Source organism: Lysobacter sp. Root494 (genome assembly GCF_001427225.1).
Classification (GTDB): Bacteria; Pseudomonadota; Gammaproteobacteria; order Xanthomonadales; family Xanthomonadaceae; genus Agrilutibacter.
Genome location: NZ_LMFH01000006.1, coordinates 336329 through 392459, shown reverse-complemented (window position 1 = coordinate 392459; position 56131 = coordinate 336329). Strand labels below are relative to the sequence as shown.

The window sequence follows — 56131 nt, the reverse complement described above, 5'->3', positions numbered from 1 at the left end:
GCGGTGTCGGATTCGATGAAGTACTGGCGCATTTCCGGGCCGATCGATTCAAGCCCATAGCGGAAATGCGCGAGCAACGGATAGTTGCGACGCAGCGTGCTTCGCTTCTGCAGCAGGTCTACCGTACCCAGCGCTGAAAGCAGCGCGAACATGGCGGCCGCTATCCACCATCCGCCGGAGTGCCAGGCGGCCATGGCGAGCGAAACAACGAAGAGCAGAACGCATGTGGCGTAGGTGGCGTAACGCATGGCTCTCCGTCTCTTCGCCCGGATGGGTCGCAGGTTACAACCGCGCGTCGACGGCGTCGCGTGGGTACAAACTCTTGATGTCATACAGCAGGGCGTTGCCGCGACCATAACGGCGTGCGCCCTCCGGGCCGAGCGAGCGGTATTGGTCGTGCGCAACGGCAAGCACGACGGCATCGTACTGGCCGGCAGCTGGCGCGGATGTCATCACGTCGACACCGTATTCGCGCTTCGCCATTCCCGGGCGCGCAATCCGGAAGCCGCTTCCAGTTGCGGCACGCAGATCTCTTCCGTCGCGCCCGGATAAACGGTGGACTCATAGATGACTGTGTCGCCGCGCGAAAGCAGACGGCCAACGACGCGGCTGGCTTCGCGCAGTGGCGTGAAGTCAGGACGCTTGTGCTCGTCCACCGGCGTCGGCACGGTGACGACATACACGTTGCAGTCGTGCAGGTCGCTGGCATCTGCGCTGAAGCGCAACTTCGCCGCCGACGCGATTTCCCCGGCGCTACTCTCGTGATTGCCGTCCCTGCCTCCACGCAGGTCCGCAACGCGTTGCGCGTCGATGTCGTAGCCGAGCGTCTCGTACAGCCGGCCGAATTCAATCGCAAGCGGGAGACCGACATAACCCAGGCCGATGACGGCGATACGCGCGTTGCGGGGATCCAGCATTCGTCTTCCCTTGTTGACCGGCCCGCGCTCGCCGGCACGCTGGTGCATGTAGCGGGCGATGGTGCCTGGGGCGGGACTCGAACCCGCATGGGGTCGCCCCCGGCGGATTTTAAGTCCGCTGCGTATACCGGTTTCGCCACCCAGGCCTGGGGGCAAGCTTACCTGCACAAAAAAGCCCGGCAATGCCGGGCTTTCGTTTGAAACTGGAGGCCGAGGTCGGAATTGAACCGGCGTACGCGGATTTGCAGTCCGCTGCATAACCACTCTGCCACCCGGCCGGATGACGCTTTGAACAATGCTTTGAAGCCGTCCGGATTCTGTCACACCACCGCATTTTCGCAAAACCGCGGCGTACCGATCCGAAAAAAACGAAGCCCCGCGAACGGGGCTTCGAGAAAAACTGGAGCGGGAAACGAGACTCGAACTCGCGACCCCGACCTTGGCAAGGTCGTGCTCTACCAACTGAGCTATTCCCGCAGAGGAAGCGCCATTTTAGGCATGGAAAAGAATGTGTCAACACCTGAATGCGAAGTCGATTCACATGCAGGGTGCGGCGGGAGCCTTCAGCCGTTGCGGCCATCCTCGCGCAGCGCCGGCCATGCGGCATGCAGGTACGCCAGCCCCGACCACAGGGTCAGCAACGCGGCCACGGCCAGCATCCAGTCGCCAATGATGAACACCGGCACGTTCCACTTCCGCTCTCCCACCGTGAACTGCAGCGGTTCGAAATAGAGCAGGAACGTCAGCGCGACCATCTGCACGATCGTCTTGATCTTGCCGATCGTGGCGACCTTCACCTTGGCGCGCTGGCCGAGTTCGGCCATCCATTCGCGCAGCGCGGACACGGCGATTTCGCGGCCGATGATCACGGCGGCCCAGAGTGCCATCCACGGCGTCGGGTGCTTCTGCACGATCAGCAGCAACGCGACCGCGACCATCAGCTTGTCCGCCACTGGATCGAGGAACGCGCCGAACGCGGAGGACTGGTTGTAGGCACGCGCGATCCAGCCGTCCAGCCAGTCGGTCACCGAAGCAAGGATGAAGACGAACGCCGCGGCGAAATTCGTCCATTTGAAAGGCAGATAGAACACCAGTACCAGCACCGGGATGAGCATCATCCGCAGCAGGGTCAGCATGGTGGGAACGGTCAACTTCATTCGCCCTCGGGCCTGCTAGTACATAGGAGTAGGTCGCGCCGGGACTGAGGAGGTGCCGGGCAAGGAAGAGCGAGGAAGTGTATGTCGATCCACGCCCGAGCGATGACGTCGAGCCGCGCGATAGCGCGGTGAGGCCGGCGCCTCCTCAGCCCCGGCCCTGCGGGTTGCCCCTGCTCCCTCATGTGCTGGCAGGCCCCTTCTCCGCCGCCTCGAGTCCGTGCAGGGAAGCATAAATGCGCGAGGCCAGCGCCGCATTCACCCCTTCGACCCGCGCAATCTCCTCCATTCCGGCGGCCTTGAGACCGCCCAGCCCGCCAAAGTGCTTCAGCAGTGCCGCGCGACGCCTCGGGCCGATGCCGGGAATGTCCTCGAGGCGGCTGGTACTGCGCGCCTTCTGGCGGCGACCACGATGCCCGGTGATGGCAAAGCGGTGCGCCTCGTCGCGAACTTGCTGGACCAACTGCAGGGCCGGCGATTCCGCGCCGGGATGGACGATGCGGCCGTCGGGAAGCAGCAACTCCTCGTCACCCGGGCGCCGCGCTGGCCCCTTCGCGACGCCTACCAACGCGACGCCCTCGACACCCAGGTCGTCCAGCGCGGCCCGCGCCTGCGCCACCTGGCCGGCGCCGCCGTCGATCAACAGCACATCCGGCATCACGCCCTGCTCTTCCACGGCGCGGCGGAAACGCCGGTCGATCGCCTGGTGCATGGCGGCGTAATCGTCACCGGGCTCGATTCCGGCGATGTTGTAGCGCCGGTACTGGCCGCGCACCGGGCCCTCGCTGTCGAAGACGACGCAGGACGCCACCGTCGCTTCGCCCATGGTGTGGCTGATGTCGAAGCACTCGATCCGCGCGGGCAGCGCAGGCAGTGCGAGCAGGTCACGCAATGCCTCGGCGCGTGCGCGCTGGGCGGCATGGCTGGTGCGTTCGCTGGCGAGCGACATCTCCGCATTGCGCCGCGCGAGATCGACATAGCCCGCGCGTTCGCCGCGCACGCTGGTCTTGATCTGCATCTTGCGGTCGCCGGTGAGCGACAGCGCCTCTTCGATGAGTTCGCGGTCGGGAATGTCACGGTCGAGCACGATTTCCCGCGGCGGGGCCTGTTCGGCGTAGTACTGCGAAACGAAGGCGGCGAGCACTTCCGCGGCATCGGTAGTGCCGCCGGTTTTGGGAAAGAAAGCCCGCGTCCCCAGGTTGCGGCCATCGCGGAAGGCGAGCAGCAGCACGCACGCGGCGGCGTCCTGCATCGCAACCGCCAGCACGTCGAGGTCGGCGGCGCGGCCATCGACGTACTGGCGCGCCTGCAGGCTGCGGATCGATTGCATCAGGTCGCGCAGGCGCGCGGCTTCCTCGAAGTCGAGGCGCTCGCTCGCCGACTCCATCGCCTTGCCGAGTTCGTCGCTCAGTTCATCGCTGCGGCCATCGAGGAACAGACAGGCACGGCGCACGCTCTCGGCATAATCTTCGGGCGTTACCAGTCCGACGCACGGCGCGCTGCAACGTCCGATCTGGTGCTGCAGGCAGGGACGCGAACGATTGCGGAAAACGCTGTCCTCGCAGCTGCGCAGGCGGAACAGCTTGTGCATCAGGTTGAGGGTCTCGCGCACCGCGCCGACGCTCGCATACGGCCCGAAGTAGCGTCCGGGCACCGCACGCGGTCCGCGGTGCAGGCCGATGCGCTGCCAGCTTTCGCTGGTCAGCAGCACGTAGGGATAGCTCTTGTCGTCGCGAAGCTGGACGTTGTAGCGCGGCTTGAGCGACTTGATCAGCTGGTTTTCGAGCAGCAGTGCTTCGGTCTCGGTGCGCGTGACCGTGACTTCCATGCGCGCGACCTGCGCGAGCATCGTGGCGATGCGCGGCGACTTCGGCGATGCGTTGAAGTAGCTGGCGACGCGATTCTTCAGCGCGCTCGCCTTGCCGACGTAGAGCACGGCGTCGTCGGCGGCGATCATGCGGTAAACGCCCGGCGCGGTGCTCAAGCCCTTGACGAAGGCCTTGCCGTCGAAGGCTGGCGTGGAAGAACTCATCGGAACGGGGTCATCGGATCGGGGGCATCGGATCGGAATCCGTCGGACGGAATCGTCGAACGGGGTCGTCGGACCTGCAGGCACCGGCTGGCTGATGTATGGCCGATTATGCGGTAGCTCAAGCGCTTTCGCGGGCGCGGAGCTCGCCTTCCAGGCGTGTTACGACGCCGTGCGCGGCGCGATCGAGCATCGCCCACACCGCTTCGAATTCCGCATCGTCCCCGGTGTAGGGATCGCGCACGTCGGTATCCGCCGCCATGCCCGCCCACTCCAGCAGCAGCGCACAACGTGAATGCGCTTCGGCTGGTCCACGGGCGCGGACGTCGCGCAGGTTGTCGCGGTCCGCGCAGAGCAGCCAGTCGTGCCTGCTGTAGTCGTCGCGCGAAAGCTGGCGCGCACGCAGTCCCGAGATGTCGACGCCATGGCGTGCGGCGGTTGTGATGGCGCGCGGATCGGGCGGCTCTCCCGCATGCCAGTTGCCGGTGCCGACCGAATCGAGGATGACCTGCCCCGCCAGTGGCGACGCTTCGATGCGCGCACGCAGCATGCCTTCTGCCATCGGCGAGCGGCAGATGTTGCCGAGACAGACGACCAGCAGGCGCATGGGCTGCGGCTCGCGTGTGGCCGGCACGACTCAGGCCTTCCCGGCGACGCGGGCTTCGGCGCGCGCGAGGTCTTCCGGTGTATCGACGCCCGGCGGGAATGGCGCCGGCGTCTGCATCGCGGCAATACGGAAGCCGGCTTCGAGCACGCGCAGTTGTTCCAGCGATTCGATCTGCTCGAGCCGTCCGGGCGGCATCGCGGCAAAGTGCTGCAGGAAACCGGCGCGGTAGGCATAGATGCCGATATGGCGTAGCCAATGCCCGCCTTCGGGCAACTGGCTGCGATCGCGCATGAAGGCGTCGCGTGGCCACGGCACCGGCGCGCGGCTGAAGTACAGCGCGTCGCCATTCGCGGCCTGTACCAGTTTCACGGCATTGGGATCGAATAGCGTCTCGGCATCGGTGATCGACGCACCGAGGGTCGCCATTTCGGCGCCACTGTCACGCAGCAACCCGGCAACGGCGCTGATGCCTTCCGCTGGCGCGAACGGTTCGTCGCCCTGCAGGTTCACGACGATGGTGTCGTCGGACCAGCCCGCGATCCTCGCGCATTCGGCGAGCCGGTCGGTGCCGGACGGATGTGAGGTTGCGGTCATGGCGACGCGCACGCCACTTCCATCGAGCGCGTCGGCGATCCGCTGGTCATCCGCGGCGACCCAGACTTCGCGGGCGCCGGCTACCAGTGCGCGACGCGCGACATGCAACACGAGCGGTTCGCCTGCGAGCAGGCGCAACGGCTTGCCAGGCAGGCGCGAAGCAGCGTATCGGGCGGGAATGGCGACTACGAAATCGGATGCGCTCATGGATCTTTCCCTGTTTCGTCATTCCGGCGAAGCCGGGCGGTTTTCCACGGACGTCTGGGCCCCCGTGGACGCTGCACATTCGACCACAGCCCGTCCCGTGCACTGTAGAAGGCACGGGGCAATGGGCCCTTATCGGATCGCGGCACGCACCTTGTCGAGCAGCGTCACCCAGAACGCCTCCGGCAACTCTGCGCGCACCGGCACGCTGAAATGGTCGTCGCGTGCGAACTCCACGCACTTCACCGCATCCTTCTCGGTCATCAGCACCGGCAAACGGCTGCCGAACTCGAAGTCCGCGGCAACATAGCGATGGTGGTCGTCAAAGGCATGCGGCACCACCGCGATCCCAAAGCCGCGCAGCATCGCGAAGAACCGCTCGGGATCGCCGATCCCGGCCACGGCATGCACACGCTGGCCCGCGAACGAAGCCAGCGGCCGTGCACGGCCGCCCGTGAGCGGTGAAGCGTGGTCCGCCAGCAACCGCATCGGCCATTCGCCGAATCCTGCGCCGACGTTGCCACCCTGCGTCGCAGTCCCGCCGAGGTTCACTACACGGAAGTCGCAGCGTTGCGCGCGCTCCACGGGTTCGCGCAACGGTCCTGCGGGCAGTCGCTGTGCATTGCCGTAGCGACGGCGGCCGTCGATGACTTCGATCTCGACGTCGCGCGCAAGCCGGTAGTGCTGAAGGCCATCGTCACAGACGATCACGTCGCAGCCTGCCTTCACCAGCGCCGTGGCGGCCGCCACGCGGTCGCGGTCGACGCGCAGCCTGGCGCCGGTGTGGTGCGCGATCAGCGCGGGCTCGTCGCCTACCTTCGCCGGGTTGCTTTCGCGGTCGACCCAGCGCGGTTGCGCGGGTTCCTCGCGGCCATAACCGCGGCTGGCCACGCCTGGCCTGAATCCTTCCGCCTGCAGGCGCTGCACCAGGGCAATGGTCAGCGGCGTCTTGCCCGTGCCTCCCACGCTGATGTTGCCGACGACGATGACAGGCACGTCGCAGCGGCGGCCGCGAAGGATGTTCTTCTCGTACAACCTGCGGCGGAGCCCGGTGATCGCGGCGTATACCGCCGACAACAGGCGCGGGACCAGCGGGACGCGCGCGTCGCTGTACCAGTACTCGGGACGCTGCCCGGCCGGCATTGCGCTATTCCCCTTCGCGGAACTGCATGCGATGCAGGTGCGCATACAGGCCGCCCTGCGCGAGCAGTCCGGCGTGCGTGCCGCGCTCGACGATGCGGCCCTGGTCCATCACCAGCACCTGGTCGGCATGTTCGATCGTGGACAGACGGTGCGCGATCACCAGCGTGGTGCGGTTGGGCATGAGGTGGTTCAGCGCGTCCTGCACGAGCCGTTCGGATTCGGTATCGAGCGCAGCCGTGGCTTCGTCGAGGATCAGGATCGGCGCATCCTTGAGCATCGCGCGCGCGATGGCGACGCGCTGGCGTTGGCCGCCTGAAAGCTTGTTGCCTTTCGCGCCGATGTGGGTCGTCATGCCTTCGGGCAGCCGTTCGACGAACTCCATCGCGTTCGCGCCGCGGACTGCGCGTTCGAGCGCATCCTCATCAGCTTCCTGCATCTCGCCATACGCGATGTTGCCGGCGATGGTGCCGTCGAACAGCATCACCTGTTGCCCAACCAGCGCGATCTGGCGACGCACGTCGGCGAGCCTGTATTCGTCGAGCGGATGGCCGTCGAGCAGGATCCGGCCGGCTTCCGGTTCGTAGAAGCGCGGAATGAGCTTGATCAATGAGGACTTGCCGCTGCCGGAACGGCCGACGATGGCGGTGACGGTGCCCGGTTTCGCAATGAAGCTGACAGCGGCCAGCGCGGGACGGTCCTGCCCGGGATAACGCGCCGTAACGTCCCGGAACTCGATGACGCCTTGTGCACGCGACAATGGTCGCGTGCCCGTATCGGCTTCATCCGGAGCATCGAGCACGTTGAAGAGGCGCTCGGCTGAAGCGATGCCCTTCTGCAGCATGTTCTGCACGTTGGTGAGCTGCTTGAGCGCCGGGATGATCGCCATCATGGACATCATCAACGCGACGAAGCCGCCAGCGGAAAGTCGCCCTGCCATCGCTTCACGCCCGGCGAAGAACAGCAGCAGCGCCAGGCCCACTGCGCCCATCAGTTGCACCACGGCGGAAGAAATGCTGCGCGTGGACTCGACCTTCAGGCTGAGTTTCAGGTGCGTGTCGGCCTGCGCGGCATAACGTTGCATCTCGACGGCCTGCGCGCCGTAGACCTTTACTTCCTGCTGGTTCGAGAGCGCCTGGTCGGCAGCCTGCATCAGCTTGCCGCCGCTCTCCTGGATGCGGTGGCTGATGCGTCGATAGCGCTTGCCGACCTTGTCCATCATCCATGCGAGTGGGGGCGCCATCAGCAGGATCGCGACGGTCACCTGCCAGCTGGTCCACAGCATCACGATGAGCGCGGCGATCACCTGGAAGGACTGCTGCAGCATCACCTTCATCGCATCGATGGCGGCCTGCGCGACCTGGTCGCTGTCGGAGCCCAGGCGCACCAGCATCGACGGCACCGGCTCGGAGTCGAAGCGCGAACCCGGCAGGCGCAGGTACTTGTCGAGCACCCGCACGCGCATGTCGCGCGCAATGCCGCGTCCGGAACGGCCCATGCACATGTCGGTGACGTAGCCGGCGATACCGCGGATCACGAAGATGCCGATGATCGCGAGCGGCAGGAACAGGCTCAGCCGCTCCTGCTTGTCGATGAAGGTGATGTTGACCACCGGCTCCATCAACTTGGTGAAGGCGCCGCCCGCGGCGGCTTCGATCACCATGCCGACAAACGCGAACGCCAGCAGACCGCGGTAGCCGCGTGCGAACCCGGTCAGGCGCCGGTAGATCTGCCAGCGCGAGACAGACTGCGTCACTGCGTCTTTCCTTGCGCGCGGACTTCGGGCGCTGTCGCGATCATTACCTGGCGGAATCCGAGCTGCCCGAGCGCATCGTAGGCCGTCACGACGGCCTGGTGCGGCGTGCGCGCATCGGCGCGCAGGAGGACCTTGCGATCGCGATCGGCCCCCGCGACTTCAGCCAGCGTCGCCTTCAACGATTCGACGTCATCGCGCAACACTTCGCGGTCGTCGACGAAGTAGCGGCCGTCGGCATTCACCAGCACGCTCAGTGCGCGCGTGGTGTCCGTCACTGCTTCGCCCGTGGCCTTGGGCAGTTGCAGCTTCAGTACGGAACGCGCATCGAACGTGGCGGTGATCACGAAGAAGATGATCAGGACGAGGATGACGTCGATGAGCGGGATCAGGTTGATCTCGGGCTCGTCGTCCTTGCGGTGGTCGCGGATTCTCATGGATTTTGACTCATTGCACGCAGCACCGCGCACTCATGCGTCGAGCGCATCAGGGCGTGCCCACCGGCGGCGTGATGCCGTGCGTGCCTGGCGCCATGCGTGCGGACGCGGGGCGCGGTTCGATGGTGTCGAGCAGCTGGATGGCTTCGTGCTCCATGTCGACGATGTATTCGGCGATGCGGCCGCGGAACCAGCGATGCGCGATCAACGCCGGAATCGCGACGATCATGCCGCTCGCCGTGCAGACTAGCGCCTTGCCAATGCCGCCGGCCAACTGGTTCACGTCACCGATGCCATGGTCGAGGATGCCGAGGAACATCTGGATCATGCCGACCACGGTGCCGAACAGGCCCAGCAGCGGACCGGCTGCGGAAATGGTGCCCAGCGTGTTGAGGTAACGCTCCATGCGATGCACGAGGTGGCGACCCACGTCCTCGATGCGCTCGCGGATGAGGTCACGCGGACGGTTGCGCACATCCAGTGCCGCGGCCAGCAGCGCGCCCAACGGTGAAGTCGCGCGCAGGGACTCGATGTGCGCCGGATCCAGCTTGCCGCCACCGGCCCAGGTCCGCACTTCCTTGCCCAGTCCCGGCGGCAGCACGGCGCGGCGCCGCAGCGTCCACGCGCGCTCGACGATGATCGTCAGCGCCAGCACCGACAACAGGATCAGCGGAATCATCGGCCAACCGCCGGCCTTGACCAGTTCCAGCACGCGCAAACCTCCGGCTCTTGGCCGTCTTGTGGCAATCCGGCCGATAGCATACGGAGCGGACAGGGCGGTGGCGATATTTCGGGGCAAAACCCGGCCGATCAAGCCTCTTGCCGCGGTATATCAAGGTCTGCGGGATGCATCCCACCATCGCGGCTGTGCGCCGCGTCGCGTTTCAACGTCCGGTCCGGAGGACGTGAACCGTACTCGCAGTGCACCGCTTGCCGACGTGTCGAAGGTCTGCGCGCCGATGTGCTGCCAGCGCTGGATTACGTCGGGACGCGGATGTCCGAAGCGGTTTCCGTGGCCGGACGACACCAGAGCGAGGCGCGGATGCGTGGCCTCGACGAACGACGGATCGGACGAACCCGCGCTGCCGTGGTGCGCGATCAGGACCACGTCCGTGCGCAGGTCTTGAGGATGAAGCCGCACCAGATCGCGTTCGATCACCTCGCCGATGTCGCCAGTGAGCAGGACACTGCCGCGCGTGCTTTCGATGCGAAGCACGCAACTGGATTCGTTAGCCAGATAGGGAAAATGCGACGGCGGATGCAGGAAGCGGAATTCGACGCCATCCCAGTTCCAGTGCCGTCCTGCAGTGCACGCCTTCGACGCGTTCGGCAATGTAACCCCATGCGGCGCAAGCAGGTCCGCCACCGGGAACTGCATGTCGACGGCACCGAAACCACCTGCGTGATCGTTGTCGCCGTGGCTGATGACGGCGCGATCGACACGCCACACACCCAGGGCATGCAGCGCGGGCACGACCGCACGCTCGCCCGCATCGAAGCCATCGCGCACTGCAGGCCCCATGTCGTAAAGCAGGGCGTGTTCATGCGTTCTCACGAGCACGGACAAGCCCTGCCCCACGTCGATCACCAGCAACTCGACTTCGCCTTGTTCCGGCACATGGCGATCCGGCCACAGCAACGGCAGCCACAACAGCAACGCCAGCCATTTTCCCGGGGTGCCTCTTGGCAACAGCAACCAGAACGCCGCGATCAGTGCCAGCGGCAACGCGAACCAGCGCGGCTCGGGCAACCACCAGAGTGCGAGGCCGCTGCGGGACAGCCACTCGAACAACGGCCAGCTCAGGTCGAAGCACCAGGCGGCGAGACGCCACGCCCAGCCACCCGCACCTGGATGCACTGCTTCGAGCAGCAGGCCCACCAGCGCCAGCGGAACCACGACCAGGCTCCACCACGGAACGGCCACGAGATTCGCGACCGGCCCTGCGAGCGACGCCTGCCCGAACAGAACCACGCTCGGCGGCAACAGCCCCATGGTGGCCACGCCCTGCGCCGACAGGAACTCCCGTAACGGATTGCCAACACCATGCGGCAGGCACCACAGCAACCACGCAACGCCGAGGAAACTCAGCCAGAAGCCGGCGCCCGTCACTGCGAGCGGATCCACCAGGATGATGGCGATCGCCGCCATCGCCAGCGCCGGAAACGCTCGCGCCGGCCTGCGCCAGGTTCGCGCCGCCGCGACCACGGCGATCATCAGCACCGTTCGCAACGTGGGAAGCGCGAAACCCGCTACGGCCGCGTACAGAGCAGCACCGAAGACGGCTGCCAGCGCGGCCGTGATCGGCAGCGGCGAGCGCCGCCCAAGCATAGGCGCCAGCCACCACACGCCGCGCACGATAAGGGCGAAGAAGCCGGCAACCAGCCCCACATGGAAGCCCGAGATCGCTATCAGGTGAGTCAACCCGTTCGCACGCAATGCCTCCCAGTCCGCATCGCCAAGCGCTCGGGTATCGCCGAGTGCGAGTGCGCTTATGAAACGCGAACTGGGCGAAGGTACCTGTCGGGCGATACGTGCGGACATCGTTTCGCGCCAGGCTTCGAGGCCATGCGGTGCCGAGAGACACTCCGCCATTTCCGGCGCATAGACGTAACCCGTCGCGGCAAGGCGTTGCGCCATCGCGAACTTCTCCGCATCGGTGCCACCCGGGTTGCGCAGGCCTCGCGGCGCACGCAGGCGCACCGGCAATGACCAGCGTTGTCCGGCTTTCAGCCCGAAACGCGGATGCGGTGCATCCTCGCGATGCTCATCGTCGTACCACGCAAGTTTGAGCGTCCGGCCCTGCAGTTCGGGTTGCTTCGCTCCATTCAGGTCGATTTCGAACATGAAGCGCGTGCGTCGTGGCTCATGCTCCGGCAGGTCGACGATGCGGCCGGTGACGATCGTTTCCTGCTTCTCGAGCGACGAGGGAAGCTGCACGGCAAGCGCATGCGCCCCGTGCAGGCTGGTCCATGCGAAACCACACAGGAAGGCACCCAGGATTCGCCGCCGGGATGCATCCGGAAGATGTACGCGAAGCGGAAGTGCCGGCCAGTTCGCCCAGCCCACAATGCCGGCGGGCAGCAGGACCAGCGACAACCACCACGGCGCCAGCCACGGCAGCCAAAGGCATGCCATCACGCCGCCCAGCAGCGCGAGCGCTACCGGGATTCCAACGATGGATGTGAGAAGTGGCGTCCCTGCCACGTATTTCATCTGTGCTAGACCTCGTCGCGTCTCAGTTCGCGGAGCTTGCCTTCATGCAGCTCCAGCACGCGATCCATTCGCCGTGCCAGCGCTCGCGCATGCGTGACCAGCACAAGACTGGTGTGGTGTTCGCGATTGAGCGCGAGCATCAGTTCGAAGACTGTCGCCGCCGTTTTCTCATCGAGGTTGCCCGTGGGCTCGTCGCCGAGCACGCAGGCCGGGCGGTTGACCAACGCGCGCGCGACGGCTGCACGCTGGCGCTCGCCGCCCGAGAGCTCACCGGGCTTGTGTTCGAGGCGATGACCGAGGCCGACCGACTCCAGCAGCGCCTTGGCATGTTGCGAAGCGTCCTGGACACCCGTGCCGTTTAACAGCACCGGCAGCATCACGTTTTCCAGCGCGGTGAATTCGGGAAGCAGGTGATGGAACTGATAGACGAAGCCAAGTGCCTTGTTGCGCAACGCGCCTCGGGCAGCGTCGGACAGCGCACTCATCTTCTGGCCCGAAACATAGACCTCGCCCGCAGTCGGCGTGTCGAGGCCACCGAGCAGGTGCAGCAACGTGCTCTTGCCGGCACCCGATGCCCCCAGGATCGCGACGGTTTCGCCTCTCGCCACCGACAGCGCGAGCCCATCGAACACCGGCGTGCGCAGCTTGCCTTCGGCGTAGGTCTTGCCGAGGTCCTCGGCGCGGATCACTGCTTCATGCATGACCTGCTCACTCATAGCGCAGCGCCTCCGCCGGGGCCGTGCGCGCCGCGCGCCAGGCCGGATAGACCGTCGCCAGGAAGGCCATGATCAAGGCCGCGGCCGCCGTCAGCACCACGTCGCTGACCTGCAGGTTTGTAGGCAGCCCGGTGATGTAATAGACGTCTTCAGGCAGCAGTTGCACGCCGAAGACGCGTTCGATGAAGCGCAGGATGTGTTCGAGGTTGAGCGTCAGCAGGATCCCGCCGATCACGCCGATCGTGGTCCCGATCACGCCGATCAGCGTGCCCTGCACCATGAACACCTTCATCACCCCGCGCGGCGTCAGTCCCAGCGTGCGCAGGATCGCGATGTCAGCCTGCTTGTCGGTCACGAGCATGACCTGCGAGTTCACCAGGTTGAAGGCGCCCATGCCGATGATGAAAGCCAGCAGGATCGCCATGACCGTCTTTTCCATCTTCAGCGCGCGGAAGAGGTTGGCGTTCTCCTGGCTCCAGTCGCTGACGCTGTACGGGCCCTTGAGCTTCATTGCCAGATCACGCGCGACGTCGAACGCCGAATCCATGTCGTGCATCTTCAGGCGAACACCGGTGACGCCCTCGCCCATGCGCAGCACGCGCTGCAGGTCCTTCATGTTGACGACGGCGAGACCTTTGTCGAAATCGTTGTAGCCGGCCTCGAAGATGCCGCTGACCAGGAACCGCTTCTGCGTGGCGATCGCCCCCATTGGGGTGCTGCGGAAATCGGACGTGGTTGCGATCACGCTATCTCCGACACCAACACCCAGCCACAGTGCAAGTTCGCGTCCCAGCACGATGTTGAAGCTACCGGGCGTGAGTTGATCGAGCTTGCCCTCGACCATCTTCTCCGCGAGCACCGACACCTTGCCCTCTTCCGCCGGCACCACGCCGCGGATCAGTGCAGGCTGGTTGCGCACGCCCGAAATCAGCGCCTCCTTCTCGACGTAGGGAGCGGCGCCGGCGACGCGCTTGTCGGCTGCCGCAACTTCCACTGCATGCTGCCAGTCCTGCACGGGTTCGCCGTAACCGCTGACGGTCGCATGCGCGGTCATCTGCAACATGCGATCGCGTATCTCCCGCTGGAAGCCACCCATCACCGCCATCGTGGTGATGAGGATGGCCACGCCGAGCGCGATACCCACGATCGATGCAAAGGAAATAAAGGAAATGAAGCCATTACGGCGTTTGGCGCGCAGATAGCGCAGGCCGATGGCAACGGGTACGGGTTTGAACATGCGGATGCCCGTGAAACGAGGCGGCTATGGTGCCACCGAACGCGGTGAATGCGCCGGGGCACGTGCGGCCATGGCCAGCCGCAGTTCACGCCGCTCGGCCGGAGCAAGGTTGTCCGGCCAACCCTGCAGGCATTGGCGCCTGCCCTGCTCGTCGTGCCAGTGCAGGAAAGCCAATGGTCCTCGCCATTGAACCTGCAGATCTTCCATCGACGATCCGTCTATGGTTGGGATTGCCTCGTTCGGGGGAATGACGATCTCGGCCATTTTGCGCCGGCTTTCGCGCCGGGCAAGCCGTTCGCCATACAGCACCGCACTGCAGGCCAAAGGTACGGCAATCATCAAGGGCAACTCGGAAGCGACCACGGCGATGGCAGCGAGCAAGCCAAGCACACGCAGCATCGTCACCAAGACACGCGAGGGCCGCCAATCAAGGCGGCAGGGAGCGGATACGTTCGACCAGGGTCTGGATTTCGACATCGTCGGCAACTTCATGGCCCATGAACCAATGCCAGAGCCTATCGTCTTCGCTTTCCAGGAGCCGTAGGAAAACTGCGCGTTCCGCTTCGGAAGATTGCCGCCATTCGCGGTCCAGATAGCGTGTAAACAGCTGGTCCAACTCGCGCATGCCACGCCGGCATTTCCAACGCAGGCGGCGCAGTTCGGCGTCATCGGCCTCGCTCATGCGCGCAGCAATCCGTAGCCGAGCACAGCCCACAGAATCCACAACACGGTGCCGCCGGCGCAGTACACGTAGAAGCGGTGCATGACCTTGTTGTAGGTGCACTGGATCCAGCTGTGTGCGATACGCAATGCAACGAAGAGCCATGCCAGCACCAGCACCGTGGCCGTGACCAGCCCGGCCTGCGCAGCGACCGCGATGGCTAGGTAGAAAAGTACCGGGAGTTCGAACAGGTTGCGGAAGTTGTCCGCCGCGCGGCTGTCGGTCAGCTTCGCCGTTGCCTGTGCGGACGTTGCGACCGATTGCGGGTGGATGCGCTCCCGCTTCATCTGCCCGATGCGCGTCATGTACATCCGCAGCCACACGACGAAGGTAAGTGCCGCCATCGCCACTGTGGGCAGGAAGATCGCATTGTTCCCCATGTCCATTACCCCTCAAGCAAAAGGCGTGCATTGCACGCCTTTTGTGATTGCTCCAAGCCTTCCGTCCCGCCTCAGACCCGCCGGGCCAGCATCAGCTTCTTGATCTCGGCGATCGCGAGCGCCGGGTTCAATCCCTTCGGGCACGTCCGCGCGCAGTTCATGATCGTGTGGCAGCGATACAGCTTGAACGGATCTTCGAGATCGTCCAGGCGCGCACCGGTATCTTCGTCGCGCGAATCGACGATCCAGCGGTAGGCCTGCAACAGGACTGCCGGGCCGAGGTAACGTTCGCCGTTCCACCAGTAACTCGGACACGAGGTCGAGCAGCACGCGCACAGGATGCATTCGTACAGGCCGTCGAGCTTCTTGCGGTCGGCCGGCGACTGCAGGCGCTCGCGATCGGACGGCGTCGGGCTCTGCGTGCGCAGCCACGGTTTGATCGACGCGTACTGCGCATAGAAATGCGTGAGATCAGGCACCAGGTCCTTCACCACCGGCATGTGCGGCAGCGGATAGACCGGCACTTCCGGCTTGCTGCAGTCGTCGATCGCCTTGGTGCAGGCCAGCGTGTTGGTGCCGTCGATGTTCATCGCGCACGAACCGCAGATGCCTTCGCGGCAGGAACGGCGGAATGTCAGCGTCGGATCGATCTCGTTCTTGATCTTGATCAGCGCGTCGAGAACCATCGGACCGCAGGCCGCCATGTCCACCTCGTAGGTGTCTACGCGCGGGTTCATGCCGTCGTCGGGATTCCAGCGGTAGACCTTGAAGGTGCGCGGCTGCTTCGCGCCGGGCGAAGCCCAATGCCGGCCCTTCTGGATCTGCGAGTTTTTAGGGAGAGTGAATTCGGCCATTTGGGCGGTGTCTCTTACTGAGTTGCCACGGCGCCCAGGCGCTGTGTGCGCTTGGCTGCGTAGTGATAGATGACCACAACCAGGAAGACAGGCAGTGGGGCGATCGCACTGAACACAGACCCGATAGAGCGGATCCACGGCTGTGCGTCGCGCAAAATCACCCATGCGCGCCAGCCGCAAGCCAGCATGAAGATGATCGCTGCAACGTAAGCAGGGTTCATTGCATCGTCCTCAGTAGACGCGCTTCTTCGGGGGCACCACGGCGACGTCGTCCGTCAGCGTGTACATATGCACCGGGCGGTAGTCGATGGCGGTGTTGCCGGCGCCATCGACCCAGCACAGGGTGTGCTTCTGCCAGTTGGCGTCGTCACGGTCCGGGAAGTCCTCGCGGGCATGCGCGCCGCGCGACTCCTGGCGGTTCTCGGCGGAAACGATTGTCGCGAGCGCCTGGTCGAGCAGGTTCGACAATTCGAACGTTTCGATCAGGTCAGAGTTCCATACCAGCGAGCGGTCGCTGACGCGCACGTCGGCGAACGACGCGTGGATCTCGCGCATCTTGCGCACGCCATCGGCCAGCGTTTCACCGGTACGGAACACCGCGGCGTCGGCCTGCATCGTGCGCTGCATCTTGTCGCGAATGATCGAAGTCGGCGTGCCGCCGCTCGCGTTGCGCAGCCTGTCGAGGCGCGCCAGCGAAGCATCGCAGGCATCGGAAGCGAGCTTGCCCGGATCGCCGTTCGGCTTGATCGTTTCCGCCGCGCGATTGGCGACGGCGCGGCCGAACACGACGAGGTCGAGCAGCGAGTTCGAACCGAGGCGATTGGCGCCGTGTACCGATACGCACGCGGCTTCGCCGATGGCGTACAGGCCGGGAACGACCGCGTCCGGGTTGCCTTCGCGCAACTGCACCACTTCGCCGTGGTAGTTGGTCGGAATGCCACCCATGTTGTAGTGCACGGTCGGCAGCACCGGGATCGGCTGCTTTTCGACATCGACGCCCGCGAAGATGCGTGCCGACTCTGCGATACCCGGCAGCTTCTCGTGGATCACTTCGGGACCGAGGTGCGTGAGGTCGAGCAGGATGTGGTCCTTGTGCTCGCCGACGCCGCGGCCTTCGCGGATTTCGATCGTCATCGCGCGGCTGACCATGTCGCGCGGGGCGAGGTCCTTCACGCTCGGCGCGTAGCGCTCCATGAAGCGCTCGCCGTTGGAGTTGCGCAGGATGCCGCCTTCGCCGCGCACACCCTCTGTGATCAGGCAGCCCGCGCCGTAGATACCGGTCGGGTGGAACTGCACGAATTCCATGTCCTGCATCCCGAGGCCCGCGCGCAGCGCCATGCCGCCGCCGTCGCCGGTGCAGGTGTGCGCAGAAGTGGCGCTGAAATAGGCGCGACCGTAGCCACCCGTCGCCAGCACAGTGCCCTGCGCGCGGAACAGATGCAGCGTGCCTTCGGCCATGTCGAGGGCGAGCACGCCACGGCAGGCGCCGTGCTGGTCCATGATCAGGTCGAGCGCGAAGTATTCGATGAAGAACTGCGCGTCATGCGCGAGCGACTGCTGGTACAGCGTGTGCAGGATCGCGTGGCCGGTGCGATCGGCCGCCGCGCAGGTGCGCTGCGCCGGCGGGCCTTCGCCGAAGCGCGTGGTCATCCCACCGAACGGACGCTGGTAGATGCGGCCGTCCTCGGTGCGCGAGAACGGCACGCCGTAATGCTCGAGTTCGACGATCGCCGGAATCGCTTCCTTGCACATGTACTCGATCGCGTCCTGGTCACCCAGCCAGTCCGAACCCTTTACGGTGTCGAAGAAGTGGTAGCGCCAGTCGTCCTCGCCCATGTTCGCGAGCGCAGCGGCCACGCCGCCCTGTGCCGCGACGGTGTGCGAACGCGTCGGGAAGACCTTGGTGATGCACGCCGTCTTCAGGCCCTTCTGGGCGAGACCGAAGGTCGCACGCAGGCCCGCGCCACCGGCGCCGACCACGACCATGTCGAACTTGTGTTCCTGGATTTGATAAGCCGGCACGACTCAGGCTCCCAGCGCGATGCGGATGATGGCGAGCACGCTGGCGAGTGCCGCGAGGACGCAGATGAAGATGTTGAGCAGGTGCAGCGTCGTCGCCGACCACGGCGTATGCACGTAGTCCTCGATGATGACCTGTAGGCCGAGCTTGGCGTGCCAGAACGTCGCGATGACGAAGGCCACTAGCAGCGTCGCGTTCCACGGATTCGCCACGGCCGAACGCACGGTCATGTAGTCGTCGCCGATGAGCGAGATGATCAGGCCGATGACGTACAGCGACAGGAACACCAGCGCGATCGCGGTGATGCGCTGGAGCACGAAGTGGTGCGTGCCATCCTTCGCGGAGCCGAGGCCGCGCGCGTTCTTCAGCGGCGTGCGCAGGCGGTTGCTGGGAAAGCTCATGCGCCACCCCGCTGCATGATCGCCACGACCCAGATCAACGCCGTCAACACAAGGCTGCCGAACACCGAAATCCAGCTGTTGCGCACGAAGTTCGCGATCGCATAGCCGTAACCCGCGTCCTGCACCAGGTGGCGGATGCCGTTGATGAGGTGATAGGCGAGCGACCAGCTCCAGCCGAACATGATCAGGAAGCCCAGCGGCGAACGCGCGAATGCGCTGAACTCCGCCCAACTCGAAGGGCCAGCGGCCAGCGAGACAAACGCGCAGACCATGAGCAGGCTGCCCAGGGCGAGAACGATGCCGGTCGCGCGGTGAAGGATCGAAGTCACCATCTGCACCTGCCAGCTGTAAACCTGCAGGTGGGGCGACAAGGGACGTTCGCGAACGCGTGGGTGTTCGGCCATGAGCGTGCGGTGTCTCTCGGCTGGGCGGCAGGGCCGCGTGGCGGAAGTGCGGAGTGAGCTGTGGAGCGTGAAAGCTAGAAGTCGATGCAGCGGCCGTTCTTTTCCCAGTCTCCGTAACGGGTGGGCTCCGGACCTTCGCGTCCACCCCACTCCTTCGGGTGATCCGTCTTCGAACCGGTCGGCGCGGGCGTCTGCTCTGCGTCGGACGGAACGTCGATGACGTTCTCGTACGGGGCCTTCTGGGAGGATTGGCCTATCATCTGAGTACGAAATTTTAGTTCCCAGCCCCCATGCATGACAACCCGCAGGCCTTGCCGGGCCGGGCATTCGCCCTTCCCGACCACCGCGTGATCGCCCTTTCAGGGCGTGATGCGTCGGCATTTGCGCAGGCGCAGTTCATGAATGATCTGAAGTTGCTCGCCCCCGGACGATGGCAATGGAACGGGTGGCTGACACCCAAGGGACGCGTGATTGCGCTGTTTGCGCTGCTGAAGTTCGACGAAGAAACTCTGTGGCTGCTCGTGCCGGATACCGACCCGGTGGCGCTGGCGGCGGCGCTGCAGCGCTTCGTCTTCAGGGCCAAGGTCACGATCGCCGTGCGCGACGATCTGCACGTGGAAGGTGCCTTCGCGTCGCCCTCGGTGGCACGTGGCAATGATCTGACGGGCGATCCCGCGTCCGGCGTGGAGCTCGACTTCAGTGCGGACGCTGGCCCGCGCACTTTGCGCATCGTGCCGGATTCGACCGCTTCGCACGATGCTGTATGGATGCAGCGCTGGGCAGCGTTCGACCTGGAGCATGGTTTGCCGCGCCTCCCCTCTTCGCAGAGCGATCACTGGACGCCGCAGCAGCTGTCACTGGATCGGCTCAATGCCTTCAGCGTGAAGAAGGGTTGCTATCCAGGCCAGGAAATCGTCGCACGCACGCACTTCCTCGGGAAAGTGAAGCGTGGCCTGGCTTTGGTCGAAGGCAACGAAGCGATGCGTGCCGGTGACGACCTGCTTGCTGGCGGGCAACCGCTCGGCCACCTGGTTGCGAGCGCGGATGATGGCGAGCGGCATCTTGCGCTGGTTGTTGCACCACTTGAGCGTGAGCTGATTGCGCTCCAGGCAGGCGCCATCGAAGTACGCGAGTTTCCGCTCGGCGAAGGACTCGCCCGCTGAAGAAGTATGTGGCCATGGGCGGGCTCAAACGCCCGCCTTTTTGCCTGCTTCATTCTTTTCGCCTTTAGCGCACGAGCAGCGGCCTGACCCCACTCTACGCGAGCCTGCCGGCAGCGGCCACGATGTCGTCCTCGCCCGGAATCACCAGGAAAGCAGCGCCGGCCAGCGGCGTGTAGGTATCGACACCCACGACGCGCTGGAACGGTCGCGCACCGAAGCCCCCTTCGGCGATCGCCGTGATGACGCCCTCGCCAACGCCGGCGCTGTGGCGTCCTTCATCGACAATGATGATCCGCTTGGCCGACCTGGCCTGTTCGACGATATAGGCTTCGTTGAGCGGTACCAGCCAGCGCAGGTCGACCACGCGCACTTTCCAGCCGTGGTTGGCTTCGATGGCACGCGCCGCACGCAGGCTCATCGGCACGCCGTTGCCGTAACTGAAGATCACCAGGTCGTCGTTACCCTCGCCGTAGACGCGGCCTTCGCCGAGCGTCATCGCTTCGTCAGGCTTCGGGTACGTCGTGAGCCATTGGCCGTCGCCCGCTTCGTACAGATCCTTGGCCATGTACAGCGCGATGGGCTCGAGGAATACGCTGACGCGGCCATCGACCTTCGCCAGTGCGGTGAGCGTGCGCAGCATCGTCGCCGCATCATCGCCGCGCGACGGACAACCGACCACGAGTCCCGGAATGTCGCGCAGCGCGGTGATCGAGTTGTCGTTGTGGAAGTGGCCACCGAAACCGCGCTGGTAACCCAGGCCCGCGATGCGCACGACCATCGGATTGGCGTACTGGTTGTTGCTGAAGAACTGCAGTGAAGCCGCTTCGCCGCGGATCTGGTCACAGGCGTTGTGGAAGTACGCGAGGTACTGGATCTCGGGAATCGGCAGCATGCCCATGTTCGCGAATCCCTGCGCCATGCCCAGGATCATCGTTTCGTCGAGCAGCGTGTTGAACACCCGGCGCGGCCCGAACGCCTTCTGCAAGCCCTTGGTGACGGTATAGACGCCGCCCTTCTGCGCCACGTCCTCCCCGAACAAAAGCGTGTCGGGATACTTGGCGAAGATGTCGTGCAGCGCGTTGTTGATCTGGATGGCGAGGTGGCGGGGTGGCTGGTTCTCCGGGAGCTTCGCTTCGCTGCCGAAGACTTCGAGGCGGCGATCGCCGTAATCGGCGCGTGCGGCTTCCCGCTTCACTTTCTCCGGTGAGTACGGAGCTAGTGGTGCGATCACATCGGCCAGCTTGTCCAGCTTGGGGCGACGATCGGCTTCTTCCGCGGCAGCGAAGCATTTCTTCCGCGTCGCTTCGTACAGCTCGAGGACTTCATCCTTCGACATCAGCCCGGACTCGAGGGCGATCTCGGCAGAACGCAACAGCGGATCTGCGGCTTCTACCGTGCACAACTCTTCGACCGAACGCCACTCGATCTCGAAATCGGTACCGGCATGGCCCATGATCCGGTTGGTCTTGAGATGCAGGAATGTCGGGCGGCGCGTGCGACGGCAATGCTCGACGGCCTTCTGCACATCGCCGTAGCCCGAGGCAAGGTCGAGGCCGTCGGCGAAGAAGTAGTCGAGGCCATCCACGTGCTGGAAACGATTGGCTATCCAGCCGCTCGGCGTCTTGACCGAGATTCCGATGCCGTTGTCTTCGCATACGAAAAGCACGGGCGCCGGCAGCTTCTGGTACGCAGTCCACGCGGCCGCGTTGAACGCGGTTTGCGCAGTGGCGTGGTTCGCCGACGCATCCCCGAACGAACAGATCGCGATGCTGTCATCCGGGACCGGCAACTGGTGGCCGAGGCGCCTGCCGGCCTCGATGGCAACCGCGGTGCCCAATGCCTTGGGCAGGTGGGAAGCGATCGTCGACGTCTGTGGTAGCACCCACAACGGCTTGCTGCCCCACACCTTGTGACGGCCACCCGATGCGGGATCGTCCTTGCTGGCAGCGAAGGACAGCGCGGAATCCATCACCGGATCAAGCTTCTTACCGCCGGTGCCCGGCAACTTGCGGAAACGCTCGGCCATGAAGCCGCCGGAGCGGTAATGCAGGAATGCCGGATCGGTGTGGCGCGTCAGGCGCGCGACCATCGCGTTGCCTTCGTGTCCCGATGAACCGATGGTGTAGAAGACCTTGTTCTGGACGCGCAGCACGCGCGCCATCAGGTCGAGGTGCCGACTGATGAGCTGCGACTCGAACAGTTCACGGAAGCCCTGCGCATCGAGCGCGCTGCCATCGAGGATGGCCTCGTGCGCCGTCGGCTTCGCATCGCTGCGGCCATCCCACGCTTTTACGAACTCGCTGAAATTGACGTCGCAGATCTCGGCCCGGTTGAGGCCTTTCATGCGGGCGGGAATGGGGTTCGGAACAGTTGCGAACATGGGGGTCATTTCGTAGGGCGGGCTCAGGCCCGCCATTGGAGTGGTCGCAAGGTGGGGCTTGAGCCCGCCCTACGTGGATTGATCGATCAGCGCCTGCGCAGCAGCATCCGGCTGCGGAAGCGACACGAATCCGGGCACTTCGGACACGCGCGCCAGCCAGTCGAGGATCGCCGGATAGCGCTCGAGACCGATGCCGCCGTGGCCCGCGACGCAGGTGTAGGCGAACAGCGCGATATCCGCGATGCCATAGAAGTCGCCGGTGAACCAGCTATGCGACGAGAGATGTCGCTCCATCACCGCGAGCGCCTCGTGGCCGCGTTCGCGCAGTCGTGGCAGATCGGCGCGACGCGGCGAATCGATGGGCGTCCAGCCGGAGATAAAGCGTGCAACGGCGATGTACGGCTCGTGGCTGTACTGCTCGAAGAACATCCAGCTCAGCGCCTTCGCCTTCTGCCACGGATCGATCGGCAGGAAAGGCGTGCCTTCCGCGAGCCAGTGCAGGATCGCGTTGGATTCGGTGAGCACGCGGCCATCATCGAGTTCGATGAAGGGCACCCTGCCGTTCGGGTTCTTCGCCAGGAATCCAGGTTGGCGTGTTTCGCCGATCGCGCTGTTGACCTCGACCCAGCGATAGTCGCGGCCGAGCTGCTCCAGCAACAGCCGCACCTTGTGGCAATTGCCCGAGGGCGAGAAACCGTAGACGGTGATCACGCGGCGACTTCCCTGCGTGCGAGCCATTCGTCGCGGGTCTGGGCCCAGATCTCGATCGGATGCACATCAAGCGGTGCCGGCAACTTGCCAGGGCCGCGATTTCGAGAACCCAGCCGCTGCGCGACCGCCTGCGATGCCGTATTGGTCGGTGCGATGGAATGGATCACCTCGCTCCAGCCCAGCACGTCGAATGCCCAGTCCATCGCCGCCGCGCAAGCTTCGGTCGCATAGCCCTTGCCGCGTGCATCGGGGTGGAACGAATAGCCGACTTCAGTCCCTGGCCACCCATCCGGCTGCCATGGGCCCGCCTGGCCCATCCAGCGGCCGCTCGCCTTTTCGATCACCGAGAACATCGCGAAACCCTGCAGCATCCACGCGCCCGGCATCTGCAGGAAGCGTCGCCACGCATCGTGGCGCTGCAGCGGACCGCCGATATGGTGCGAGCTTTCGTCCGCGAGCATCTCGGCGTAGCGATCGAAATCTTCCATGCGCGGCACGCGCAGGATCAGGCGCGATGTTTCGAGCTGGACATCAGGAACTGCCACGGCTGTCCTCCCTGGTGTTTGCGATTGTTCCCGACATCGCGCTTTCGCGCGACGGCGCTTGCAACATCAGAACGCGTTGATACCCGTCAGTTCGCGGCCGATCACCAGCTGGTGCACGGTTTCGGTGCCTTCGTAGGTAATGACCGATTCGAGATTGAGCGCGTGCCGGATCGCGGCGTGTTCCGTCGTGATGCCGGCGCCACCGAGCAGATCGCGGCATTCGCGCGCGATGTCGATCGCCATGCGGCAGTTGTTCCACTTCGCCAGCGAGACCTGCGCGGGCTGCATCTTGCCTGCATCCTTCAGCCGGCCGAGCTGCACGACCAGGAGCTGCGCCAGCGTGATGCGGCGGGCCATTTCGGCCATCTTGATCTGCGCACTCTGCGTTGCCGCCACCGGGCGGTCGAACAGGATGCGTTCCTTGGTGTAGTCCAGCACCTCGTCCAGACAGGCGATGGCCGCGCCGATCGGTCCCCAGGTGATGCCATAACGCGCCTGGGTGAGGCAGCCGAGCGGACCCTTCAGGCCTTTCACGTTGGGCAGGCGATTGGCTTCCGGCACACGCACGTTGTCGAGGTACAGGGCGCTGGTGACCGACGCACGCAGCGACATCTTGTGTTTGATTTCCTGCGCGGCGAAACCGGCCATGCCCTTCTCGACGACGAAGCCCTGGATGCCTTCATCGGTCTGCGCCCAGACGATGGCGATGTCGGCCAGGTTACCGTTGGTGATCCACATCTTCGAGCCATTGAGGACCCAGTCGCCGCCATCCTTGCGGGCGTTGGTCTTCATGTTGGCCGGATCGGAACCGCCGTGCGGCTCGGTCAGGCCGAAGCAGCCGATCGTCTCGCCGCGCGCCATCGATGGCAGCCAGCGCTCGCGCTGTTCTTCGCTGCCATAGGCAAAGATCGGATACATGCACAGCGAGGACTGCACGCTGACGAAGCTGCGGATGCCGCTGTCGCCGCGTTCGAGTTCCTGGCAGATCAGGCCGTAGCTGACGGCATTGAGGCCGGCGCAACCGTACTTCTCGGGAAGCGAGGAACCCAGCAGGCCCAGTTCGGCGATTTCCGGCACCAGTTCACGCGGGAAACGGCCTTCATCGAAGGCGTCGCCGATGATCGGCAGCACGCGTTCGTTGGTGAAGCGCGCGACGGTGTCCTGCACGGCCCGCTCTTCTTCGCTCAGCAGGGAACGGACGTCGTACAGGTCGTTGGAAGGCAGGGCCATCGGGAAATGCTCGGGCGCGGAGAAAGTTCGCCATTGTATCGGCCCGTTTTCGGGGGCGGCAGCCGTGGAATGGCCGACTGTCCGGCGCCCGCCGGTGCAAAGCGACGATCGATCCTGCGGAATGATGAGGGGCGGCTCCTGCAGCTTCCGGTCCCAGAAAACAAACGGGGCCGGATAATCCGGCCCCGTCGGGGTGCTGCCTGCTGCTGCGGATCAGCCCTGGGTGCCGTCCGAGGCCGCCGAAGCGGTCTGGGTAACGACTTCGCCGTTGATGACCGGCAGCTTGTCGCCCGGCTTCTCATCCATGCGGATGGTCTGCTCGGCACCGTTGTAGCGATAGGTCACGTTGTAGCCGACCACTTCGTTCTCGCTGCCCAGGCGGATCTGGCTGCCCGGCTTGCTGCCGGTGCGCATCGTGCCGGTGGTGCCGTCCGGATTGCGGTACGTCACGTTGTAGGCAACGGTCTTGCTCGAGGTGCTCGAGTCGGAAACCGTGTGGCACTGGCGTTCGGTGCGGCTTACGACCTTGCCGCCGACATGATTGCGATCGACGCGATTGCCGATGTAGCCACCGGCCGCGGCGCCCGCGACCGTTGCGGCCTTCTTGCCAGTACCGCCGCCCACCTGGTTACCGACCAGGCCGCCGATGATCGCACCCGCCACCGTGCCGCCGACATTGCCGTCGCGTTCCGGAGCGCGCTCCTGCACGACGACGTCCTGGCAGACTTCACGCGGAGTCGAGGTGGTGCTGGTTTCCTTGACCGGCTCGGTGCCGATCACGGTGGCGTACAGCGGCTTCTTCTCGGTCAGTTCCTTGACGTTCACCACGTCGGCATATTCGAGCTTGCTGGCATCGATTGCACCGTTGGCCGCCAGGTCGCCTTCGACGCCAGCGGTTGCCTGCGGATTCGCCGTAGCGAAATCGTTGGCAGCAGTGTTGTCGTTGCTGCGGAAGCTGTTGTACGCCGCGACTGCGACGCCACCCACCAGCAGTGAAGCCAGCGCCACGGCAAGCATGTTCTTGTTCATCTGAAGCCTCCTGCTGCGGGTTGGCCCCGCGGGTTGATCGGACGGCTGCATTGCAGCACCACGAACCTGAACGAGCGCGGAGCCACGGCAACAAAAATCTAACGGATGCGAAACCGTTGTTCACAGCGTGATAGCGTCCACATATCCAGTTTTTCGGGTTCGCGTCATGGCCAATCCCCTTCTCGCTCCTGTCCTCGGCTTCCTCGGCCGCCTGAGTTATCCGCGGCTGTTCGTGATTACGACCGTGCTGTTCGTCATCGATCTGATCATTCCCGACTTCATTCCGCTGGCGGATGAAATCCTGCTCGGCCTGGGCAGCCTGTTGCTCGCGAATTTCAGAAATCGCAAGACGCCGGAGCCGCCGAGGAACGTCATCGAAGGCGAGACCCGTCGCTGACGGCATGGTGCTGGTCGACAGCCACTGTCATCTCGACGCTGCCGAGTTCGATGGTGACCGAGAAGCAGTCATTTCCCGGGCGCGTAGCGCCGGCGTGCAGCAACAGATGGTCCCCGCCGTGGATGCGGCGAGCTGGCCGAAACTGCGGGAAGTCTGCACCCAGGCCGCAGGACTGTTTCCTGCGTACGGACTCCATCCGATGTATCTCGAAGCGCATCGCGAGGAGCACCTGGCGCAATTGCGCGAATGGATCGAACGCGAGCGCCCGCTGGCCGTCGGCGAATGCGGTCTCGACTATTTCGTCGAGGGTCTCGATCGCGACGCGCAGTCGCATTACTTCGAGGGCCAGCTGCAACTTGCACGTGAGTTCGACCTGCCCGTGATCGTGCATGCACGACGCGCCGTCGATGCGGTGATCGCCGCAATCCGCAAGGTGGGGAGACTGCGCGGGGTGATCCACAGCTACCCGGGGAGCATGGAACAGGCACGGCAGCTGTGGGATCTCGGCTTCATGCTGGGCCTCGGCGGGCCGGTGACCTACGAACGCGCCAACCGGCTGCGCAAGCTGGCGGCTGAAATGCCGCTCGAGCACCTGCTGCTGGAGACCGATGCTCCGGACCAGCCTGATGCCGGCATTCGCGGCGAGCGCAATGAACCGGCGCGCCTGTGTGAAGTACTCAGGGTGATTGCGGAGCTGCGCGGCGAAGAGGAAGCGCACGTTGCGACGGTGACCACCGCAAATGCGCGTCGGTTGTTCGCCTTGCCGGCCGGCGAAGACTGACGGAGCTCCTACTTCTTCTGCTTCAACAAAATCTCAATCGCCTTCGCCACCGCCGCGAATGCGAACGTCCCCGTGATGTGCGTTGCCGCACCCAGTCCGGCGCCGCAATCCAGCTTCAATGCCGCCTCGCCACTGACCGGCGGACGTACGCCGCACACCGTGCCGTCCGGCTGCGGATACTGCACGTTTTCCAGCGAATAGATTGCCGAGACGCCGAAATAGCGATCGCGGTTCTTGGGGAAATTGAATTCGCTGCGCAGCTTCCTGCGGATCAGGGCGAGCATGGCGTCATGCTCCGTTCGCGAAAGATCGCGCACGCGCACCAGCGTGGGATCAGTACGTCCGCCCGCGGAGCCGCACACGATCAAGGGCAGCTTGCGCCGTCGGCACCATGCGATGAGTTCGACCTTGCTGCGGAAACTGTCGCAGGCGTCCAGCACCAGGTCGAAGCCGCGATCGAGCAGAGCCTCGACGTTGCCTGCCGTGAGGAAACTTGGAATAGCTTCGACTTCGATGCCGGGATTGATCGCGCGGCAGCGTTCGGCCATCGCTTCGACCTTGTTGCGGCCGTACTGGCCTTGCAACGCCGGCAACTGGCGGTTGGTGTTGGAGACGCAGAGGTCGTCGGCATCGATCAGGCACAGGTGGCCGATGCCGGTTCGGGCCAGGGCTTCGACGGCCCATGAGCCGACGCCCCCCGCGCCGATCACGGCGACACGGGCGTGCGCGAAGCGCTTCAACGCGCCCTTGCCATAGAGACGGTCGATGCCGCCGAACCGCTCCTGCCAGCGGGAGTCCAGTGCTTGCGTGGTCATGCCGATATTGTAAGCGGCGCGCCAACGCGGCCCGGGCGCCGCTTGGTGGCGAATCAGGCCACCGCCTTGTTATGGTTCGCGGCAATCGCGACCACACGGCGCATCACAGGAGTCAGGCATGAGCGATCCGAATCCCGGCGTCACCGTCCGCAAGGGCAATGGCTCGAAGTATCTCTTCCTATTCCTGCTGGGCCTGGTCCTGGGCGCGGTGGGTGTCGTGATGGGACTTCGCGCATGGGACGCCCGCAAGGATCACTTCCCGGAAAGCCTGATGCACGTGCAGGGCTGGCACATGGCGCAGCTGGCCAAGGCGGTCGAACAGAACCGTTGCGCCGCGACCGACACGCTGCCGCACCTCAAGGCATTGCGCACGACTGCCGACGACCTCGAGCGTGCGTTCCCCGGCCTGGCCGACGACCAGCGTTTCACCGCGGCCGCAAGCAAGATCCGCGGGACGCTCGACGGCGCCCTCGCTTCGCCACCGCTCAACTGCGAAGCCGTGGCTGCCTTGAACAAGAACATCGGTGCGGACTGCAAGGCCTGCCACCAGGATTTCCGCTGACACGGCACAAACATTTGCCCGCTGACTCCTGAACACGGCGGCGGATGAAGCCGCGAGGTTGATGGCCGGTTCACGCGAACGCGCCTAGTTTGGCGACACGTGGTTGAGGCGGTGCATGCGTGTGCCGCTACCACGATGTCCCCTACAAGGAGCGTCGCATGAATATCCGCAATCCCCTCCTGATCTGCGTAGCTGCGGCCTCGATAGCGTTGGCCGGCTGCGCCACCTCCCCGGGCTACGGCAACAACGGCTACTACGGCGGCAGCACCAGCAGCTATGGCCAGGCCAGTTGCTACGACTGCGGGACCGTGACCCGCATCGAACAGGTCGGCCAACCCACCAGTGGCGTGACCGGTGCCGTACTGGGTGGCCTGGTCGGTGCGGCAGCGGGCCGTGAAATCGCCGACGACAAGAGCAAGGGCCGCCGCAATACCGCCACCGCCGCCGGCGCCGTTGCCGGTGCGGTAGCCGGCAATGTGATCGAAAAGAATGTCCGCGGGCCCCGCTATAACGTCTATGTCCGCATGGATGACGGACGCGTGGTTACCGTGACGCAGAACGATCTCAATGGCGTGCGCGAGGGCTCCTACGTGCGCGTGCAGAATGGACGCGCGACGCTTCGCTAGCCGTTGAGCGCTGCTGAACACTCGGACAAAAAGGGCCCGCTTCTGAGCGGGCCTTTTTTATGGGATGCGCCTGGCGGTCGGCGCTACTACTTCCAGCATTCCGTGGTTGCCGCAGATTTCTGTCCCGCCTGGTTGAGCGTCATGGCTCCGCATTTGGTTTCGACTTCTGCCTGCCTGCCTTGGGGAGAGATCCGAAGCGTATAGGAGGTGCCGTCCGGAGTCCCTGCGAATGCGATCGCATAGTGATTTCCCACTTCGGAGCCGCAGCTCGGATCAGGAGCTCCCGCATACGTGAGGTGGGTCGTATACCAGCGTTCCATGAATTGCGCGGAGTCTGTCAGGCATGCCTGGGCTGCCCCCCGTCGCGTCTTGACGATCGCGAATTCGTAGCTGGCGACCGCAATTGCAGCAAGGATTGCTACGCATGCGCATGTGATCATCAATTCGATCAGCGTGAAGCCACGGACGCTGGCGATGCCTGCCCTGCGTTGCGAGGGGAAAGGCCTCAACATTCGGTGATGCACCATCAATCCCCCAAAATCTCTCGCCACGAGAGCCGCTGGGCCTGGCCTCCCTGCGGGTTCACCACCGTCTGCCCCATGTTCCCCTTGGAACCCCCGACAACCAGCAGGTTGTCGATGACGGTCGGGAGCGTGGGCATTCCGACTCCCAGGTCGACTGAACCAACCGGCAATTTGTCCCCGCCAACAGTGAGCGAATCGTTTTCGTCTACCGAGCCGTCGCCGTTCGCGTCGAAGTACGGTTCAATCAGGCCAGTCCCGGTGAAGACATCGATTGCATTGACGAAGCCTTTTCCTCCTGCCTCGCACGTGTCGTTCGCAGGCGGGACAAGGCTCGAGAAAAGCAGGACATTGCCGCGCACCTGTGGCCTGCTGACGATGCGTTCACCGGGTTCGGGCGCATCCAGGTCCAGGTACCAGCCCTTCTTGCCTGCTGGCAGGGAAGCGGCCGGTTCAAAAGCGCGTTGTAAGCGCCCGTTGACCATCGCGGTGGCCACGATGTCACGCATCTGGAGGTCGCTCCTGCCTACCTCGGTGTCATCGTCGATCAATCCGTAGACGGATTGGACGGTCGCGTCGGTAAGGTCGGCGCTGGACATGAAGCTGCCGGTCCCCACGAAAACCCAGCGCCGTCCAGTCGGAGCCGGCTCGCGTGCGAGTGCCAGTCCAGCCGTAATCGGCTGACCGGCTGGCGTGGTAAACAGAGGTTTCCCGCCCAGCGCCACCTGCGGGTCACTGGTGGTGAAATCGAACTTCCATACGTTTCCCTTGAGGTCGCCTGCGTAGATGTAGTCGACCGTGCCGTTGCCGTCGTCATCCCAGCCACGCGGCGCAAAAAGTCCATTGTCGCCGCCCTCACCGGTATCGATCTCTTCGAGCACGACTCCCGTAGCAATATCGACCACATAAAGCACAGCCTTGCCGCTGGTGCTGTTGACACCATTGCCGAAGACAACGGCCTTGGTTCCGTCATTGAGCGTGACGATCAGCGGCTCGCCCAGCACGTAACCAAGATTGCTGCCCGCAGTCATCTCCCAGAGCACGTTCGAACTGCGGAACCTCCCCGGATTCGTAACGTCAAGGCCATACGCGCCCTTGCCCCCGCGCCCGAGCGTTCCGACGAGATAGTTCCTGCCCGGTGTCTGCCTGCTCGTTGAAACGACGACCGGACCATCGACGAAGTACCTGTGGGAATACTGGGTATCACTCAGTGACTTCAGTCCGGAAAAGTCGATGCCGCCGGGTACGTAAGCAAACAGTTCCGCACCGGAAAGCGCGTTGAAGGCATGAAGCATGCCGTCGTTGGCACCGACAAAGATGGTCTCGCTTTCCTTCACATACATGGGCGATGAATTGACGATGTCGCCAAGAACGGTTGCCCTGTCGCGCAACTCGCCACCGTTCTGCCGCTCCCTGGAGCGGGTCCCGGCGACGTAACTGGCGTTGTCTTCGCCGCTTACCGGCGAGGTGATGCGATCGCTCGCGTCCAGCTGCGAAATCTGCACGGAGGTAGGGAACGTCGCCCCACCCACGCCATTCCAGGTCAGGATGGTTCGTCCGGAAGCAGGGATCCGCGTCGAAGCCTTCCAGGCCGGCGTTGTCGCGACCCCCGCCGACGTAGCATCGTATGCAGCCAGTTCGCCCGACCATTTCCCCGAGACGTAGCTCGCCTGATAAACGCGTGTATCGGAGGAAAAAGAAGTGCTGTTGGCTGTCACGTTCGACGCTGAACCCAGGCGCTGGGCCACGATCGCGAAAGCTTCGAGCAATCCCTGGGCGAACTCCCTGGTATTGGAGGCAACCAGGAAATCGCCACGTCCGTTTACCGAAGCGTGCCAAAGATCATCGATACGATCCGCGTTTTCGCCCCCATTGATCGGATCGGGCCAATGTTTCGTGCCGTTGCTTATCGCCGGCAAATCGCTCTTGGGGTTCAACCGGCCCTTCAGGCCGATGGAGACGCCGAAGGTCACCATGTGCTGCCAGAAGGCGGGATCGGCGAACGAGTCCGGAACATTGTTCTCCAGGTCTCCTCGCAGATCGCGCTTCCAGTAATACATCGCTACGTCCGCAAGCGTGTCTCCGCGGCTTTTTGCGCCGGTCTCAACGAAGTTGTCGTAGTAGGGGCGTTCCACCTTGTAGGCATACGTCTTGCCCGCCGAGTTGGTGATTGCGGTGCCCTCTGTTCCGTCGGTGTCGCCCACGCTGCTGAACCCGGTCGTGCTGTTCCAGAACCCGTCAGTGGTCAGAATCGCGAAGTTCTGGCGGCAGCTGATCTGGTTGGCGTTTTCGGGCCCCCAAGGTCCGCCACTCCCGGTCTGGGAGAAGTAGTTGCCCGCGCGTTGCAACGCGCGATGCAGCGGCGTGCTGTCGCCGCCCTCCGCCGCGTGCAGGCGCTCGAACCACGTAGCTTTGTTGCTGCCCTTGAACAAGCCATTGTCGTTACCGACGGGAATATCAAACGGTATGCCGCTGGTATTGCGGTTGATGGTGTCGAGGCCGATGCGCAGATTGTCCCCGACCTGACTGAGCGCTTCGCTGGCTCCCGCCTTGGCCACCTTCATTCGGCTGCGATGGTACGAATACCACGTAGCGAAATTCACCATTTCATCCGTTTCGCTGCGCCCCGTGGGGGTTGCGAATACGCAGTTCCGCCAGGTCGCGCCGGAATTGCCGCAACCCCGGTTCTCCGAGCCTCCGTCGCCGTTTGCGTTGCCGTTATTGCGCCACTCGGCGCGCACTACCCTCAGCGCGCCGGCAACGGCACGGATCTGGTAGCGGTAGAAGTCGGAGTTGCTCGTACTGGCGATCGAAGCGCCGGTCCTGGGCACGTAGAACGTCTGGACGCTGTTTCCCAGATTGACCGGATCCGCCAGCAGGGCAGTGTGCCGGTATGCGGCGTTGTATGCCTGTCCACCGCTGTAGCGCGTGCCGTCTGCTCGTATCCACGGCAGATACGTCGTCGCCGGGTTGTAGTAGATGGTGTTGTGGCCATACGAGGCATGAGTGACGTTGGTCGAATCGAGATTTCCCGATGCGCCCGTGCCGTTTTCGTAGTTCGGGTCCGCCAGTGCTGCAGGCATCGCGATGAGATTCATCGAACCCGAATCGTCAAGGATGAAGCGCACGTTGGCAGGCGGATACGCCGATCCGGACTGCAACGGGAGCGAAGGGATATTGACCGCGTGACCTGGAAACGCCGCCACCGTGGCCAGGAAGGCAATGCACGATGCAATGATGCCGTCGCGATAGCACTTGCCAGCCTTCATCGGATGCTGCTGTTGGGTTCTCACGAGTAACTCCGATCAGGGAACCGCGAAAATGGATTGCAAGGTGACTTCCGCCCGCCCGGCTGCCTGGCTGCGTGCGGTGATCCGATAGCGTTTCTCCTTGCCGCTGCACGTGGTTTCGGAGACGTCACCGGTAGTCGTACAGCTGCCGGTCGGCGGAATATCGTCGGCAAGCAGCTCGACGATGTATCTGGACTTTGCAGTTTCGTCGCCGAGATTCACCGTGACTTCCGGTGCGGTGCTCCAGACGGTGGCGTCCTCCCAAACCGGCGCAGCCGCCGGATCGGGTTTTGCGCACAGCCCCCCTTCGCAACCGGATGCGGGCAAGACCGTACCCGGATTCGCAGCTATCGCCTCACCTTCCCGGAGTGCCGCTTCCGCCGCCTGAAACGAACGACTGCGATCAAGAGCACTGGAAGCCATTTGCTCCTGCATCAAAGTGCCGCGCAGGCTGGCCAGGGCAATCAGGGTCATGACCAGCAGCAGGATCAGCACGACGGCGAGCGTCGCGCCGCGCTGCTGGCGAGGAGACGAAGACAGTGTTCGAACACGGCGGCTCATCGGTTGCGATTCCGGATGGTTACGACATGGATCAGCCTGCGTTGCAGCGGACTGCCGTCCGTACCCAGAGGCTCGTTGCCGATCAGCGTGAGATCGATGCGCATGGCAATCACGTTGTTGGATGTCCAGTCACCGGCAGCGACACTCGCCGCGTCGACGTACTGCGTTGCACCTGCAACGAGATAGGTGAGCTCCATGTCCCGCACGCCTTCGGTGATCTCGTCCCGCTGAACTCCGGGTACGCCGCCCGTATTGCGGAGACTGGAGCGGTACAGCGAACGCCCGCCACGCGCATTGACACCTATGTACCAACGACTCATCCGCAATCTGGCGATGGTCGCCGGCCATCGATCCGGCGCACCATCCTTCGGGTTCTCATCCGCGCAGTCGCCCGCTTCCCACTTCCCCATGTAGCAACCGAATGCATAGCTGTTGCCATTGGTGCTGCAGTTTCGGGTAGCGCCCCAGCCCAGCCCCTTGCTGCAGTTGCCCGGCGTGCCGACGCCCTTGTTGTGGACAACCGTATCGTTGATGCCCGGCTGCGCGTTCGTGACCTGGAAGACCGCGGCCTGGCCGAAATCGCAGGCAAGGGCCAGATCGCCGTCCGACAGCCCGTGACTTGCGGTACTCAGCTTGAACTGGGCCGAACTCGGATTGTGGCGGACGATGGCGACGCCCTCCGCGACCGCAGATTTGAGTTCGACGGCATCGGTACCCGCGATCCGTTGTCCGGCGCCCGTGCCGAAGGCCGCATCGGGAAACGCCATGCCTCCCGCATAGCCACGGACTCCCGCGGTGAATTCGGTGTACCAGACGGAGCCTGGCGCGTTCAGGACGTTGTAGACAGGCAGGTTCCTCGAGCACGGATTGCCGGCGGCTTCGCGGATGTCGCGCGCCATGAGCTCGAATGCGACGCGGGCATTTTCCTGGAACCGGCCAAGGCTTTCGGTCGCCGCGTAAGTCCGGCTATTGGAAAGGAACACCGTGGTGACCGCGCCCAATACGATCAGTCCAAGCACCATCGCGACCATCAGCTCAACGAGCGTGACGCCGCGTTGTCCGGAGTTGCCAGCGCATCGCTTGTTCATAGGCGAGTCCTCGTCACGACCTGCTGTTCGGAGGAACCGCCCTTGTTGCGGGAGTCGTCCCACTGGACCGTGATTTCGCACTCGACACCACCACAGACGATCTTCGCGCAGGCGGATTCCCCCATGCTCTGTTTCAAGGATGTCATCCATGCGCTGAGATCGTTCTGCGCGAGCGTGCCCGGCGCAGGGGTCGAGCAGGTCATGGGAGTAAGGTCGTAACCGCCAATGCGCGCTACCGAGAGATTGGCGCGCATGGAGTCCAGGATCGCGTAGCTCTGGACAGTCGCCTGGCTGCGATCCATCGAACTCTGGCTGTTTCGCAACGCGGACATCTGCATGGTTGCGATTCCCAGCAGCCCGAAGGCCAGAACGACGACCGCAACCAGCACCTCGATCATGGTCACACCCCGCAAGGAGCGCCGGTTGGGGACGCACGACCTGTTGCGTTGGACTGATGTCATTTTCGTCATGGCGTGTCGCTCGGAATGCCGCATTCGCCACCGGTGTCGGCTCTCTGGATCGACAGCCGACTTCCGGAACCGATGCTGATGTGGCGTACGTTCTGCCTGGGCTGGTTGGTGCGCAGGCACATGTCGACGGTGGCGCTCAGAAGGTCGCCGGTGTCGGTCCGGGCCATGCCGTCGGCGCGGAAGACGACTTTCCCGGCGAGGCTGTTGCTGACCAATACCTGCACACCAGCCGGAAGGGAGCTGACGCGCAGCAGTTTTTCCCCGGCGGTGAACTGCCCGTCCCGGTTCAAATCGGTAAATACGATCCAGCCTGCAGGGGTCCCTGTAGTACACGAGGGTGCGGCCGCGTCAGGATCGGCGCTGAGGCATGCCACCGAACGCCGGTTGGCCTTGATGGCCTCAATGCGTGCGCTCTGGAAGATCGCGAGAGTCTCGTTTGCCGCCGATGCCAGGCGGTTCCCGTTAACGATGGCGGTGAAGGTAGGAATGGCCATCGCGACCACAATGGCCAGCACGGCGACGGTAACCATCAGTTCGACGAGCGAAAATCCCGCCATGGCTCCGCATGGGGAGATCGATACGGGTCCGCCCTTCCTCTTCCTGGTCGGGGAGGAGTCGCGCCGCAGCGATCCGGAAACCGAGGGCATCGCCAGGACGAACTGGATCGCCGCGACGACAAGCGTCACGGCCAGCTCGACCAGCGTGAATCCCCGGATTTCCGCCTGCATCCCCTGCCCCCGATTGCCACTTCCTGCCGGCACCGCACCCCTGCGGTAAGCCGGCTGCCGTTCGTCCGGCCGACTTACGGTAGGAATTTACAGACGAAATGGCAAGAAATACCGACCAGCGGTCAGTGGGAGACCTGAATCGTGCGCCCATTCACATTAGCGGGTAGCACCGGCGGCGCGGCAGGGATCTGCGGGAGAGCAGCTTGCCGCATTGCAAAAAAGAAACCCGGCGCAGGCCGGGTTTCAAAAATCCTGTTACGCGGTATGCCCGCGCGCCGGGACAAATTAGATCGGTTCGACGGCGTCAGCCTGCAGGCCCTTCTGGCCCTGGACGACGGTGAACGAAACTTTCTGGCCTTCCTTCAGGCTCTTGAAGCCCTGGGTCTGGATGGCGCGGAAGTGCACGAACACATCCTCGCCATTTTCACGGCTGATGAAGCCGAAGCCCTTGGCATCGTTGAACCACTTGACGGTACCGTTTTCGCGGGACATTTACTTGCTCCTTGGAACGTTTGCTGGTTGAGACACGACTTTCATCGTGTGCTGGTTCGCAAGGAGGAAGCGAGGTGCAACGATGTAGCGATCGGTGGATCAACCGCATCGGGCCACGGTTCACGGTGACCCTGGCAAACACAGCGCCCGCACGGTACCCCGGGAATCGTGAAAATGCAACGACAGTGACGGGGGTCTTCGGGCCCCTTATTAATAGGCCAAATCCCCCGCGCGCAACGGAAAAAAGCATGGACCTGCAGACGCTCTACTACGTACTGGCGATCGTGTTGATGGTGATCGGAATCGCGGGGACGGTGCTCCCCGCCCTGCCCGGTCTGCCCCTGGTGTTTGCGGGGATGCTGCTGGCCGCCTGGGCCGGCGGTTTCGAAGAGGTCGGCGGGTGGACGATGGCCGTGCTGGCGCTACTGACCCTGCTTTCGCTCGGCATCGACTTCATGGCCACGGCGCTCGGCGCGAAGCGCGTCGGTGCGAGCAAACCGGCGCTGGTCGGCGCGGTGCTCGGCACCTTCGCCGGATTGATGTTCGGGTTCGTGGGTATCTTCATCGGCCCCTTCGTCGGCGCGCTGCTGGGCGAACTGGCATGGCTGCGCGGCGTGGGCGGACGCGAACTGGGCCAGGCGACGAAAGTGGGATTGGGCACATGGCTGGGCGTCGTGGTCGGCACTGTGCTGAAACTGGGCGTCGCCTTCCTCATGGTCGGGTTGTTCGTCTTCGCGTGGTTCGTATGACGGTGTGTTCCCCGTACAACCGGCGCAGCCTTTTCGCAATGGCGCTCGCGTTGCCGGTGGGTGCGCCGGCCTGCGCCGGGCAGCCGGTGGGCGACGAGGGACCGAATCCCGCAGCGTGCGTCGCCATTTCCGTCGACGCCGACCGGCTCGCCTGCTACGACGCAGCAATGAAGCGCGGCACGCCCGACACCACCGCCGCCGATCGCGCGGCGATCGATGCCCGTGCGACCAAGCAGGTCATCCAGCAATACGAGCGCCTGGAACTCGAAACACTGCCGGCGAAGGAACGCACGCGCCGCGTGGTGAGCGATCTGTTCCGCAAGGAAGGCGGCACGGTATTCGACGACCGCATCGCCAACGCCGGCAAGGGCTCGATGCTCGATAGCCGCTGGGAACTGGCGAAGGATTCGAAGCTGGGTGTCTTCAACTTCCGCGCGTACAAGCCGGTCTACCTGTTGCCGGCGTTCTGGACGAGCAATACGAACGAAGTGCCCACCTCGTCGAATCCGACGAAGGTCCCGGCAGAGCGGCAACCGCTGAAGGCGCTGGAAACCAAATTCCAGCTCAGCTTCAAGACCAAGGTGGTCGAAAACCTGTTCGGCGACAACGGCGACGTATGGGCGGCCTATACCCAGAGTTCGCGCTGGCAGGTCTACAACGGCGAGGAATCGCGTCCGTTCCGGGAAACGAATTACGAGCCGGAAGTGATGCTGGTCTTCCGCAACAACTATGCGCTCGGCGATTGGCACGGGCGGCTGTTCGGCATCGGCGTGAACCACCAGTCCAACGGCCGCGCCGATCCCATTTCGCGCAGCTGGAATCGCGTGGTCGCGAACATCGGCCTCGATCGCGAAGACTGGGCGGTGACGATCCGCCCGTGGTGGCGCATCCCCGACGGCCGCAACGAAGACGAGAACCCCGGCATCGAGGACTACATCGGCCGCGGCGACATCACGCTCGTGCGCCGTTGGAACGAACACGAGTTCGCGTTGATGGGACGTCATTCGCTGCGCACCGGCGAACACTCGCGCGGCGCGGTGCAGTTCGACTGGGGGTTTCCCGTCAGCCGCGCACTGCGCGGTCACGTCCAGGTATTCGATGGCTACGGCGAAAGCCTGATCGATTACAACCACCGCGCGTGGTACCTCGGGCTCGGGATTTCACTGCTCGAGTGGTACTGAACGATCGGAGCGCCGCAGTCGCCGGCTGCGGTGTCCGAAGCGGCCATTTCACGTCGCATTGCTGAACAGGGTTCCAGAGTGCCTCAATGCCCTGGACTCGCAAGCGCATGCTCTGGACGATCGCGATCACCGCCCTGGCGACCCTGCTTCTCGTAGTGCTGTCGCTGAATTTCACCGGGCCGGAAAAAAAACTCGAACGCAAGATCGAACACCGCTACGCCATCTCCGATCCACAGTTCCGGCGTGAGATGGGGGTGATGCTGGGTCCGGCGATCATGCCGGGCAACCACGTCGTCGATCTCGAGAACGGCGACGAGATATTTCCCGCGATGCTCGCCACGATCCGCGGCGCGCAGAAGACCATCACCTTCGAGACCTACATCTACTGGGAAGGCAAGGTGGGAAAGGCCTTCGCCGATGCCCTGTCCGAGCGAGCGCGCGCTGGCGTTCGGGTGACCGTCACCATCGACTGGGTCGGCAGCATCACCATGGACGAAACCCAACTGCAACAGATGCAGGACGCCGGCGTGCATGTGGAGCGTTACCGGCCGCTGCACTGGTACAACCTGGGGCGCATCAACAACCGCACGCACCGGAAGCTGCTGGTGATCGACGGCAGGATCGCCTTCACCGGTGGCGTCGGCATCGGCGATCCATGGCTTGGCAATGCGCAGGATCCCGGCCACTGGCGCGAGCTGCATTTCCGCATCGAAGGCCCCGCGGTGTCGCAGTTCCAGGCGGCCTTCAACGACAACTGGATCAAGACCACCGGTGAAGTGCTCAACGGCGCCGACTACTTCCCGCAACTCGATCGCGCGGGTGGCATGGATGCCCATCTGTTCATCAGCTCGCCATCCGGCGGCAGCGAAAGCATGCACCTGATGTTCCTGATGGCGATCGCGGCCGCGGAACAGTCGATCGACCTGCAGGCGGCGTACTTCATCCCCGATGAACTGATCACCAAGGCACTGATCGCGGCGCGCCATCGCGGCGTGCGCATCCGCGTGATCGTGCCGGGCAAGAACACCGATTCGGATGCCGCGCGTTTTGCTTCGAAGGCAGGATGGGGCCCGCTGCTGCTCGCGGGCGTGGAGATCTACGAGTACGAACCGACCATGTTCCACAACAAGATGCTGATCGTGGACAGGGAACTGGTCTCGGTCGGTTCGACCAATTTCGACCTGCGCTCATTCCGGCTCAACGATGAAGCGAGCCTCAACGTCTACGATCGCGATTTCGCCGTGCGCATGACGGATGTCTTCGAAGGCGACCTGAAGCCGACGAAGCGCTACACCTACCAGAGCTGGAAGAAGCGGCCGTTGAAGGAAAAACTTTTCGAAACCTTCATCGTGCCGTTGAAGTCGCAGCTGTAGAACGCGCGGAATGTCCCGGATCACGACATCGCGTCGCATCGCCCTGTTTCTCTTCGTGCTGATGTTCTTGCGGTCTGCAGCCTTCGCTGCGCAACCCGCCGCTGAAGCCATTCCGCCTGCTGCCGCTGTAGCGACCGGCATCGCCGAGGACAGGGCGATTGCCCAGCGCCTTGCCTCACGCCTGGGCGCGATCGAAGGATTGCACGGCGTGAAGGCCACGGTCGTCGAAGGTGTCGTCCTGCTCGAAGGCGAAGCGCTCACCGAGGATCAACGCAAGCTCGCCGAAGTCATCGCCTCGCAGATGCAGGGCGTCAGCAAGGTCGAGAACCGCATCACCTTGAGTTCGCGGCTTCGCGATCGCTTCCAGGTTGCGATGCAGCTCGCCGGCGACAAGCTGGTCCGCCTCGTCGCGGCGACACCACTACTGCTGGTCGCACTGCTGATCGTGTGGCTGTCGACGCGGCTCGGCCGCCTGGCGCACCGGCGCCCGCGCTGGCTCGCGCGCAAGCTGCGCAGCACCAATCCGTACATGGAAGGACTGGTGCAACGCGTGCTGCACTGGCTGGTGGTGCTTGCAGGCGTGCTGCTTGCGCTCGACCTGCTCGGCGCAACCTCACTGGTGGGCGCGGTGCTGGGATCGGCGGGCGTGGTCGGCCTCGCGCTCGGCTTCGCCTTCAAGGACATCGCCGAGAACTACATCGCCGGCGTCCTGCTCAGCCTGCGACGGCCGTTCTCGCCCGGCGACCACCTGGTGATCGACAGCAAGCACGAAGGCAAGGTGGTCGCGCTGACGGCGCGCTCGACCGTGCTGATGACGCTCGATGGCAACCAGCTGACCTTGCCCAATGCGGTCGTCTTCCGCTCGGTGGTGCTCAATTACACGCGCAATCCGAAGCGGCGTTTCGATTTCATGGTGCCGCTCGACCCGTCTTCGTCGGTCGGCAATGCGCAACGCGAGGCGCTCGCGGCGATCGCGCGCGTCGAGGGCGTGCTGGCCGATCCCGCGCCCTATGCGCTGGCGCAGGAATATCTCCCCGACCGGCTCGCGGTGCAATTCCTCGGCTGGGTCGACCAGACCCGCAACAGCCACATGCGCGTGCGCAGCGAAGCGATGCGCGCGGCGAAGACCGCGATCGATCGCGCGGGGATCCGGCGCGCAGGCGTACCGGCAGATGCGCCTCCACCGCCGCGAATGCGGGAGGCTCCCGCGGACACTTCCGTGGATCGCGATATCGATGACCAGCTGGCGCAGGCGCAGCGGGAGAGTGGTGCGGACAATTTGTTGGAGAAGAACGTGCGGGCGGGGGGTTGAGGCCCGGGCGACTCAGTTCAAAGCTCGCTGGCGGCTCGTCATTCCCGCGTAGGCGGGCGTCTTTTTCACGGGAGCACGTCCGTACATCCAGTGTCTTTGTGCCTTGGGCACTTCCTGTAGCAAGCGAAATCGCTGAATTACTTTTTTCTGGAATGAAGAGCAGAGTCACTGGATTCCCGCCTGCGCGGGAATGACGAGCAAAAACAACGTCCACGGATGAACGAACATTCGTCCGTGGAAAAGATGCACGCCTCCGCGGGAATGACGAAGCCCTGACCCTCGCATCGAAAGCGCCGCCTCGGCTGAGCGTTACGCCACAACCACCGGAATCTTCCCGATCCTCGCCTGCCATTCCTTCGGGCCGGTGCTGTGCACCGACGTGCCCTGCGAATCCACGGCGACCGTGACCGGCATGTCCTGCACCTCGAACTCGTAGATCGCCTCCATGCCGAGATCGGCGAAGCCGACGACCTTCGCGGCCTTGATCGCCTTCGACACGAGGTACGCCGCGCCGCCGACCGCCATCAGGTAGGCCGACTGGTGTTTCCGGATCGCATCGATCGCAACCGGGCCGCGCTCGGCCTTGCCGACCATGCCCATCAAACCGGTCTGCTCCAGTACCTGCCCGGTGAACTTGTCCATGCGCGTCGCGGTGGTGGGACCCGCAGGACCGACGACTTCGTCGCGCACCGGATCGACCGGGCCGACGTAGTAGATGAACTTGCCGCGCAGGTCCACCGGCAGCGATTCGCCGCGGTTCAACATCTCGACCATGCGCTTGTGCGCCGCATCGCGGCCGGTGAGCAGCTTGCCGTTGAGCAGCAGCACTTCGCCCGGCTTCCACGACGCGACTTCTTCCTTCGTCACGGTGTCGAGGTTCACGCGGCGACCCTTCGACGCGTCGTAGGTGAGCTGCGGCCAATCTTCCAGCGACGGCGGATCGAGCATCACCGGACCGCTGCCATCCAGCGTGAAGTGCGCATGGCGCGTGGCGGCGCAGTTCGGAATCAGCGCGACCGGCAGGTTCGCCGCATGCGTCGGGTAATCCTTCACCTTGATGTCGAGCACCGTGGTGAGACCCCCGAGACCCTGCGCGCCGATACCGAGCGCGTTGACCTTCTCGTACAGCTCCAGGCGCAGTTCTTCTGCACGATTCGACGGGCCGCGCGCCTGCAGGTCGGTGATGTCGATCGGCTCCATCAGCGCTTCCTTCGCCAGCAGCATCGCCTTCTCGGCGGTGCCGCCGATGCCGATGCCGAGCATGCCCGGCGGGCACCAGCCGGCGCCCATCGTCGGCACGGTCCTGAGCACCCAGTCGACGATGGAATCGGAGGGATTGAGCATCGCGAACTTCGACTTCGCTTCCGACCCGCCGCCCTTCGCCGCGACGATCACGTCGACGGCGTTGCCCGGCACGATCTTCACGTTGACCACGCCCGGCGTGTTGTCCCTGGTGTTGGTGCGCTTGCCCGCGGGATCGGCGAGCACCGACGCGCGCAGCTTGTTGTCCGGATGGTTGTAGGCGCGGCGCACGCCTTCGTGGACCATGTCTTCCACGCCCATCGTCGCGTCGTCCCAGCGCACGTTCATGCCGATTTCGAGGAACACGGTGACGATGCCGGTGTCCTGGCAGATGGGACGATGCCCCTCGGCGCACATGCGCGAGTTGATCAGGATCTGCGCGATCGCGTCCTTCGCGGCGGGAGACTCCTCGCGCTCGTAAGCGGCGGCGAGGTTCCTGATGTAGTCGACCGGGTGGTAGTACGAGATGTACTGCAGCGCGTCGGCGACGGACTGGATCAGGTCTTCCTGGCGGATCGAGACAGGAGTGCTGGGTTGGAACGCAGGATTGCTCGAAGCGGACACGGGCTGCCGTTGGGTAGCGGACGAAGTCCCGTATTTTACGGGCCATCAACCGTAGGAGCGGCCCTTGGCCGCGAAGGCCTCGAGGGCCGGGCGACAGGCCGGTCGCGGCCAGGGGCCGCTCCTACAGGACCACGGCCACGTGGCCTTGCCGACGCAGCGTTCCGCGGCCCACGCTGTCACATCCGCGCCCCTTCCCCCGTCCTGGCCACATGAGCACCGAAACCGTCTTCGAAACCCACCGCCCTCGCCTGTTCGGGCTCGCCTACAAGCTGCTCGGCAGCCGCAGCGATGCCGAGGACGTGGTCCAGGACGCCTGGCTGCGCTGGCGCCAGGCGGACCGTTCGGCCATCCGCGATGCCGAGGCCTGGCTGGTCACGGCTACGACCCGGCTCGGCATCGACCGCCTGCGGCTGGCCCGGACCGAACGCGAGGCCTACTTCGGCCCCTGGCTGCCGGAGCCGTTGAGCGTGGACGAATCCCCCGACCCTGAACGCGGCGCGGAGATCGCCGAACAGGTGTCGCTCGCGTTCCTCTCGGTGCTGGAACGGCTGGGACCCGAAGAACGCGCGGCGTTCCTGCTGAAGGAAGTCTTCGATTACGACTACGCGCAGATCGCCGAACTCATCGGCCAGGGCGAGGCCAATTGCCGGCAGATGGTCCATCGCGCGCGGACGCGCGTGCAGGCGGACCGGCCGCGCTTCGCCGTCACGCCGGAGAAGCACCGCTCGCTGCTCGAACACTTCATGCACGCGGCGCAATCCGGCGATCGCAACGCGATCGTGCAACTGCTGGATGCGGACGCACAGCTGGTGTCCGACGGCGGCGGCAAGGTCAACGCGACCATCCGGCCGTTGCACGGCGCCGAGCGCATCGCGCGCCTGTTCTGGGCGATCGCGCGCAGGCCGCAGAGCGCGCTCGAATGGCGCTTCGGCCACGTCAATGGCGAACCCGCGTTGCTGCGCATGCGCGACGGCCGCCTGCATTCGGTCACCACGGTCACGATCGAAGACGACCGCATCAGCGGCATCTTCACCGTGCTCAATCCCGACAAGCTCACTGGATTGATGTAAAGCGAATTGATGTAGCGCGCACTGTCACACCGCGGTGTCTTCGCGCGTCTACCTCATGCAACGGCCACCGTGGCCGCACATGAGAAGACGACGATGAAACACTCCCCACTCGATTACGCCACCCACGCTCCCGAGGCCTTCCAGCACCTGCTGCGGCTCAGTGGCCAGCTGCACAAGGGCCCGCTCGGATCCAAGCTCGTTGAACTCGTATCCCTGCGCGTGTCGCAGATCAACGGCTGCGTGTTCTGCCTGGACATGCATTCCAGCGCGCTGCGCAAGGCCGGCATGTCGCAGCGCAAGCTCGACACCGTCCCCGCGTGGTGGGAAAGCCCGCTGTTCGATGCCCGCGAACGCGCCGCGCTGGCCTGGGCCGACGCACTGACCCGCATCGGCAGCGCGCGCGTGCCCGAGGGCGTGTACGAGGCGGTGCAGGAAAACTTCAACGAACGGGAGATCGCCGAACTGGGCTTCACGGTCGCCATGATCAATTCCTGGAACATCCTCAACGTCGGGATGCACAAGGCGCTGGACGAGGCGCCGTTCGAAGCGGTCGCTCACGCGTAGCGCAACTCGGAGAAGCGGTGCGCGGCGCCGCGCCGCAGATGGTTGTGCCGTCGCTGCGCTCCGCCATCCTGCGGAGTGCGGGCGTGAACCCGGCTTCGGGTCTCGCCAGATGCCGCCGGGTGTCTGGCCAGATGCTGCGGGACATCAGCCGTGCGGCTGCGCGCATGTCGCGAGATACCCGCGGGCATCTGGCCAGATGCAGCCAGCCTCGCCCCAGACCTTGCGTACCCTTGCCCAGACCCTCGTGCGCATCTGGCGAGATCCTGCCAGGGTCTCGCCAGACCCCTGCGGGCATCTCGCGAGATGCCACGACCTTCGCGCCAGACCTTGCGAAGGTCTCGCGAGACCCTCCGGAGCATCTCGCCAGATGCTGCCAGCCCCGCGCGAGATGCCGCCAACCGCAAGCGAGATGCAGCGGAGCATCTGGCGAGATGCTCCGGAAGGTCTGGCCAGATGCGCCGGAGTGTCTGCGAAGGCCGCCTGGCCTCATGCCTGGCGCGGGCCGTAATGCCGGCAAGGCACGCGGGTGGGCGCGGGAAGCTCAAGGCCACGGCCCGTGAGTGCCTCGCCGATGATCCATCACCCGACATCACGACGGCTGCGAGACGATGCGTATCGCTGCGCTCGACCCGTCCTACGGATTCGCATCTCCCGGCATCGCATGCACATCCTCATTACCGGTGCTGAAGGCTTCATCGGCAGCGCGCTGGCGCAGGCGCTGCTGGCGCGCGGGCACCGGCTTACGCTGGCGGTACGCGACCCGGCACGTGCGGCGAAGCGGTTTCCCGCGCAGCGGGTGCTGGCCGCGGATTTCGCCACCGATCATTCGCCTGGAGCGTGGCGTCCCCGGCTGGAAGGCGTCGATGCCGTGGTGAACACCGTCGGCATCTTCCGCGAACAGGGCGCGCAGACGTTCGAGGCGATCCACGCCCGCGCACCCGTCGCGTTGTTCGAAGCCTGCGTCGATGCCGGCGTGCGCCGCGTGGTGCAGGTCTCCGCGCTGGGCGCGGCAGCCGATGCGCCGACGGAATTCCTGCGCAGCAAGCACGCCGCCGATGCTGCGCTCGCATCGCTGCCGCTGTCGTCGAGCGTGGTGCGCCCGTCGCTGGTGTTCGCGCCCGAAGGCACGAGCGCCCGCGTGTTCCTGCAGCTCGCCGCATTGCCGCTGGTGCCGTTGCCGGCGGGCGGTACGCAATGCGTGCAACCGATCCACCGCGACGACCTCGTCGCCGCACTGGTCGCGCTGGTCGAAGCCGATGCACCACCGCCACTGTTGGCCGCGGTCGGCCCTGCCCCGCTGACCCTGCGCGAGTACTTCGTGCAGCTGCGCCGCGGCCTCGGGCTCGGCCGCGCGCGTTTCCTGCCGATTCCGCGACGGGTGATGGAAACGATCGCAGTGTTCGCGGAAAAGATGCGCTCGAACCTGGTGGACCGCGAAGCACTCACGATGCTCGCGCAAGGCAACTGCGCCGGCGCGGACGGCATCGTGCACGTGCTCGGATGCCCGCCACGGCCCGCGACGGAATTCATCGATCCACGCGAAGCCGCATCACTCCGCACGTCGTTGCAACTGCGCTGGCTGCTGCCGCTGCTGCGGGTCGCCGTCGCACTGGTATGGATCGTCACCGGCATCGTGTCGCTCGGCGTGTATCCGGTCCCGGAAAGCCTCGCCCTGCTCGCGCGCGTGGGCCTGCACGGTTCGTTCGCGCTCGTCGCGCTGTACGTCGCCGCCATTCTCGACCTCGCGCTCGGCATCGCCACGCTCGCAATGCGCAGGCGGCAATGGCTCTACGCGTTCCAGGCGCTGGTGACCCTCGGCTATACCGCGATCATCACGGTCTGGCTGCCCGGATACTGGCTCCATCCGTACGGGCCGGTCCTGAAGAACCTGCCGCTGCTCGCCGCGCTATGGCTGCTGCACGCGCTGGACCGCGAGGAGGGAAGCACGTGATCAATGAGATCCTGGTGCTGAAGTGGCTGCACATCCTCTCGTCGACGATGCTGTTCGGCACCGGCATCGGCACGGCGTTCTACCTGTTCTTCGTCAGCCGCACGCGCGACGCGCATGCGGTGGCCGTCGTCTCGCGCTTCGTGGTGATTGCCGACTGGCTGTTCACCGCCACCACCATCGTGTTCCAGCCGCTCAGCGGCTTCTGGCTCGCGCACCGCATGGGTTACCCGCTCACCTCGCCATGGATCCTGTTGTCGACGGTGCTCTTCATCTCGGCCGCGCTGTGCTGGTTCCCGGTGGTGTGGCTGCAGGTGCGCCTGCGCGACGTCGCGAAAGCGGCCGACGAAACCGGCACCGAACTCCCTCCGGCGTACTGGAACTACTTCGGCTGGTGGATCGCACTGGGCGTGCCGGCGCTGCTGCTCTTCCTCGCGATCTTCTACCTGATGGTGGCGCGGCCTTCGCTGCAGTGGCTGGAGTGATGCTGCTCAACGCGGCGGCAAACCGGCGCTGACGGCAGTGGTTCAGCCTTGCAGCACGGGCGTGAGCCGGTCTCCCTTCTTTCGCGGCGCGGTGGGGAACTGCAACGCGATCGCGGCCGCGGCGAGGCCCAGCGCCATCGAACCGATGTACAGCCACGTGTAGCTGCCATAGCGGTCGTACAGCCAGCCGCCGATCAGCGGGCCCAGCGCCATGCCCAGGCTGGACAGCATGCCCGCCGCACCGAGCACGGACCCGAGGATGCGCGGGCCGAAGGCTTCGCGCGCCAGCGAGGCATACAGCGGCATCGTGCCGCCGTACGCGATGCCGAAGACGATCGCCACGGCGTAGAAGCCGCTGAGCTGGTTCGCCTGCAGGTAGGCGGCCGCGGCGAGCCCCTGCACTGCGAGGCCGACCACAAGCACCGGCTTCGCGCCAAACCGGTCCGCGAGCAGGCCGAACAACAGCCGCCCGCCGAGTCCGGCCGCGCCTTCCATGCTGTAGATCGTGACCGCGGCGGTCATCGGCAGGCCGCAGCCGATCGCGTAACTGACCGTGTGGAAGATCGGCCCCGAATGCGCGGCGCAACACGCGAAGAACGCCAGCGCAAGCACGATGAAGGCGCGCGAACGGAATGCCTGCGACGCCGTCATCTCGGGTGTACCGCCGCCACCGTTCCCGGCTGCCGCCGCCGCAACGCCCGGGGCGACGCGCACGAACCAGACCGCAGGCAAGGTCAGTGCCCACGCGATGACGCCGACGATCACCAGGGTGCTGCGCCAGTCGTGTTGCGTGCCGAGCCACGCCACCAGCGGCGACATCGTCATCGGCGCGACGCCCACGCCGGCCGACACGAGCGAGATCGCGATGTTGCGGCGGCGCTCGAACGACGCCGCCGTCGCGGACATCACCGGCGCGAAGAAGCTCGACACGGCCACGCCCATCAGCACGCCGTAGGTGAGCTGGAACTGCAGCAGCGTCTGCGCCCTGCTCGCGAGCACGCAGGCGAGTCCGAGCAGCAGCGAGCCGGCCAGCACGATGCGCCGGGGTCCATAGCGGTCGCTGAGCATGCCCCAGCCGAAACCGGCGAAGCCCATGCTCAGGAACGCCAGCGTCATCGCGCTGGACAGCCCCGCCCGCGACCAGCCCGTGGCCGTGCTCATCGGCTGCAGCAGCACCGCGAGCGAGAACACGACGCCAACGGCGACGCAGCCCATCAGGGCGCCTGCGGCCACCAGGCCCCAGTTGCGGTCGAGGTGGAGCGAGGCGGCGGCTGGAGAACTGTTCATGGGCGCTGGCATTCCGGCTGGGATATCACACCGACGAACCGGGGAGCGGGAAATCGACAGGCGATCCGCACTTCCGGCGCGCATGCACAAGGGCAGACCCGGGCGCCGGGCGCGCCGGCGGTCGTTCGAGGCGTTTCCCTGATATGGCTATCCTCACGGCAGTCCACCTGCTGCCCGCGATCCGGAGCACACCTTGCGCCTCGCCGGATGCGAGGTGACCAACTACCCGACATCCATTGCGACTGAACCGATGACAGCACCACTTGCCCAGGGCGAAATCCTGATCCGCCCACTCACGGCCAACGACGCGCTGCCGCTGTATCGCGCCGTGCGCGCTTCGATCGACTCGCTGTCGTACTGGCTGCCGTGGTGCCATGCTGGCTATTCGGAAGCGGATGCCGCGGACTGGACTTCGTACTGCCAGCAGGCATGGGAATCGCGCCGCGAATTTCCGTTCGGTATCTTCGATCGCGGCGGCGAACTGCTCGGCGGCGTCGGACTGAGTCAGGTCGATCGCGCGAACAACAGGGCCAACCTCGGTTACTGGGTGGCTGCGGTGCACCGGGGCAAAGGCATTGCAAGCACCGCGGCCAGGCTCGCTGCACGCATGGGCTTCGAGCAACTGGGCTTCACCCGGATCGAGATCGTCGTGCTCGTGGACAACATCGCCAGCCACCAGGTCGCGGAGAAACTGGGCGCGACGCGCGAAGCCGAAGCGCGCAATCGCCTGGTGTTCCAGGGGCGTCCGGCGGATGCAGTCGTGTATTCGCTCATACCAGGCGACCTTGCCGCATCCGGCGGGTAAAACGACGGCGCACGCCGCTCATGCATCCCGCGTGCATACAACAATTTTTCCTTCACCCATGAGCGCCTGCACGCGGGCACGACACGCGGCACAATCGGCGCATGGCCAATTCCCCTGATGCAGCGGCGCGGGGTCCACGCCCCGCCCGCTCCGCCGGACAGCCCAGCCTGCGCGAACGCTTCAACGCATTGCGCAACCTGCCGCCATTCCTGCGGCAGATCTGGGCGACGAGTCCGGCACTGACGCTCGCGACGCTCGGCCTCCGCATCATCCGCGCGTTCCTGCCGATCGCCACGCTCTTCATCGGCAAGCTGATCATCGACGAAGCCGTGCGCCTGGTCGGTGCGGGCGTGTCGTACGAATCGGTGTCCACCGCGTGGGAAAGCGGGCAGCTCGACCACCTGCTGTGGCTGCTGGTCGCCGAGTTCGCGCTGGCGATCGGCTCCGACCTGCTGGGACGGATGATCAATTACGGCGACGCGCTGCTGTCGGAGCTGTTCACCAACGCGACCAGCGTGCGCCTGATGGAACACGCGGCGACGCTCGACCTCGAGGACTTCGAGGACCCCGACCTGCAGGACAAGCTCGATCGCGCGCGCCGGCAGACGATGGGGCGCATGAACCTGATGAGCCAGCTGTTCGGCCAGGTGCAGGACGTCATCACCGTCATCAGTTTCGCGCTCGGCCTGCTGGTTTACGCGCCGTGGCTGATCGTGCTGCTCGCGGTCGCGCTGATTCCCGCCTTCGTCGGCGAGGCGCATTTCAATGCGCTGGGGTACTCGCTGAATTTCGCGTGGACACCGGAGCGGCGCCAGCTCGAATACATCCGCCAGATGGGCGCGAGCGTGGAAACGGCGAAGGAGGTGAAGATCTTCAACCTCAACCGCTTCTTCATCACCCGCTTCCGCGAACTGTCCGACAAGTTCTTCCGCGCCAACCGCAGGCTGGCGCGGCGGCGCGCGTTCTGGGGAACGCTGCTCGCGGCGCTCGGTACGCTCGGTTACTACGTCGCGTATGCGTACATCGCGTGGCGCACGGTGAAGGGCGATTTCAGCATCGGCGACCTGACCTTCCTTGCGGGCAGCTTCCGGCGCCTGCGGCAGCTGCTCGAAGGATTGCTCGTTGGTTTCTCGCAGGTGGCTGGGCAGGCGCTGTACCTCGACGACCTGTTCTCCTTTTTCGAGATCCAGCCGGAGATCCACTCACCGGCCGACGCACTGCCGGTACCGCAGCCGATCGTGCGCGGCTTCGTGTTCGAGAACGTGGGCTTCCGCTATCCAGATGCGGAACGCTGGGCGCTGCGCGGCCTCGACTTCGAACTGCGCGCGGGCGAAGTGCTTGCGCTGGTCGGCGAGAACGGCGCGGGCAAGACCACGCTGGTGAAGCTGCTGGCGCGGCTGTACGACCCGGACGAGGGCCGCATCCTGCTCGACGGCCGCGACCTGCGCGACTACGACCTCGAGGACCTGCGCGCGAACATCGGCGTGATCTTCCAGGACTTCGTGCGCTACCACCTGACCGCGGGCGAGAACATCGGCGTCGGCCAGATCGATGCGATGTACGACCGCGACCGCATCCGCGAAGCGGCGAAGCGTTCGATGGCGGACCAGCTGATCGCGTCATTGCCGCAGGGTTATGACCAGCTGATCGGGCGCCGCTTCAAGACCGGCGTCGATCTCTCCGGCGGGCAGTGGCAGAAGATCGCGATCGCGCGCGCGTACATGCGCGATGCACAGGTGATGATCCTCGACGAGCCGACCGCGGCGCTGGATGCGCGCAGCGAGTTCGAGGTGTTCCAGCGCTTCAAGGAATTGTCGAGCGATCGTACGGCGGTGCTGATCTCGCACCGCTTCAGCAGCGTGCGGATGGCGGACCGGATCCTGGTGCTGAACGAGGGGCGGCTGGAAGCGAGCGGCACGCACGAGCAGTTGCTGGCGCAGGGCGGTCGTTATGCGGAACTGTTTGAATTGCAGGCGGCTGGGTATCGCTGATGCCCCTGGGCGATTCGCTGACACGCCGCCCCTCACCCTGCGTTGCTGCGCAACGCTGTCCCTCTCCCCGCAGGCGGGGCGAGGGGTTTGTGACTTTCTTCTCGCCGCAAGCGTTCTGCGCACTTCCTTCTCCCCGCACGCGGGGAGAAGGTGCCCGGAGGGCGGATGAGGGGCGCGGCGAAGCCGCGCAAATTCCCGTGAACTCCCTGTTGCCGCAGCGATAACGCCGGCCTTCCTAGTGTGAGGTTTTCCGCAGGGAGACCCGATCATGGCCAGGCATGAATCCGCGAATCCGCACGCCAGCGACGAGCACAACCGCCGATCGCAGCTCTACCACGACATGCCCTCGGTAACGCCCCGCGCGTGGGGACCGATGCCGCCGGACGATGATTCTTTCGGCCCGCGCAGCCTCGGCGGCTACGGCGATTTCAGGACGCCGGCGGATTCATACAGCCCACGTGGACAGGATGCGCGTACAGGTCGTCCGCGCGGCGGCCAGCGCGGTCGCGGCCCGCGCAACGAAGTACGGCCCGATGCCAGCATCGCCGACGACATCTACCAGCGCCTCACCGACGACGAGGAACTCGATGCGGGCGAGATCCTGCTTTCGGTGGAAGACGGCTTCGTGACGCTCACCGGCGAGGTGCCGGAGAAGGCGATGAAGCGCCGCGCCGAAGACGTCGCGGCGCTGGCACGTGGCGTGCGCGACATACGCAACTGCATCCGCTGCGACGATGGCTCCGCATCGTTCGGCCCCGCCGGGCGCGCGGTGCGCAGCGGCAACGATCAGTTGGGCAGCGGCTTCTCCAGTTCGGAGCGCACGCAGGAACAATGGGTGCAGCCCTCGATCCGGCAGGGCCGCGTCGGTCACGAAAACCTCGAGCCCGAGCAGCACGCCGCGGATCGGAAGCGGTGAAACGCGCGTGAGTTGACCCGATCTGCCGGCATGACGACAGGCACGGGCGCGGCGGCATCGCGCCGTTACAGTCGCGCAGTCGGATTTCCCCACGCCGGAGCCCCCATGCGCCAGATCCTCCTCTGCACCGCCCTCGCCGTCGCGTGCATGCCCATGCTCGGTTGCGAAGCCCGCAACAGCGACGCGACGGCTTCGGCGCTGTCCGCTACAGCAAGCGCTCCGGCCACCGAACGCGTCGGAGAAGCGTTGGCAAGCAAGCTCGGCGAAATCCGCGTCGCGACCGTCGCAAGCGGACTGGAACATCCGTGGTCGGTCGCGTTGCTGCCGGACGGTGGTTTCCTGGTCACCGAACGACCCGGGCGTCTGCGCCGCATCGGCACCGATGGAAAGGTTACCGAACCATTGGCGGGCGTGCCGAAGGTGTTCGCGGAAGGGCAAGGCGGCCTGCTCGATGTCGTGCTCGCGCCCGACTTCGCTACCAGCAAGCGCATCTACCTGAGCTACGCCGAACCCGGCGAAGACGACACGGCCGGTACCGCAGTGGCGAGCGCGACGATGGGCGCGAACGCACTCGAGAACGTCAAGGTGGTCTACCGCCAGGAACCCAAGCTGGAAGGCGGCAACCACTTCGGTTCGCGCATCGTGTTCGACGGCAAGCCTCCGGGCAGTGGCGGACACATGTTCATCAGCCAGGGCGAACGCACCTATCGTCCGCGCGCGCAGCAACTGGACATGCTGCAGGGCAAGCTGGTGCGCCTGAACCTCGATGGCAGCGTGCCGAAGGACAATCCCTTCGTCGGCCGCAAGGATGCGCGACCGGAAATCTGGAGCTATGGCCATCGCAACATGCAGGGCCTCGCGGTCGATCCGCGCACCGGCAAGGTATGGGAAAGCGAGCACGGCCCGCGTGGCGGCGACGAGATCAATATTCCCGAAGCCGGAAAGAACTACGGCTGGCCGATCATCACGCACGGCATCGATTATTCGGGCCTGCCGATTTCCGAAGCGGTGGGCACCTCGGCTCCGGGCATGGAACAGCCGTACCACGTGTGGGCGAAGTCGCCGGGACTTTCCGGCATGGCGTTCCTCGTGAACCAGCCCACGTCGAAGTGGAACGACAGCCTGTTCCTCGGCGCGCTGGCGGATGGAAGCCTGATCCGCCTGTCGCTCGATGGCGATCGCATCACCGGCGAGGAGCGGTTGCTGAAGGAACTCGGCGCGCGCATCCGCGACGTGCGCGTGGGCGGTGACGGCAGCGTGTATGTGCTGACCGACGAAGCGGACGGCAAGCTGTTGAAGCTGACGCCGCCGTAGGCTGGGGTGGCTCCATCAACCCAGCAGCTTTTGTCGCGATGTACGGCAGGCTGCCTGGTTTCATCGCGTAGCAAACTCGCTTAGTCACACCGGGATCGCCTCGAAGCTGCCGGGTTGATGAAGCCAACCCTGCCTGCGCATCTGATATCCGCCCACTCAAGCCGCCTTTACATCGCCCCCGCTAGGCTGCCGCCATGTTCAGGGAATCGATGCCATGAGCGAATCGCAAAGCGGGCTCGCGCGCACCGCGCGGATCCTGCGCTTCCTGCTCAAGTACCGCGGTGCCGGCGTGTTCACCGGCCTCGATCTCGACAGCGTGAGCGACGGCGAGGCGCCGGCAATCAGCGGCAAGCCCGAGGAATTCGTCGACGACCTCGAAGCGCTGGGCCCGACCTTCATCAAGTTCGGCCAGGCGCTGTCGACGCGTCCCGACCTGGTGCCACCCGCGTATCTCGCCGCACTGGAACGCACCCAGGACGACATCGCGCCCGTGTCTGCGGGTCAGATCCGCGCCGTGATCGAGAGCGAGCTGGGCGTACGCCCCAGCCATCTCTTTGAAACCTTCGACGACACGCCGCTCGGGAGCGCCTCGCTCGCGCAGGTGCATCGCGCGACGTTGCGCGATGGCCGCGCCGTGGCGGTGAAGGTCCAGCGGCCGAACATCAGTGACGTCATCCACAACGACCTCGATGCGCTCGCCGCGATCGCGAGCCGCGCCGACATCGCGACGAAGGTAGGGCGTCGCGTGCACTTCGCCGACTGGGTGCATGAATTCCGCAAGGCGCTGCTGGCTGAAATGGACTACGTCTGCGAGGCGGAGAACCTGTGCCGCTTCCGCACGCACTTCCGCGAGTACCCGGAGATCGTCGTGCCCGCGCCGTTGTGGGATTTCAGCAGCCGGCGCGTGCTGACGATGGAACTGGTGAGCGGGCACAAGGTCACCGAAGTGGGGGGCCTGTTCCGCACGGAACACGACATACGCCACCTCGCCGAAGCGCTGCTGCGCGGCTATCTCGACCAGGTGCTCGTGCACGGCGACATCCATGCCGACCCGCATCCGGGCAACCTGCTGGTGATGGACGATGGGCGGCTCGCGTTGTTCGACCTCGGCATGGTCGTGCACGTGCCGCCGCGCCAGCGCGACCGGCTGTTCCGGTTGCTGTTCGCCGCCGTCGAAGGCCGCGGCGAAGACGCCGCGCGCGAGGCGATCGGCATGAGCACGCGCCTGGAGGATTTCGAAGAGGAGCGCTACCTGCGCGAAGTCGGGCAGCTGGTGGCGCGTTACGCCGCGCACCAGGGGCAGTCGACGAGCGAGAGCCGGCTGCTGTTCGACATCGTGCGCATCAGCACCGCGTGTGGCCTGCGTTCGCCGTCGGAGCTGAGCCTGCTCGGCAAGACGCTCGCGCATCTGGAAACGGTGTGCCGCGCGCTCGATCCGCGCATGGACATGAAGCGCGTGGTCGACCGGCACCTCGACAGCGTGATGGGCGACCGCCTGCGCCGCTCGCTCTCGCCGCATCGCGTGGCGAGCGAAATCATGGAACTGCAGGCGCTGGCGCGGGAAGCGCCGCGCAAGCTGTCGGACATGCTGTCCTTGCTCGCCGACAACCGTCTCCAGATCCGCGTCACCGGCCTGGAGGAATCGCGGCTGATGGAGAACCTGCAGAAGATCGCGAACCGCATCACCACCGGCCTGATCATCGCGGCGCTGATCGTGGCGGCGGCGATGATGATGCGGATCGAGACGAAGGCGCAGTTGTTCGGTTACCCCGCGCTGGCGCTGGTGATGTTCCTGATCGCCGCCGCGCTGGGCATCGGCGTGGTGGTCAGTGCACTGCTGCGCGACCGCAAGGCGCGGCCGCGGGAGGAGTCTGGGCCGCGATAGGCCGAAACCAGGGAAAACCCGCTCTTGCTGTCATCGGCCGCGCGCGCGGCACGAACGGTCCCGCAACCTCATTCGTGAGGCGGGCGGGCTAAAATGGCGCCCTCCCCGCGTCACATCCCCGCCCCATGTCCTCCGCTTTCGGCACCGAGACCGTGCTGGATGTCCGTCACTGGACGGACGCCTACTTCAGCTTCACCACCACCCGCGACGACGGCTTCCGTTTCGACAACGGCCAGTTCGTGATGATCGGCCTGCAGATTCCCGTTGATAACGGCGGGCAACCGGACGGCAGCACGAAGCCGCTGCTGCGCGCGTACTCGATCGCCAGTGCGAACTGGGAAGAACAACTCGAGTTCTTCAGCATCAAGGTGCCCAACGGCCCGCTCACGTCGCGGCTGAAGGACATCAAGCCCGGCGACACCGTGCTGATCGGCCGCAAGCCCACCGGCACGCTGCTGATCTCCGACCTGCACCCGGGCCGCAACCTGTACCTGCTGGGTACGGGCACCGGATTCGCGCCGTGGCTGGCGGTGATCAGGGATCCGGAAACCTACGAGCGCTTCGACAAGGTCATCCTCTGCCATGGCGTGCGCAACGCGGAAGACCTTGCGTACCGCGACTACATCGTCCGCGAGCTGCCACACCACGAGTTCCTCGGCGAGCAGATCAGCGCGAAGCTGAAGTACTACCCGGCGGTGTCGCGCGAGGATTTTGTCTTCAATGGCCACGACCAACGCGGCCGCCTCACCGATCTGATGGCGAGCGGCAGGATGATGGAGCAGCTCGGCATCGAGCCGCTCGACCCGGAACACGACCGCGCGATGATCTGCGGCAGCCCGCAGATGCTGGCGGATTTCCGTGCGTTGCTCGACGGACGCGGATTCACCGCGGCACCGCGCATCGGCACGCTGGGGCAGTACGTGTTCGAGCGGGCGTTTGTGGAGAAGTGAGCGCGGGCGAACTGCGTTCGCAAGCAAGCAACTCGCCGCTCCCTCGCTCCGCTTGCGGAGGGACAGCGTCGCGCAGCGACGCAGGGTGAAGTGATGGGACTTGAGGGAACGCGAACGGACGCGAGCGAAAGCGAAGCAACTCGCTTCGCTCGCCCCTCATCCGCCCGTTGGGCACCTTCTCCCCGCAAGCGGGGAGAAGGGAAGCAGGACCCTTGCCCGCTTGCGGGGGAGGACAGCAACCCCCTCGCCCCGCTTACGGAAGGA

General features: G+C 65.0%; 57 protein-coding genes and 3 tRNA genes (1 of these 60 only partly in view). 19 read left to right on the top strand and 41 right to left on the bottom strand.

Features of this window, described 5'->3' with window-relative positions; genetic code table 11:
* The 26 genes from ASD14_RS11185 to ASD14_RS11060 form a co-directional block, all read right to left on the bottom strand.
* A protein-coding gene (locus ASD14_RS11185) for an FMN-binding glutamate synthase family protein (protein WP_056133391.1) crosses the window boundary here: on the bottom strand, positions 1-248 show its beginning. The gene continues 1375 nt to the left of window position 1, outside the view; 248 of the gene's 1623 nt are visible here — the first part of the coding sequence; it begins with the start codon at positions 246-248; its stop codon lies beyond the left edge, outside the window.
* Between the two features lie 34 nt (positions 249-282).
* Positions 283-453 carry a hypothetical protein gene (locus tag ASD14_RS11180; RefSeq protein ID WP_157475287.1) on the bottom strand — a complete coding sequence of 57 codons (171 nt, stop codon included), beginning with the start codon at positions 451-453 and terminating at the stop codon, positions 283-285.
* Positions 453-917, bottom strand: coding sequence for a hypothetical protein (locus ASD14_RS11175; protein ID WP_082538932.1), 465 nt, complete (start codon positions 915-917; stop codon positions 453-455). Before ASD14_RS11175 ends, ASD14_RS11180 begins: the two co-directional genes overlap by 1 nt.
* A 59-nt stretch (positions 918-976) precedes the next feature.
* Positions 977-1063 (bottom strand) — tRNA-Leu (locus tag ASD14_RS11170).
* A gap of 58 nt (positions 1064-1121) precedes the next feature.
* Positions 1122-1195: transfer RNA gene (locus tag ASD14_RS11165), tRNA-Cys, on the bottom strand.
* Between the two features lie 123 nt (positions 1196-1318).
* A tRNA-Gly gene (locus ASD14_RS11160) sits at positions 1319-1394 on the bottom strand.
* Positions 1395-1480: 86 nt separating this feature from the next.
* On the bottom strand, positions 1481-2074 hold the full coding sequence (gene pgsA, locus ASD14_RS11155; protein ID WP_056133384.1) for a CDP-diacylglycerol--glycerol-3-phosphate 3-phosphatidyltransferase: 594 nt from the start codon (positions 2072-2074) through the stop codon (positions 1481-1483).
* Between the two features lie 178 nt (positions 2075-2252).
* Positions 2253-4103 (bottom strand): excinuclease ABC subunit UvrC, encoded by a 1851-nt coding sequence (gene uvrC / locus ASD14_RS11150; protein WP_056133381.1) that lies wholly within the window; start codon positions 4101-4103, stop codon positions 2253-2255.
* Positions 4104-4221: 118 nt separating this feature from the next.
* Complete coding sequence (locus ASD14_RS11145; protein WP_056133378.1) at positions 4222-4707, bottom strand: low molecular weight protein-tyrosine-phosphatase; 486 nt, start codon at positions 4705-4707, stop codon at positions 4222-4224.
* A 30-nt stretch (positions 4708-4737) separates the two neighbouring features.
* Positions 4738-5508, bottom strand: coding sequence for a 3-deoxy-manno-octulosonate cytidylyltransferase (gene kdsB, locus ASD14_RS11140; protein WP_056133376.1), 771 nt, complete (start codon positions 5506-5508; stop codon positions 4738-4740).
* Between the two features lie 129 nt (positions 5509-5637).
* Complete coding sequence (lpxK, locus tag ASD14_RS11135) at positions 5638-6648, bottom strand: tetraacyldisaccharide 4'-kinase (RefSeq protein ID WP_056133374.1); 1011 nt, start codon at positions 6646-6648, stop codon at positions 5638-5640.
* A gap of 4 nt (positions 6649-6652) precedes the next feature.
* Positions 6653-8401, bottom strand: coding sequence for a lipid A export permease/ATP-binding protein MsbA (gene msbA / locus ASD14_RS11130; RefSeq protein ID WP_056133371.1), 1749 nt, complete (start codon positions 8399-8401; stop codon positions 6653-6655).
* Positions 8398-8835 (bottom strand): biopolymer transporter ExbD, encoded by a 438-nt coding sequence (locus tag ASD14_RS11125; protein ID WP_056133368.1) that lies wholly within the window; start codon positions 8833-8835, stop codon positions 8398-8400. Before ASD14_RS11125 ends, msbA begins: the two co-directional genes overlap by 4 nt.
* Positions 8836-8884: 49 nt before the next feature.
* The gene (locus ASD14_RS11120; RefSeq protein WP_056133573.1) at positions 8885-9547 is read right to left on the bottom strand and encodes a MotA/TolQ/ExbB proton channel family protein; all 663 of its coding nucleotides are present in this window, start codon (positions 9545-9547) and stop codon (positions 8885-8887) included.
* A gap of 120 nt (positions 9548-9667) precedes the next feature.
* Entirely contained in the window at positions 9668-12049 is a 2382-nt protein-coding gene (locus tag ASD14_RS11115) for a DNA internalization-related competence protein ComEC/Rec2 (protein ID WP_056133364.1), read from the bottom strand.
* Positions 12050-12054: 5 nt separating this feature from the next.
* Complete coding sequence (gene lolD, locus ASD14_RS11110) at positions 12055-12765, bottom strand: lipoprotein-releasing ABC transporter ATP-binding protein LolD (protein WP_056133361.1); 711 nt, start codon at positions 12763-12765, stop codon at positions 12055-12057.
* Positions 12758-14002, bottom strand: coding sequence for a lipoprotein-releasing ABC transporter permease subunit (locus tag ASD14_RS11105; protein ID WP_056133359.1), 1245 nt, complete (start codon positions 14000-14002; stop codon positions 12758-12760). The genes lolD and ASD14_RS11105 overlap by 8 nt, the downstream gene beginning before the upstream one ends.
* A 24-nt stretch (positions 14003-14026) precedes the next feature.
* On the bottom strand, positions 14027-14401 hold the full coding sequence (locus ASD14_RS11100) for a hypothetical protein (RefSeq protein ID WP_235565394.1): 375 nt from the start codon (positions 14399-14401) through the stop codon (positions 14027-14029).
* Between the two features lie 28 nt (positions 14402-14429).
* On the bottom strand, positions 14430-14684 hold the full coding sequence (locus tag ASD14_RS11095) for a succinate dehydrogenase assembly factor 2 (RefSeq protein WP_056133353.1): 255 nt from the start codon (positions 14682-14684) through the stop codon (positions 14430-14432).
* Positions 14681-15103 (bottom strand): MAPEG family protein, encoded by a 423-nt coding sequence (locus tag ASD14_RS11090; RefSeq protein ID WP_162247700.1) that lies wholly within the window; start codon positions 15101-15103, stop codon positions 14681-14683. Before ASD14_RS11090 ends, ASD14_RS11095 begins: the two co-directional genes overlap by 4 nt.
* 71 nt (positions 15104-15174) lie before the next feature.
* A complete protein-coding gene (locus tag ASD14_RS11085; RefSeq protein ID WP_056133345.1) occupies positions 15175-15957 on the bottom strand; it encodes a succinate dehydrogenase iron-sulfur subunit in 783 nt (260 codons plus the stop codon).
* Positions 15958-15971: 14 nt separating this feature from the next.
* Positions 15972-16178 carry a hypothetical protein gene (locus tag ASD14_RS11080; RefSeq protein WP_056133342.1) on the bottom strand — a complete coding sequence of 69 codons (207 nt, stop codon included), beginning with the start codon at positions 16176-16178 and terminating at the stop codon, positions 15972-15974.
* 10 nt (positions 16179-16188) lie between these two features.
* The gene (gene sdhA / locus ASD14_RS11075; protein WP_056133339.1) at positions 16189-17979 is read right to left on the bottom strand and encodes a succinate dehydrogenase flavoprotein subunit; all 1791 of its coding nucleotides are present in this window, start codon (positions 17977-17979) and stop codon (positions 16189-16191) included.
* A gap of 3 nt (positions 17980-17982) precedes the next feature.
* A complete protein-coding gene (sdhD, locus tag ASD14_RS11070; RefSeq protein ID WP_056133336.1) occupies positions 17983-18378 on the bottom strand; it encodes a succinate dehydrogenase, hydrophobic membrane anchor protein in 396 nt (131 codons plus the stop codon).
* Positions 18375-18782: a succinate dehydrogenase, cytochrome b556 subunit gene (sdhC, locus tag ASD14_RS11065; protein WP_056133333.1), complete on the bottom strand. Its 408-nt coding sequence runs from the start codon at positions 18780-18782 to the stop codon at positions 18375-18377. Before sdhC ends, sdhD begins: the two co-directional genes overlap by 4 nt.
* Positions 18783-18856: 74 nt before the next feature.
* Entirely contained in the window at positions 18857-19042 is a 186-nt protein-coding gene (locus ASD14_RS11060; RefSeq protein WP_157475285.1) for a succinate dehydrogenase assembly factor 4, read from the bottom strand.
* A gap of 138 nt (positions 19043-19180) precedes the next feature.
* Here ASD14_RS11060 and ASD14_RS11055 point away from each other — a divergent pair, with 138 nt between their 5' ends.
* The gene (locus tag ASD14_RS11055; RefSeq protein WP_235565386.1) at positions 19181-19945 is read left to right on the top strand and encodes a folate-binding protein; all 765 of its coding nucleotides are present in this window, start codon (positions 19181-19183) and stop codon (positions 19943-19945) included.
* Between the two features lie 94 nt (positions 19946-20039).
* Here ASD14_RS11055 and ASD14_RS11050 read toward each other — a convergent pair whose 3' ends face one another.
* From ASD14_RS11050 to ASD14_RS11030, 5 genes are all read right to left on the bottom strand, one after another.
* Positions 20040-22334 (bottom strand): thiamine pyrophosphate-dependent enzyme, encoded by a 2295-nt coding sequence (locus ASD14_RS11050; RefSeq protein ID WP_157475283.1) that lies wholly within the window; start codon positions 22332-22334, stop codon positions 20040-20042.
* A 60-nt stretch (positions 22335-22394) separates the two neighbouring features.
* Positions 22395-23033: a glutathione S-transferase family protein gene (locus tag ASD14_RS11045; RefSeq protein WP_235565393.1), complete on the bottom strand. Its 639-nt coding sequence runs from the start codon at positions 23031-23033 to the stop codon at positions 22395-22397.
* The gene (locus ASD14_RS11040; RefSeq protein WP_082538919.1) at positions 23033-23581 is read right to left on the bottom strand and encodes a GNAT family N-acetyltransferase; all 549 of its coding nucleotides are present in this window, start codon (positions 23579-23581) and stop codon (positions 23033-23035) included. Before ASD14_RS11040 ends, ASD14_RS11045 begins: the two co-directional genes overlap by 1 nt.
* A 66-nt stretch (positions 23582-23647) precedes the next feature.
* A complete protein-coding gene (locus tag ASD14_RS11035) occupies positions 23648-24811 on the bottom strand; it encodes an acyl-CoA dehydrogenase family protein (protein WP_056133321.1) in 1164 nt (387 codons plus the stop codon).
* A 213-nt stretch (positions 24812-25024) separates the two neighbouring features.
* Positions 25025-25840, bottom strand: a complete 816-nt coding sequence (locus ASD14_RS11030; protein ID WP_056133320.1) for a glycine zipper 2TM domain-containing protein — start codon at positions 25838-25840, stop codon at positions 25025-25027.
* 166 nt (positions 25841-26006) lie between these two features.
* Here ASD14_RS11030 and ASD14_RS11025 point away from each other — a divergent pair, with 166 nt between their 5' ends.
* Together ASD14_RS11025 and ASD14_RS11020 are read left to right on the top strand one after the other, a co-directional pair.
* Complete coding sequence (locus ASD14_RS11025) at positions 26007-26237, top strand: DUF6116 family protein (RefSeq protein ID WP_056133317.1); 231 nt, start codon at positions 26007-26009, stop codon at positions 26235-26237.
* A 4-nt stretch (positions 26238-26241) separates the two neighbouring features.
* Complete coding sequence (locus ASD14_RS11020; protein ID WP_056133314.1) at positions 26242-27018, top strand: TatD family hydrolase; 777 nt, start codon at positions 26242-26244, stop codon at positions 27016-27018.
* An 8-nt stretch (positions 27019-27026) separates the two neighbouring features.
* Here the strand turns inward: ASD14_RS11020 and ASD14_RS11015 are convergent, their stop codons facing one another.
* Entirely contained in the window at positions 27027-27818 is a 792-nt protein-coding gene (locus ASD14_RS11015) for a tRNA threonylcarbamoyladenosine dehydratase (protein ID WP_056133563.1), read from the bottom strand.
* 133 nt (positions 27819-27951) lie between these two features.
* Between ASD14_RS11015 and ASD14_RS11010 the strand changes: the two genes are divergently transcribed.
* Positions 27952-28395, top strand: coding sequence for a hypothetical protein (locus ASD14_RS11010; RefSeq protein WP_056133311.1), 444 nt, complete (start codon positions 27952-27954; stop codon positions 28393-28395).
* A gap of 158 nt (positions 28396-28553) precedes the next feature.
* Positions 28554-29021, top strand: coding sequence for a glycine zipper 2TM domain-containing protein (locus ASD14_RS11005; RefSeq protein ID WP_157475281.1), 468 nt, complete (start codon positions 28554-28556; stop codon positions 29019-29021).
* A gap of 86 nt (positions 29022-29107) precedes the next feature.
* On the opposite strand, the gene ASD14_RS11000 is transcribed toward ASD14_RS11005, so the two are convergent.
* The 7 genes from ASD14_RS11000 to ASD14_RS10970 form a co-directional block, all read right to left on the bottom strand.
* Positions 29108-29533 carry a type IV pilin protein gene (locus ASD14_RS11000; RefSeq protein WP_056133308.1) on the bottom strand — a complete coding sequence of 142 codons (426 nt, stop codon included), beginning with the start codon at positions 29531-29533 and terminating at the stop codon, positions 29108-29110.
* A 14-nt stretch (positions 29534-29547) separates the two neighbouring features.
* The gene (locus ASD14_RS10995) at positions 29548-32811 is read right to left on the bottom strand and encodes a PilC/PilY family type IV pilus protein (protein WP_235565385.1); all 3264 of its coding nucleotides are present in this window, start codon (positions 32809-32811) and stop codon (positions 29548-29550) included.
* Between the two features lie 36 nt (positions 32812-32847).
* Complete coding sequence (locus tag ASD14_RS10990; RefSeq protein ID WP_056133305.1) at positions 32848-33393, bottom strand: PilX N-terminal domain-containing pilus assembly protein; 546 nt, start codon at positions 33391-33393, stop codon at positions 32848-32850.
* On the bottom strand, positions 33390-34481 hold the full coding sequence (locus tag ASD14_RS10985) for a prepilin-type N-terminal cleavage/methylation domain-containing protein (protein WP_056133302.1): 1092 nt from the start codon (positions 34479-34481) through the stop codon (positions 33390-33392). The genes ASD14_RS10990 and ASD14_RS10985 overlap by 4 nt, the downstream gene beginning before the upstream one ends.
* Positions 34478-34942, bottom strand: a complete 465-nt coding sequence (pilV, locus tag ASD14_RS10980; protein ID WP_056133555.1) for a type IV pilus modification protein PilV — start codon at positions 34940-34942, stop codon at positions 34478-34480. Before pilV ends, ASD14_RS10985 begins: the two co-directional genes overlap by 4 nt.
* Before the next feature lie 5 nt (positions 34943-34947).
* Positions 34948-35679 (bottom strand): GspH/FimT family pseudopilin, encoded by a 732-nt coding sequence (locus ASD14_RS10975; protein WP_056133298.1) that lies wholly within the window; start codon positions 35677-35679, stop codon positions 34948-34950.
* A 285-nt stretch (positions 35680-35964) separates the two neighbouring features.
* A complete protein-coding gene (locus ASD14_RS10970; RefSeq protein ID WP_056133295.1) occupies positions 35965-36171 on the bottom strand; it encodes a cold-shock protein in 207 nt (68 codons plus the stop codon).
* Positions 36172-36419: 248 nt separating this feature from the next.
* On the opposite strand from ASD14_RS10970, the gene ASD14_RS10965 reads away from it, so the two are divergent.
* From ASD14_RS10965 to ASD14_RS10950, 4 genes are all read left to right on the top strand, one after another.
* Positions 36420-36920: a DUF456 domain-containing protein gene (locus ASD14_RS10965; RefSeq protein ID WP_056133292.1), complete on the top strand. Its 501-nt coding sequence runs from the start codon at positions 36420-36422 to the stop codon at positions 36918-36920.
* Positions 36917-38101 (top strand): phospholipase A, encoded by a 1185-nt coding sequence (locus tag ASD14_RS10960; RefSeq protein ID WP_056133289.1) that lies wholly within the window; start codon positions 36917-36919, stop codon positions 38099-38101. The genes ASD14_RS10965 and ASD14_RS10960 overlap by 4 nt, the downstream gene beginning before the upstream one ends.
* 107 nt (positions 38102-38208) lie before the next feature.
* Positions 38209-39474, top strand: coding sequence for a phospholipase D-like domain-containing protein (locus ASD14_RS10955; RefSeq protein WP_056133551.1), 1266 nt, complete (start codon positions 38209-38211; stop codon positions 39472-39474).
* Between the two features lie 10 nt (positions 39475-39484).
* On the top strand, positions 39485-40786 hold the full coding sequence (locus ASD14_RS10950; RefSeq protein ID WP_056133286.1) for a mechanosensitive ion channel family protein: 1302 nt from the start codon (positions 39485-39487) through the stop codon (positions 40784-40786).
* Positions 40787-41095: 309 nt separating this feature from the next.
* Here the strand turns inward: ASD14_RS10950 and ASD14_RS10945 are convergent, their stop codons facing one another.
* Positions 41096-42652, bottom strand: a complete 1557-nt coding sequence (locus tag ASD14_RS10945; protein WP_056133282.1) for a fumarate hydratase — start codon at positions 42650-42652, stop codon at positions 41096-41098.
* 209 nt (positions 42653-42861) lie between these two features.
* Between ASD14_RS10945 and ASD14_RS10940 the strand changes: the two genes are divergently transcribed.
* From ASD14_RS10940 to ASD14_RS10925, 4 genes are all read left to right on the top strand, one after another.
* Positions 42862-43722, top strand: a complete 861-nt coding sequence (locus ASD14_RS10940) for an RNA polymerase sigma-70 factor (protein WP_056133279.1) — start codon at positions 42862-42864, stop codon at positions 43720-43722.
* 93 nt (positions 43723-43815) lie between these two features.
* Positions 43816-44286, top strand: a complete 471-nt coding sequence (locus ASD14_RS10935; protein ID WP_056133548.1) for a carboxymuconolactone decarboxylase family protein — start codon at positions 43816-43818, stop codon at positions 44284-44286.
* Positions 44287-44947: 661 nt separating this feature from the next.
* Positions 44948-46237: an NAD(P)H-binding protein gene (locus ASD14_RS10930; RefSeq protein WP_056133276.1), complete on the top strand. Its 1290-nt coding sequence runs from the start codon at positions 44948-44950 to the stop codon at positions 46235-46237.
* The gene (locus ASD14_RS10925; protein WP_235565384.1) at positions 46234-46719 is read left to right on the top strand and encodes a DUF2269 domain-containing protein; all 486 of its coding nucleotides are present in this window, start codon (positions 46234-46236) and stop codon (positions 46717-46719) included. Before ASD14_RS10930 ends, ASD14_RS10925 begins: the two co-directional genes overlap by 4 nt.
* A gap of 42 nt (positions 46720-46761) precedes the next feature.
* On the opposite strand, the gene ASD14_RS10920 is transcribed toward ASD14_RS10925, so the two are convergent.
* Complete coding sequence (locus tag ASD14_RS10920) at positions 46762-48006, bottom strand: MFS transporter (RefSeq protein WP_056133270.1); 1245 nt, start codon at positions 48004-48006, stop codon at positions 46762-46764.
* A 250-nt stretch (positions 48007-48256) separates the two neighbouring features.
* Between ASD14_RS10920 and ASD14_RS10915 the strand changes: the two genes are divergently transcribed.
* The 6 genes from ASD14_RS10915 (at position 48257) to ASD14_RS10890 (ending at position 55867) form a co-directional block, all read left to right on the top strand.
* Entirely contained in the window at positions 48257-48811 is a 555-nt protein-coding gene (locus tag ASD14_RS10915) for a GNAT family protein (protein ID WP_056133268.1), read from the top strand.
* 101 nt (positions 48812-48912) lie between these two features.
* Positions 48913-50802 (top strand): ABC transporter ATP-binding protein, encoded by a 1890-nt coding sequence (locus tag ASD14_RS10910; protein WP_056133265.1) that lies wholly within the window; start codon positions 48913-48915, stop codon positions 50800-50802.
* Between the two features lie 268 nt (positions 50803-51070).
* Positions 51071-51718, top strand: coding sequence for a BON domain-containing protein (locus tag ASD14_RS10905; RefSeq protein WP_056133261.1), 648 nt, complete (start codon positions 51071-51073; stop codon positions 51716-51718).
* A 105-nt stretch (positions 51719-51823) separates the two neighbouring features.
* Positions 51824-53032 carry a PQQ-dependent sugar dehydrogenase gene (locus ASD14_RS10900; protein ID WP_235565383.1) on the top strand — a complete coding sequence of 403 codons (1209 nt, stop codon included), beginning with the start codon at positions 51824-51826 and terminating at the stop codon, positions 53030-53032.
* A 214-nt stretch (positions 53033-53246) separates the two neighbouring features.
* A complete protein-coding gene (locus ASD14_RS10895; RefSeq protein ID WP_056133259.1) occupies positions 53247-54917 on the top strand; it encodes an AarF/UbiB family protein in 1671 nt (556 codons plus the stop codon).
* A gap of 125 nt (positions 54918-55042) precedes the next feature.
* On the top strand, positions 55043-55867 hold the full coding sequence (locus tag ASD14_RS10890; protein WP_056133257.1) for a ferredoxin--NADP reductase: 825 nt from the start codon (positions 55043-55045) through the stop codon (positions 55865-55867).
* Positions 55868-56131: the final 264 nt, after the last annotated feature.

Bases quoted from the DNA above. Each gene is read 5' to 3' on its own strand.
- ASD14_RS11180 (WP_157475287.1), bottom strand. From the start codon at position 453: ATGACATCCGCGCCAGCTGCCGGCCAGTACGATGCCGTCGTGCTTGCC.
- ASD14_RS11175 (WP_082538932.1), bottom strand. From the start codon at position 917: ATGCTGGATCCCCGCAACGCGCGTATCGCCGTCATCGGCCTGGGTTAT.
- pgsA (WP_056133384.1), bottom strand. From the start codon at position 2,074: ATGAAGTTGACCGTTCCCACCATGCTGACCCTGCTGCGGATGATGCTC.
- uvrC (WP_056133381.1), bottom strand. From the start codon at position 4,103: ATGAGTTCTTCCACGCCAGCCTTCGACGGCAAGGCCTTCGTCAAGGGC.
- ASD14_RS11145 (WP_056133378.1), bottom strand. From the start codon at position 4,707: ATGCGCCTGCTGGTCGTCTGTCTCGGCAACATCTGCCGCTCGCCGATG.
- kdsB (WP_056133376.1), bottom strand. From the start codon at position 5,508: ATGAGCGCATCCGATTTCGTAGTCGCCATTCCCGCCCGATACGCTGCT.
- lpxK (WP_056133374.1), bottom strand. From the start codon at position 6,648: ATGCCGGCCGGGCAGCGTCCCGAGTACTGGTACAGCGACGCGCGCGTC.
- ASD14_RS11125 (WP_056133368.1), bottom strand. From the start codon at position 8,835: ATGAGAATCCGCGACCACCGCAAGGACGACGAGCCCGAGATCAACCTG.
- ASD14_RS11115 (WP_056133364.1), bottom strand. From the start codon at position 12,049: ATGAAATACGTGGCAGGGACGCCACTTCTCACATCCATCGTTGGAATC.
- lolD (WP_056133361.1), bottom strand. From the start codon at position 12,765: ATGAGTGAGCAGGTCATGCATGAAGCAGTGATCCGCGCCGAGGACCTC.
- ASD14_RS11105 (WP_056133359.1), bottom strand. From the start codon at position 14,002: ATGTTCAAACCCGTACCCGTTGCCATCGGCCTGCGCTATCTGCGCGCC.
- ASD14_RS11100 (WP_235565394.1), bottom strand. From the start codon at position 14,401: ATGCTGCGTGTGCTTGGCTTGCTCGCTGCCATCGCCGTGGTCGCTTCC.
- ASD14_RS11095 (WP_056133353.1), bottom strand. From the start codon at position 14,684: ATGAGCGAGGCCGATGACGCCGAACTGCGCCGCCTGCGTTGGAAATGC.
- ASD14_RS11090 (WP_162247700.1), bottom strand. From the start codon at position 15,103: ATGGGGAACAATGCGATCTTCCTGCCCACAGTGGCGATGGCGGCACTT.
- ASD14_RS11085 (WP_056133345.1), bottom strand. From the start codon at position 15,957: ATGGCCGAATTCACTCTCCCTAAAAACTCGCAGATCCAGAAGGGCCGG.
- ASD14_RS11080 (WP_056133342.1), bottom strand. From the start codon at position 16,178: ATGAACCCTGCTTACGTTGCAGCGATCATCTTCATGCTGGCTTGCGGC.
- sdhD (WP_056133336.1), bottom strand. From the start codon at position 18,378: ATGAGCTTTCCCAGCAACCGCCTGCGCACGCCGCTGAAGAACGCGCGC.
- sdhC (WP_056133333.1), bottom strand. From the start codon at position 18,782: ATGGCCGAACACCCACGCGTTCGCGAACGTCCCTTGTCGCCCCACCTG.
- ASD14_RS11060 (WP_157475285.1), bottom strand. From the start codon at position 19,042: ATGATAGGCCAATCCTCCCAGAAGGCCCCGTACGAGAACGTCATCGAC.
- ASD14_RS11055 (WP_235565386.1), top strand. From the start codon at position 19,181: ATGAATGATCTGAAGTTGCTCGCCCCCGGACGATGGCAATGGAACGGG.
- ASD14_RS11050 (WP_157475283.1), bottom strand. From the start codon at position 22,334: ATGACCCCCATGTTCGCAACTGTTCCGAACCCCATTCCCGCCCGCATG.
- ASD14_RS11035 (WP_056133321.1), bottom strand. From the start codon at position 24,811: ATGGCCCTGCCTTCCAACGACCTGTACGACGTCCGTTCCCTGCTGAGC.
- ASD14_RS11030 (WP_056133320.1), bottom strand. From the start codon at position 25,840: ATGAACAAGAACATGCTTGCCGTGGCGCTGGCTTCACTGCTGGTGGGT.
- ASD14_RS11025 (WP_056133317.1), top strand. From the start codon at position 26,007: ATGGCCAATCCCCTTCTCGCTCCTGTCCTCGGCTTCCTCGGCCGCCTG.
- ASD14_RS11020 (WP_056133314.1), top strand. From the start codon at position 26,242: ATGGTGCTGGTCGACAGCCACTGTCATCTCGACGCTGCCGAGTTCGAT.
- ASD14_RS11010 (WP_056133311.1), top strand. From the start codon at position 27,952: ATGAGCGATCCGAATCCCGGCGTCACCGTCCGCAAGGGCAATGGCTCG.
- ASD14_RS11005 (WP_157475281.1), top strand. From the start codon at position 28,554: ATGAATATCCGCAATCCCCTCCTGATCTGCGTAGCTGCGGCCTCGATA.
- ASD14_RS11000 (WP_056133308.1), bottom strand. From the start codon at position 29,533: ATGTTGAGGCCTTTCCCCTCGCAACGCAGGGCAGGCATCGCCAGCGTC.
- ASD14_RS10995 (WP_235565385.1), bottom strand. From the start codon at position 32,811: ATGAAGGCTGGCAAGTGCTATCGCGACGGCATCATTGCATCGTGCATT.
- ASD14_RS10990 (WP_056133305.1), bottom strand. From the start codon at position 33,393: ATGAGCCGCCGTGTTCGAACACTGTCTTCGTCTCCTCGCCAGCAGCGC.
- ASD14_RS10985 (WP_056133302.1), bottom strand. From the start codon at position 34,481: ATGAACAAGCGATGCGCTGGCAACTCCGGACAACGCGGCGTCACGCTC.
- pilV (WP_056133555.1), bottom strand. From the start codon at position 34,942: ATGACATCAGTCCAACGCAACAGGTCGTGCGTCCCCAACCGGCGCTCC.
- ASD14_RS10975 (WP_056133298.1), bottom strand. From the start codon at position 35,679: ATGCAGGCGGAAATCCGGGGATTCACGCTGGTCGAGCTGGCCGTGACG.
- ASD14_RS10970 (WP_056133295.1), bottom strand. From the start codon at position 36,171: ATGTCCCGCGAAAACGGTACCGTCAAGTGGTTCAACGATGCCAAGGGC.
- ASD14_RS10965 (WP_056133292.1), top strand. From the start codon at position 36,420: ATGGACCTGCAGACGCTCTACTACGTACTGGCGATCGTGTTGATGGTG.
- ASD14_RS10960 (WP_056133289.1), top strand. From the start codon at position 36,917: ATGACGGTGTGTTCCCCGTACAACCGGCGCAGCCTTTTCGCAATGGCG.
- ASD14_RS10955 (WP_056133551.1), top strand. From the start codon at position 38,209: ATGCTCTGGACGATCGCGATCACCGCCCTGGCGACCCTGCTTCTCGTA.
- ASD14_RS10950 (WP_056133286.1), top strand. From the start codon at position 39,485: ATGTCCCGGATCACGACATCGCGTCGCATCGCCCTGTTTCTCTTCGTG.
- ASD14_RS10940 (WP_056133279.1), top strand. From the start codon at position 42,862: ATGAGCACCGAAACCGTCTTCGAAACCCACCGCCCTCGCCTGTTCGGG.
- ASD14_RS10935 (WP_056133548.1), top strand. From the start codon at position 43,816: ATGAAACACTCCCCACTCGATTACGCCACCCACGCTCCCGAGGCCTTC.
- ASD14_RS10930 (WP_056133276.1), top strand. From the start codon at position 44,948: ATGCACATCCTCATTACCGGTGCTGAAGGCTTCATCGGCAGCGCGCTG.
- ASD14_RS10920 (WP_056133270.1), bottom strand. From the start codon at position 48,006: ATGAACAGTTCTCCAGCCGCCGCCTCGCTCCACCTCGACCGCAACTGG.
- ASD14_RS10915 (WP_056133268.1), top strand. From the start codon at position 48,257: ATGACAGCACCACTTGCCCAGGGCGAAATCCTGATCCGCCCACTCACG.
- ASD14_RS10910 (WP_056133265.1), top strand. From the start codon at position 48,913: ATGGCCAATTCCCCTGATGCAGCGGCGCGGGGTCCACGCCCCGCCCGC.
- ASD14_RS10905 (WP_056133261.1), top strand. From the start codon at position 51,071: ATGGCCAGGCATGAATCCGCGAATCCGCACGCCAGCGACGAGCACAAC.
- ASD14_RS10900 (WP_235565383.1), top strand. From the start codon at position 51,824: ATGCGCCAGATCCTCCTCTGCACCGCCCTCGCCGTCGCGTGCATGCCC.
- ASD14_RS10895 (WP_056133259.1), top strand. From the start codon at position 53,247: ATGAGCGAATCGCAAAGCGGGCTCGCGCGCACCGCGCGGATCCTGCGC.
- ASD14_RS10890 (WP_056133257.1), top strand. From the start codon at position 55,043: ATGTCCTCCGCTTTCGGCACCGAGACCGTGCTGGATGTCCGTCACTGG.